Consider the following 55,999-nt stretch of genomic DNA (forward strand, 5'->3'; position numbering starts at 1 on the left):
GCCGCGATGTACTCGCGGACGAGTCCGTAGGGAATGGCCTTGACGGCCGCCACCGCGATCGCCATGCGGTGCTCGTCGGCGTCGCCGAACTCCGCGACGGCGGCGGCGCGCAGCGCGTCGTCCATTTGGTCGTTGACCGCGGCGATAGCACAGTGGAGAGGCGCTTGCCAGTGGCTGGGGCAGACGTGCGTATTCGCCGGGCGCGCGCCACGTGTGCGCCGGTGCGGCCGGTGATGCGGAGTGCTGTATTCCCTTGACCTGCTGATGGTTACGGCTGATCCAGCGCCTTCCTCGGTTGTTTGTCTCTCCGGTCACATAGCGGTGAATCGAAGCGGATGGTGATGCTACGGTAAACGGAGGTTGTTGCTCCACTTAATTGTAGCTGGCGGCCTGCTTCGATGAGGAAGGGAGCCGCTGGCGATGGTGGCAGTGGGTTTCGGTGGTCCCGGCGTGAGTTTTCCGCCCGCGCTCGCCGAACGGGCCGAACGGGTGCGCGCCGCCGTGTACGGCAGGGGCGGTGAGGCGATCGGGCAGCTCGCGCTGATCACCGTGTTGTATCTGGCCTATCGGGTCGGTCGCATGTTCACCGCCGACGACACGATGCACGCGATGGGCAATGCGCACGCCATACTCGGTGTCGAAGACCGGCTCGGACTGCCGGAGGAGACGACGGTGCAGGCGATCTTCGTCGACCGGAGTTTTCTCGCGGTGCCCGCGAATTTCTATTACGCCACCGCGCATTTCACCGTCGCGGTCGCGGTGCTGTTGTGGCTGTGGACTTTCCGGCCCGAGCACTACCGGTGGACCCGCAACTTGATGGTGGCGCTGACCGGCGGCGCGCTCGTGGTGCACGTTCTGATGCCACTCGCGCCGCCGCGCATGCTGCCGCAGTACGGGTTCGTCGACCTCGCCGCCATCCACGGCCAATCGGTCTACGGCGCACCCGATTCCGGCGGCCTGTCCAATCAGTTCGCGGCGATGCCGTCACTGCATGTCGGATGGGCGCTGCTGCTCGCCTTCGCCGTGGTCGCGGCGACCCGAACCCCATGGCGCTGGCTGGCATTGGCGCATCCGGTCATCACCACCCTGGTGGTGATAGGCACCGGCAACCACTACTGGCTCGACGCCATCGTCGCGATCACGCTGCTCGCGGCAGCGGCCGCGATACATCCGCTCGTGGTGCCGGAATCGGCGACCGCCTGGGGCGTGATGGGCCCAGTGGAATCGACAGTAGCCATCACCAGATGATCGCGCCGCCGGTTGTGTGACCTTAGGGGCGGTCGAACTCGCCGTCGTTCAGGCCGTGGGTGAAGGCGTCCCATTCGCTGGGGGTGAACACCAGGGCTGGGCCGGTCGGGTTCTTCGAGTCGCGAACACCGACCATGCCCCTATCCAGATGCGCGATTTCTACGCAGTCTTGGGTCCCGCTGCTCCGACTGCTCTTGAACCATCGCGCGCCTGACAGGTCTGCACTCACTGGTCGAACTCCTCTGCAATCTCGAGGATGAGTCGACGGCTCTCGCCCTCATCCAATGCCGAACGCCGTAGCCGAGTGTATGCGTCCCGGTACTGCTGTACTTCGTCGAACTTTTCGAGGTACAACGCACCCGTGTACCCCTGGACGTACACAACGGGCGGCTCCGTCAGGTGGGCGGTTGGGTGCTTCGGGAACTCGAGCAACACAAATGTGCCGACCAAGAGACCCGGGTGTGTTCCTGCCGACGCTGGCACGACTCGCACGGACACGTTTGCCAACTTGCTCACCTCCGTGAGGTGCTGGAGCTGAGCCGCCATGATCGCAGGGCTGCCGATCGGTCGACGTAACGGCAGCTCATCCAGAACAACCTCGAGCTTGATGGGGTTCGATTCGCTCGTTAGCCGGTCTTGTCGACGAGTCGCCAGCTCCATTCGCCGTTCCACTTCGGCGGATTCAACATTCGGCAGCTCCGCCCAGATCACGTCGCGTCGATACTCAGGGATCTGCAACAGTCCGGGGATGAGTGCAGCCTGATAGGAGGAAAGCCGATGTGCGGCTTGCTCGAGGCCGACGAATAGATCGAAGTGCTTCGGGATGGCATCTCCATAGGCATGCCACCAACCCTTGCCCTGTGCCTCCTCGGTGAGTCCGAGTAGTACTTGCGTCTTCTCCTCGGTTGCACCATAGACCTGGCACAGCCGCTCGATGTCGATGAACCGCAGCCTGACCGGCTGCCCCGTCTCCATGCGCCAAATCGTCTGTTTACCAACGGATATAGCTGCTTTGGCTACGTCCATCGTGATGCCCGCGTTCTCCCGTAGGTCGTGCAGTTCGCGGCCGAGCAGTCGTCTGGGAAGTGTGGAACCGGTTGCCATCCTTGCCCCTCCAAGAATTCGGTTGTCGATTGGAACCACACTGACATCTCTGGTGGAACTTCATGGGTTTTTACTGGAAAGTTCCCGTTGATATGTGGAGCCTTGCGGGGCCGGGGTGGTGTGCTGGTGGTGCGCCCGGGATGACTCTCCCTTCCCCTTCGTCAGGAGTTTGTCAGGGGCCGGGCGCACCCAGCCGCAGGCGATCCCCGGAGGTCGGCAGATGCCGAATAGTGAGCTTCCGCAACGAGACCCGTTCACCGGGCCACCAACCGCACACGTCGGCGCGACGGCCGAGCTGGTCGAGCGCTTCGCGTACGCCCTACGGGAGTGGGCGGGGCGGCCGGTGGTCGCCGAATCGTCCCGGTGCCGGGGTGTGGCGTCCCCCGGCATCGGGCGCACGAACCGGGAGTCGCGGTGATGCGTCGAGATCGGCTGCGCACCAGCGAATCACCGGATGGCCGGAAGGTTGCTACCTGGCGGCTACTGCGTTCGGGGGCTCGTATCCTGCGGGTTCAGAATAGGGCCGACGCTTCCCCTGCCTACCGGTGGCCCGGACGGGAACCGTTGCCGCTGGGAGCGCCGGGATTGGTGTTATTCGACGTGTTGGGACCGCCGGATCTGGCGACGGTTCGAGAAGCCTTCCCCGGCTACCTCGATCTGTGGGACGCGGTGCGTGAGGACTACTGGCAGGCACTACTCGACACGTCCGATCTGCCTGGCTCGGGTACGGAGAGTTAGTCGGATGTTCGAAATTCACTCCCGGCGAGCCGAACTCGCGCCATCGGTAGCAGCCCTACTCGCCCTCTTCCACGAGGACACTCCCCAAAAACTCGCCCTCGCCCCCGACGACAGTCCCGCGATACTCCACCATGCGGACGGCACCCTCTCCCAGGTCGGCGAAGACGGCTGGCCAACGGCTGGCCCATGACTGCGGCAACACCGAGAGCCCGCCACCGCGTTCTGCTGCTATCGTGCGGAGTCACGCGTTCGCGGACGGGCGCATGCGGTGGGGGGACCATGGCTCGGTGCAATCGAAGTGGGCGGAACCGGTGGGCGCGAGCACTGGGGGCAGTGTCAGTCTCGGCTCTGCTGCTCGTGGCCGGATGCGGCGGCGCGAAACCTGACCGGGCCGCAACATTTCCCGAGGATCTGGTGAACACGATCGACCGGATCGTGCAGGCCGACATCGACGCGGGTCTGATACCCGGCGCGGCCGTGGCGATCGTCGATCCTGAGCGTGGAACCTATAGCCGCGCCTACGGTTTCGCAGACATCGCCACCGGCCGCAGCGCCGAGGTGCATGACCACTATCGGATCGGCAGCATCACCAAGACCTTCGCCGCCACCGCGGTGCTGCGGCTCGCCGACGACGGCAAGCTGTCGCTCGACGATCGACTGAGCGACTACGTCGACGGCATTCCCAACGGGGACACCATCACCGTGCGCGATCTGCTCGGGATGCGCGGCGGCGTCTACGATTTCAGCGTCGATCCCGAGTTCGCGCCGCAGCTGCTGGCAGCGGTGCCGGACCGCCAATGGACGACCGACGACACGCTGCGCGTGATCAGGACGCACCCGGAAAAAACGCAGCCGCCGAATATCCGCACCAGCTATTCGAATTCGGAGTTCTTCTTGCTCGGCCTGGTGCTGGAACGCGCCACGGGACGCCCGTTACGCGATGTGATCAACGATCTCGCGCGGGACTACGGGCTGCCCGATACGGTCTATCCGAGCGACGGGGTGTTGTCCGCGCCGGACAGCCGGGGCTATGCCTACAACGCGGATGTTCGTACCGACGTCACGGTGCGGACCCCGCCATCGATCTGGGGCGCGGCCGGCTCCATGACTTCCACGGTGACCGATCTCGCCGCCTACGCGCCGATGCTGGTCCAGGGGCAGTTTCTGCGGCCCGAAACTCTGCGGGCGCGAACGACTTTCATCTCCGGGACCGCGTTCGGTAATCCGATAGGCTACGGCCTCGGTCTGATGAGGTGGGGTTCGTGGCTGGGGCATACCGGTTCGGTGCTCGGATATACAGCGGTAGCCATGTACCTGCCCGATCGCAAGGTCAGTGTCGCGGTCGTCGCGAACCAGTACGAGCCGTCCTACGGGAGCCTGCTGCCCATCAGCGCCGCGTCCATCTGGTTTGACGTCGTGGCACGACTGTATCCAGGAACGGTTCCGCGCCTCGATGCCCCGTCGAGGAGTCCGGCCCCGCCGGTCCCGTCGCCCGCCGAGCTGACCGATCAGCTTCGCAACGCACTGGATCCGACGATTCCAGCCGCCGACAAACAACTGCGGGCTATGGGCGACGACAAGGATCCCGAATTGATTACCAAGATCGCGCGTGCCTATGTGGGCGTCGCAGTCACCGTAGACAAGACGACCGACCACGGCGACGGAGTCATGTACGCCACCACGCGCGCGGCCATTTCACAGAAAACCGTGCCGATGATCATCGGATTCGAAGCCGTCGACGGCAGCTGGCGGTTCGACAGCGTGTGGTCCTGCCAGCAGCTGGCCGTCGCCGGCGAGAAGTCACCCGCCTGCCCGTGACCAACCTCGAGGAGGCGCTCGGTGTTGTTCCGGGCGTGGGGAGTCAGGGTTGGCCGGCGTTGGTGTTGGCCCAGGATTGAATGTCGCCTCGGTCCAGGGCCAGTGCCAGGAGGTCGGGGAATTTATTGGGGGTGCAGGCGAAGGCGGGGACGCCGAGGGCGGCCAGGGCGGCGGCGTTGTCGTGGTCGAAGGCGGGAGCTCCTTCATCCGAGAGGGCCAGCAGGACTACTACCTGGACGCCGGATTCCTTCATGGCGTTGACGCGGCGGAGCATTTCGTTGCGGATGCCGCCTTCGTAGAGGTCGGAGATGAGGACGAACAAGGTGTCGGCGGGGCGGGTGATGAGCGACTGGGAGTAGGCGATGGCGCGGTTGATGTCGGTGCCGCCGCCGAGTTGGGTGCCGAACAGGACGTCTACGGGGTCCGCGAGTTGTTCGGTGAGGTCGACGACTTCGGTGTCGAAGACGACCAGGGACGTCTTCAGCGCGCGCATCGAAGCGAGGACCGCGCCGAACACCGATGCGTAGACCACGCTGGAGGCCATCGAGCCGGATTGGTCGATGGCCAGCACCACATCACGACACACCGCCTGCGCTTTGCGGCCGTAGCCGACGAGGCGTTCGGGCACCACGGTGCGGTGTTCGGGCAGGTAGTGCGCGAGGTTCTTGCGGATGGTCCGATCCCAGTCGATATCGCGCAGGCGTGGGCGGCCGATGCGGGCGGCGCGGTTCAGCGCGCCGGAGACGGCCGCGAGAGTGTGCGCGGCGATGCGCTGCTCGATCTCACGCACGACCTTCTGCACCACCATTCGCGCTGTCGCCTTGGTGGTTTCGGGCATCACGCCATTGAGACTCAGCAGCGTGCCGACCAGATGGACATCGGGCTCCACCGCTTCCAGCAGTTCGGGTTCCAGCAGCAGCTGCGTCAGGTTCAGCCGGTCGACCGCGTCGCGCTGCATGACCTCCACGACCGTGGAAGGGAAATAGGTGCGGATGTCCCCGAGCCAGCGAGCGACTTTCGGCGCCGAGCCGCCCAGGCCCGCCGCACGTTTGCCCGACGACGTGGTGTCGTCGGTGTTGTAGAGGGCCGACAATGCCGCGTCCATCGCTTGGTCATCGCCGGACCCCAGGCCGCCGAGGCTCGGCTCGGCAGCGGTGCCGAGCACCAAACGCCAACGCCGGGAGTGTGTTTCATCGATGTCATTCATCCAGGTACTCCGGGGAAGTCGATGGTCCGCGTTCGTGTGGTCACGTAGTTCGAGGTGCTGATGCCCGCGCAGGAGGTGTTCGCACCACGGACATTGCGCTGCGAGGGTTCATCCGGCGGCGTCACGATGGTTCTGGTGCCGCTCGTGGATCGGTTGTTGTGAGCGGTCGTTCGAGTGTCGCCCCTGGTTTGGGTGTCGTAGGTGGGTCGGGTGCTGGTTCTGGTGCCGCGAGCGCACCGGGTGTTGTGAGCGGTCGTTCGGGTGTTGCCCGTGGTTCGGGTGCTGGGAATGGTGGTTCGGTTGTTGCGAGCGGGCCGGGTTTTGTGCGGGATGATTCGGGCGGCGTGAGTGAGCCGCGTGTCCCGGGATCGTTGTGGTGCTGAGGACTTCATCCGGCGACTCCCAGAATCTCGGCGACCGTGTGCATGGCGATCAGTCCCCGGTCCACATCGAAGGATGTGCTGTCGGTGTTGTCGGTCCGGAGTGCGCCGCCGTCGCGGACGGCTTGGCCGATGGCACGGCGTTCTCCCGATTCGAAAGCGCCGAAGGTGCGGCGCAGCAGGGGGAGTGTCTCGACGAACTGGTCGTCGCCGAGTTCGCGCAGCCACTCGTCGATGAGGCGCAGCAACTCTCGGTCGTGGACGAGCAAGAGGCCGCGTCCGCCGAGAAAACCGTCGATCCAGGCGGCCTTCGCTGCGGCGGTGTTACCGATCGACAGTGCGGCGGAAAGCCTTCGCGCGGAATCTGTTTCCTCGATGACGCCCGCGTCGCAGAGCAGCCGGACCGCGCGGCCCACCAGCGCGCCGTGGACATCGTCGCGGTCGGCGAGGCGGTGCAGCGCCGCGAGCCACTCCTTGGTGGCCCAGCCGTCGTCCCTGGTGTGGATGGCGGTGTGGGCCGCGTCGAGGAGGCCGCGCAGTTGCTCGGCGGCGTCGGCGTCCAGCCCGGTCACCGCGCCGGGGAGGCCCGCGCAGATGCGCACCAGCAGACCGTCGGCGACGTGAACGAGCGCCTTCGTGTCGGTGCCGCGCACATCGCCGTAGCGCAGGGTGCGGACCAGACCTGGTAGGGCGGCGAGCAGGTGGCTCACGTCGTGATCCAGTGCCGCAACCGATTCCAGTCGGGAGATGAGGCCGTCGGTAGCGCCGCCGAGGTCGGCCAGCAGCGCCGTTTCCAGCGCGGCGGTGAGGTCGGCGACGGTGCTGCCGTCGCGGTTGGCCAGATCGAGGATCTTCGACTCGGCGGCGGTGCGGATGGTGGTGCCCCAGCGCGAGGCCTCGATGATCGAGACCGCGAACTCCGGTCGCCATTCCAGCGTCCAGGTTTCCCGGAAGGTGCCGGTGCTGCGCACCTCCCCGGTGGTCGGTGTGCCCCAACCGATGCCGAGCAGGCGCAGCCGATGCAGCAGCCGGGAACGATCGACCTCCCGTTCTTTGCGCAGGTCCAGATCGAGCGTCCGCGATACCGCCTCCTGCTTCATGCGCAGTGTTCTGATCTTGGCTCGCAGATCGGCGTCGAGCGGCACGGTGGGGGTGCCCTCCGGCACGGCGCCGAGCGCCTCGCCGACGACGAGTTCGGCGGCGATCAACCGGACCATCGTCTCGTCGCCCGCGCACATCACCGAACGCACCGCCTCGGTGACCTCCGAAAGGCCGGCGAGCGGACGGTCGCGCAGCACGGCGAGAGTGTCGGCGAGCCGGACGGATTCGATGATGTGCGCGCTCGAGACCGGCAGGTCATGCGCCCGCAGCACCCCGGCCACCTTGGTGAGCCAGCGGGCGATGGGCTGCTCGGTCTGAGTGAACAGATGGTGATACCAGCCCGGCGAGGTGATGCCCGCGCCATAACCGGACGCCGAGGCCAGCCGCGAATGCGTCCACGGCACCCAGGTCACGGTGGCTTTCACTTTCGGTAACCCCTTGAGCAGCCGCGTATCCGCTGCCGCCGGTCCGAGCTTGCCGACCAAGGCGGGCGCATGCCACGCACCGCAGACCACCGCGAGCCGTTGCGCTCCGTCCTTGAGCGCCTTGCGCATCGTCTGCCGCATGTACGCCTCACGCCGCAGCGTGTGCTCGTCGATCGCGACCGGCACTCGTGGCGCGATCTCCGTTTCGACAGCGACCGAGCCGTTTCCGGGTGCGTTGCCTTCGGCCGATTCCCCGTCGCGGTCGGTCCGGGCGCCGAGCGTGCCCGCGGCGGCGGCATCGCGGATCGCCCCCATCGCTTCCGTGATCGCCTCGAAAGCAGTGGAGTCGGCGGCCGATTCGACCACCGCATCCCACCAGCGTTCGGCGTCGTCGTATCCAGCGGCAGCGGCCAACTCGGCGAGCGGGTCGATGTGATCACCGGGTTCGTCGTCGCGGGCGAGCACGGTAGTGGCGGGCAGGTCGCAGAACCGCACGGCCACACCGTGTTCCACCGCATACCCCAGCGCCTGCCACTCCGGGGAGAACACCGCATATGGCCAGAACGCCGCCTTCGCCGGCGTGTCCGGCACATAGGCGAGCAGCGCCACCGGCGGTGCCATCCCGTCAGCGGCAACGTAGCCGACCAGCGGATCGGCATCCGCCGGACCTTCGATCAGGATCGCATCGGGCCGGAACGCCTCCAACGCCGCGCGCAGCGACTTGGCCGAACCAGGCCCGTGATGACGAATGCCGAATACTCGAGTCACTGGTCCGTCGCCGACCTGCGATGCGTCGCCGTGGGCGTTGGTGTTCGCGTGTCCGTTGGTGTCAGCGCCTGGATACGTGTTGATCACGGTGCTACCCCTTGTTTCCGCGCCGCGCCCGCCGGGCTGTACGCACCGATTTCGTGCGGTTGCCGGCATGAGGCATCCGTGTGGTTGGTGGTATCCGGGTGTGTGTCGGCGTATGTGTGAGTCACCCTGCTACCTCGGGTCGAATTTCTCTGTCCGTGTGCGCATCCCGGCCGTCGCGGAACCGAGCTGCGCCGATTCGGCGGTGTAGCTCACCCGTTCACGTCGCGGCAGGCGCGGTAGAAATCGGACCAGTCGGGGCGTTCACGGACGACGGCTTCCAGGTATTCGGTCCAGACGACGGCGTCGGAGACCGGGTCCTTGATGACCGAACCGAGGACGGCGCCCGCGATGTCGGAGGCGCGCAGGACGCCGTCGCCGAAGTGCGCGGAGAGGGCGATGCCGTTGGTGATGACCGAGATCGCTTCGGCGGTGGACAGGGTGCCCGACGGGGACTTGAGCTTGGTGCGGCCGTCGGCGGTGATACCGGAGCGCAGTTCCCGGAAGATGCGCACGACGCGGCGCACTTCCTCGGCGGCGGCGGGAATGGTGGGCAGTTCCAGCGCGGAGCCGAGTTGTTCCACGCGACGGGTGACAATGGCGACCTCGTCGTCTTCGCTGGCGGGCAGCGGCAGCACTACGGTGTTGAAGCGGCGGCGCAGCGCCGAGGACAGGTCATTGACGCCGCGGTCGCGGTCATTGGCGGTGGCGATGACGTTGAAGCCCTTGGCGGCCTGGACCTCGGTGCCGAGTTCGGGGACCGGCAGTGTCTTCTCCGACAGCACGGTGATCAGCGCGTCCTGCACATCCGAGGGGATGCGGGTGAGTTCTTCGATGCGGGCGATCGCGCCGCGACTCATCGCGGTCATCACCGGCGAAGCCACCATCGCGCCTTCGCTCGGCCCTTCTGCCAGCAGTCGCGCGTAGTTCCAGCCATAGCGGATCGCTTCTTCCGCGGTGCCGGAGGTGCCCTGCACCAGCAGTGTCGACTCGCCGCATATGGCGGCCGAAAGATGTTCCGAAACCCAGGTTTTGGCGGTGCCGGGCACGCCGAGCAGCAGCAGCGCCCTGTCGGTCGCCAGGGTGGCCACCGCGACCTCCATGAGCCGGCGCGGGCCGACATACTTCGGGGTGATCACGGTGCCGTCGTCGAGCGTGCCACCGAGCAGATAGGTGACCACCGCCCAGGGCGACAGCCGCCACGAGGGCGGGCGCTGGCGGTCGTCGATGGCGGTGAGCGCCCGCAGTTCGTGGGCGTATGCCTGTTCGGCGTGGGGGCGCAACAGGTCCGGTGTGGTGCCTTCGGTGGACACGGCGGTGCTGGTCACTGCAACTCCTCGAGCATCATCGAGCGGTGGTTGAGGTCATGGGCGAGTTGGTTGAAGGCCTGCTCCCAGGCGGGATCGTCGCAACGGCGGGCCACCACGGTGACCGCGGGGGCCGCGACGAGCGGCAGGTGTGCGGCCGCCGCGGCGAGCAGCGACCGGTGTGCGCTCGGCGTCGCGCCGTGTGCGCCGGGGCGGTTGGTCTCCGGCGGCTGGTACGCGGCGCGCGCACGTTCGAACAGCAGCAGAATCAGATGCTGGGCCAACGGTTCCGGCCATGGGTGCCCCAAGGCTGGCAACAGTGCCTCGATCTCCGAGAGCCACGATCCGTCCAGCTGCAGCAGGTGCGTGGTCCGGTCGGCGAGCGGCAGCAGCGCGAAGAGTTCGCGGCGCCGCAGCATGGCGAGATCGGACGGCACGCCCGCGTTGAACAGGGCGCGGGCCCACGCCGGATCGTGCTGCGCCAGTGTGGCATCGACCCAGCCGTCGAAGACCGGCTGCCGGAACCGGTCGGCGATGGCGGCCTGCGTCACCTGCTCCGGTGTGGCCGGGTTATTCGGCCTACCCAGCGCCGCCTCCCAGTGTGTCAGCGGCGTCGCGGCGACGAGCTGGCGGACGCGGCCCGCGGTCACGTCGGGTCCGCCGCCCCACCGGTAGGCGAACTCCACCGTGCGATCGGCGATGCCGTCCCGGTGATCCGCGGTGTCGAGTGCGTCGGGCAACTCGATGGTGAGATGCATACGGAGCGCGCGGTTTTCGGCAGGTACCCAGATCGTTTCCAGCCACTGAGTCGCGCGCCGTGTCATCCGATGGGCGAACGCCGAGTCGGGCAGCAAGGTGAGCAGTCCGGCGGCGGTGCGCCGGACGTCGGCGCGGCGATCGTCCAACGCCGTCTCGAGCAGCCCCTCGTCGGCCGCCGAAATCCCCTCGGCGAGGACGGCGAGCAGCTCCGCTTTCAGCGGGCCGGACTCCTTCGGCCATGCCGCGGTCAGCGCCGCGAGCGCGGCGGCCGCGTCGCGGCGGCGCAGATCGGCGAGCCAGTCCCGCCGCTCGGGTGGCCTGCCGAACTGCCATACCTCCGCAGCCGGAGTTGTCGCACCGTGCCGCACCAGGTTTCGCCACTCCGGATGCTGTAATGCCAACCAGCGACCGCGCGCGCCGGTCAGGCGCACGAGGGGTTCGCGCAGCTCGGCGTTCGTCTTCGCGTGTTCCAGTAGTAGTCCGCACAATGCATCGGGGGCGCGGTAGTCGTACGGCGCGGCAGCGGCGAACCATTCCGGCAGAAACGGTGACCGGTCGGCCACCATGCGCGACAGCCGGGAAGCCGCGAGCCTCGGCAGTAGTCGCCGGGTGTCGTCCTCGGCGGGTTCGGGCGGGGTCGCGGTGCCCGCCGCCACTGCGCCCCGCGCGAAAGTGTCTCGCAGTGCGGCGGATTCGAGCAGCAGCAGTGCAGGCTCGGAGCGCAGCTTGGCTGCGGCGGCCGCGACCGGTGGATCGAGCCGGGCCGGGTCGGGGGCGCGGCGCGCGGTGCCCAGCAATGCGACGGAGGTCAGGTCCGCGGCGTTCGGCGACTGGGTGGCAGCCGAATTCCTGGCGCTGCGGGCGGTGAGTCCCTGGCCGCTCACGTCGACGACTTCGCCCGCGGTGAACGCCGAGATCGGGACAAGGCCATCGGCAGTCCACTCCGCGGCAAGCGTCACCGGATGACCGCCGGACACGCCGAGTAGCCGCCACGGCTGTTCGATCGGCACGACAGGAACCGCCGCACCGCCGGATTCGGCTATATACCAACCATTTTCGGTGGGAACCGGCACGACGTCGGTGAGCAGGACCGGGCACGACCGCAGCCACGGATCCGCGCCGAGCGCCCGCGCGTGCGCATCGAGCGCGGCGGCGATGCTGCCGCCTTCGGCCGCGACGGGCAAGGTGGTGAATGGTTCCGCGGCGCCGTGCCGTTCGCCCCACAGTGCGCGCAATGGCGCGGCCCCCGGGTAGTAGTGCAGGTGCGCCGCTGCCATCATGCCGGGTGCGGGCACCTCCGCGGAGAAGCTCGGTGCGCCGAACGAGTGCTCGACGAGCAGCGCCCAGCGCCGGCTTTCCCTGCCGTAAAGCCAGCTGCGCCGCGTGTAGAGCCGTTCCTCCTCGCTGGTGCGGACACCGAGCACCATCCAGCTGTCGCGCACAGCAGGCTGGTCACGCACGCTCTCCGCCGGTGCGGGATAACCGATGTGGGAGCGAATGCTCGCCGCCAATGCGGGCGACATGTCGTCGATGCGTCGATGCGCGGCGACAAGCAGGTGCAGCCGCGCGAATTCACGCAGCACAAGGTCCGGCCAATCCGCGCTGGTCACCACCGTGGCAGGCAGTTGCCGCAGCGCCGAGGCGATGCCGGGCGCTTGCGCGTCGACCATCCGCGCGGCGATCGCCTCGAACGCCCCGAACGACCGATCGCTCTGGGCGAGCCCCGTGCGTACCTGATCGCCGAGCCAGATATCGAGTTCCTCCAGCCCCGCGGTCACTCGCACCCGCCGTTGCTCGGCCGTGGCCGGATTCGGCGTGCGCGTGGCGGTTTCACCGGCAGGTTTCGCCGCAGCGCGAGTGGCGCGGCCGGTGATCCAGTCGGCGGCGAAATCGGCGATCTGCGCCGAGCCTTCGATCGTCCCGCCCGACCAGCTCAGCAGCAGTGACAGCGCGTGCTTGCACGGGAACTTGCGACTCGGACACGAGCACTTATACGCCGGACCGGCCAGATCGACGATCGTTTGATACGGCTTGGCGCCGCTGCCCTTACAGAGGCCCCACAGCGCGGTGTCGCGATACCCCGCGCCGTGCCAGCGCCCGGCGAGCTTTCGTGCGGCCGACAGCGAGCTCGCATCCGGCGCCAGCGCACTGACCTGTTCCTCGGTCCACGGCGCCGTCATCGGGCGGCTCCCGCTCGGCTCTGCGTCATGTGTTCCCCCGTTTCTCGGTTGACCGGATTTCTACCGCAGCCCTCCGACAAGTGCCGCGCTACCCATGGGTTTTGCCTGGAAATCGCTGTGTAGCCGAAAAATTCGAGGCACATGTGACTTGCCTTACCGGTCGGTTTCTGTCATTCTGTTCTGTTCGGCTCGACCGAGCCACCCGCATCGGGTGAGACACCATCGAGCTGCCCGCCGGGGTTGGCGAGGGGTGGACATCGAGCGCATTCCCCTGCCGCTCGATGGCCATACCAGCCCCGCGGGCAGGTTCGAACCCCCCATCAGCGCCTTCGGACCGTGCGGTGGGCGAATTCGACACGATCGGGTAGCGTTTCGCACAGCTTTCGACAGTGACGCCGGGCCCTGGGGCGCCAGGACGCCGTTCGGTGGTGGAGGGGGTTTCGCATGCGCACGGATCCCGATGCCGACCCGGCGACGGAAGCGGTGCCGCGTCTCACCGAGGTGGTTGCCCGCAGACTTGCTGCCGATCCCACGGTCACCGCCGATGTGGCGCACGCGGTGTTGCAGGCACTCGGCACCGAGTCTCCCGACCGCACAACAGATTTCGAAGATTCGGGGATATTCCTGCGCACTATCCGGGTGCGCGGCTTCCGTGGCATCGGACCCGAGGTATCGCTCGAGCTGCCGCCGGGTCCCGGATTGACCCTGGTCGTCGGACGCAACGGCAGCGGCAAATCCAGCTTCGCCGAGGCCGCGGAGCTGGCGCTGACCGGCGGCAATCGCCGCTGGGACGGTAGGTCCGCCGCTTGGCGGGAGGGCTGGCGCAACCTGCACGAGTCCGAATCCACGCGCATCGAGCTGGAATTGCTCACTACGGGAAGCGATTCCGAGCTCACCATCGCCAAGGAATGGACACCGGAGGCGGAGCTCGGCGCGGCGCGCTGGACCGAACAGCGACCACCCGGCCCGCCAACGGATTTCGATGCCGACCGCTGGTCCGGGCTGCTCGACCTGTACCGCCCTTTCCTGTCCTACAGCGAGCTCGGTGCGCTGGTCGACGGCAAACCCAGCGACCTCTTCGACGCGCTGCACCAGCTGCTCGGCCTCGACGAACTGACTATGGCGCAGGAGCGGATTCGCGCCCGCCGGCTGGAATTGGAACGTGTGGTGCGGGATTCGCGGCAGCAGCGGCTCGGGCTGGTCGCCACGCTCGAGTCGGTGGCCGACGATCGCGCGATCCGGCTAGCGGGTCTGCTGCGCCCCGCGCAACCGGATCTCACCGCGATCGGCCGTGCGGTGTTCGGCTCCGCCGACGATCCGTCCGGACCCGCGGGCCTGCGCGCGATCGTGCGACTGGCCATCCCGTCCAACGCCGAGGTGGAGGCGGTGGCCAAACGCCTGGAGCAATCCGCGACCGTGTTGGCTCGCGATTCCACCGCGGACGCCGAAGCCGACCTGCGGGTGCTCGAGCTGCTGCGCAAGGCGCGCGATCATGTTGCCGCCGGAGGTAGCTGCGGGTGCCCGGTCTGTGGCCGCGGGGAGCTGGACGACGGATGGTCGCGTGCCGCCGATGATTCGATCGCCGCGCTGACCGCACGGGTCGATGCGCTCGCCACCGCGCGCGCCGATCTGCGTCGAGCTCTGCGTGCGGCGCGGGCATTGCCGCAGCATGTTCCCGCGGAACTGGATTTCGACCCCGGCTACCCGCCCACCGTGGACACCACAGCGGTGCGCAGGGCCTGGTCGGACTGGTCCGCGCTGAGCTCGGCCGAGTACATCGCTGAGCTGCCCGACCAGTTGCGCTGTGCGCATGCGCGGCTCGTCGACGAACTCGATCTGCTGCAACAGGGCACCCGCAAGGAACTGAGCCGGATCGACGAGGTGTGGTCGCCGCTGGTGCCCCGCCTCGTCGGCTGGCTGGACGGAGCTCGGCGGGTGGCCGCGCAGGCGGGCGTCTTGCGCACGGTCCGGCGGGCCGAGGACTGGCTGAAGTCCGCGACCGCGGGGTTGCGCGGCGAGCGTATGGCGCCGCTGGAGACGACGGCACGCTGGGTCTGGCACTCGCTGCGGCAGCAGAGCAATGTGGAACTCGGCGCAATCACGTTGCAGGGCAATGCCGGAACCGCGCGGCGCGTGCTGCTCGATGTCACCGTCGACGACGTCGACGGCGCGGCGCTCGGCGTGATGAGCCAGGGCGAGCTGCACGCGCTGGGGTTGTCGCTGTTCCTGCCACGCGCGACCGTCGAACAGAGCCCGTTCCGTTTCGTCATGATCGACGACCCGGTGCAGGCGATGGACCCGGCGAAGGTGGACGGGCTGGCCAGGGTGCTCGCCGTCGTCGCGTGGACGCGCCAGGTGATCGTGTTCACCCACGACGAGCGACTGGCCGAGGCCGTCCGCCGCATGCAGCTGGACGCCTGTGTACTCGAGGTGCAGCGGCGCGAGCGGTCGGTGATCGAGGTCAGGATGGCAAGCGACCCGGTGCGTCGCTACCTCGATGACGCGCGCTCGCTGGCCAAGACCCCGCAGCTGCCGCAAGCGATCGCCGATGAACTCGTCGCCACCTGCTGCCGCTCCGCGGTGGAGGCGGCCAGCCTGGCGCGGGCCAGGCGCATGCTGCTTGCCGAAGGCATGGATCATCGCGAGGTGGAGCGCTACATCGAGGGCGCGCAGACCACCCGCGCGATGGTCGCACTCGCGGTGATGGGCGTGTCCGGGCGCGTCGACGATCTGAACAAACACCTCGCCCGCGAAGGTAAATGGGTGGTGGACGCGCTGCGCGACGCGACCGCGGGCGCGCACGTGCCGATCGGCCGCAGTATGCGCGATCTGATCGCCGACACCGAGAAGTTCGTCGCCTGGCTCCGCACATGAGTGCGCAAGACAAGCCGCGGCGGCGGCCGGGCCGTCACGGTCCTGCGCGTCGATCGGGTGCCGGCCGTCCGCGCGCACTGCCTCGGCCGACCGTCGCCGAGCGATTCGATGCCGTCGACCGGCTGCTCGACGGGTCGGTGACCGATGCCGACGGGCTGTGGTCGCGCGCGACCGTGTGGATCCTGCGCTTGGCCCTCGAACAGTGCGTCGACGAATTGTGGGCGCGGGTCGCTCCAGAGCTGGCGCGCTGCCCGATGCGCGCGCAGCTGCTGGCATTGCGCGTCTTCGCAGGCTCCGAGACTGCCGCGCAGGTCGCGACGGTATGGGCGGCGCTGTCGCGGGCCGCTCATCACTACGACTACGAGCTCGCGCCCAGCGTCACCGACCTGCGCCGCTGGCGCGAGCAGACCGCGGCGATCGCCGCGGCGCTGGCCAGTGCGGACGTGCGATGACGGTGTCGGCGGACGTGGCCGAACAAGCCGGATGCGGTCTGGACACCTCCGGCCCTTTCTGGAGCCCGGAGTGATATCGAGTGCGCCGGGCTTGCACGATGTGGGGATGGGTAGAACCGAGGTGTGTCCGTGCAAACGCGGCGAGCCGTTCGAGCAGTGCTGTGGTCCCGTGCTTGCGGGGGAGCGGCCCGCGGCGACCGCCGAGGCGTTGATGCGGTCGAGATACACCGCGTTCGCGATCGGCGACACCGAATACCTTCGGCGCTCGTGGCATTCGAGCACCCGGCCCGCGGATCTCGAGCTCGATCCCGGGCAGCGGTGGCTGTTCCTGGAGATCGTGCGCACCGAGCGCGGCGGTCCGTTCGACGATGTCGGCGTCGTCGAGTTCCGCGCGCACTATCGGGCCGACGGCGCCCGCGGATCGTTGCACGAGGTCAGCAGGTTCCGCAGGGAGGACGGCGCCTGGGTCTACCTGGACGGTGTCATCGAACCATGACCGGTAGCGTGCCCCTCATGGCACGAGTCGCGATCGAATACTGCACCCAGTGCCGCTGGCTGCTGCGGGCGAGCTGGATGGCGCAGGAACTACTGAGCACCTTCGAAACCACCCTCGGCGAGGTCGCGCTGATCCCGGGATCGGGCGGTGTCTTCCGGATCACCGTGGACGGCGAGCAGGTGTGGGAGCGCAAGGCCGACGGCGGGTTCCCCGATATCGCCGTCCTCAAGCAACGGGTCCGCGACCGGGTCGAGCCGGATCGTGATCTCGGCCACGCCGACAAGCGCGACTGAGCTCGGTCCCGCCGCGGATCGAGCCGGACGCGCGTCAGGCGCAGCAGCCGCCCCCGCAGCAGCCGCCGCCCGAGGGACGCGGCGCCGCAGCGGGCTGTGTTGTGCCGCCGCCACCCCGGCTGACCGTGGCAAACGTGGTGAGCAGCTTGACCGTGTCGTCGTGACCGTGCGGGCAGGCGGCCGGATTCGAGGACTCCGCCATCGGGCGATTCACGTCGAAGGTGTCGCCACAGCTGCGGCACCGGAAGCTGTAGCTCGGCATCGCTCCAGCGTAGCGTCCCGTAACCGTTAGGTGCGTCTTGCCGCCCCGCTCGTGGGGTGGACGTACTCTCGAAGCAGAGATCACGAAGAACCGGACCCGGGCGGAGCAAATTCGCAGCATTCCGACCGGGGTCGTGGGTAGGAGGTGCGGACGATGAGCACTCAGTTCGAGATGGAACCGAGCTCGGATGTGGACGGCGCCGCGCCTGTCGCACGAACAACGTCGGGGAACGTGCGCGGTATCTGGGACGGCAGGGTCGCCGTATGGCGCAGCATCCCGTACGCGGCCCCCGTCGCGGGGCCGGACCGGTTTCGGCCGCCGATGCCGCCGCAGCCGTGGGACGGGATTCGGGATTGTGTGGCATTCGGGGATATCGCCCCGCAGACCATGGGCCCCATGGTTCCCGTCGATTCGGAACTTCGGATGGGCGAGGATTGCCTCTGGCTGAATGTCTGGGCGCCGCCGCACGCCACCGAATCAGGTGAACCACGGCCGGTGCTGGTGTGGCTGCACGGCGGTGCGTACTGCCTGGGCACCGCGGCGCAGGGCATCTACAACGGCCGCAAGCTGGTCGAAACCGGCGACGTCGTGGTGGTCGGCGTCAATTACCGGCTCGGCGCACTCGGGTTTCTCGATCTGTCCTCGCTGTCGGATGCCTTCACCCCCAACCTCGGTCTGCACGATCAGATCGCGGCGCTGGAATGGGTGCGCGACAATATCGCTGGATTCGGCGGCGACCCCGGCAATGTGACGCTGTTCGGTGAATCGTCCGGGGCCGGGTGTGTGACGGCGCTGCTGACCTCGCCGCGTTCGTCCGGCTTGTTCCACAAGGCCATCGCGCAAAGCCCGCCCGCGACAACGGTATTCGGACACGAACGGGCCGCAGGCGTCGCGCGGCGATTCCTGGAACTGCTGGAATTGCCCGCATCGAGGGTAAGTGAACTGCTCGACTGCCCGCTCGAACGGATCGTGACCGCGGCCGGGGTGCTGCTCGACGAGATTCCGCTGAAAGAACCGGGCAGGCTGGCCGCGGCCCCCGTCGTCGACGGCACCCTGCTCCCCACCTACCCGATCGACCGCTTCCAGCGCGGGCGCTCACACCGGATGCCATTGATGATCGGGACCAACAAGGACGAGGCCTCGCTGTTCCGGGTGTTCCGTTCGCCGATCATGCCGGTGACGCCGGACGCGGTGAACGCCATGCTGCGTGATGTCGCGGCCAATCATCCAGAGATGTCGCACGAGCGGATCGCCGAAATCACCTCGGCCTACCCCGATCTCGACAAGACCCGGGGCGCGCTCGCCATGTCCACCGACGCGGCGTTCCGGATGCCCGCCCACTGGGTGGCCGATGCGCATGCCCAGCACTCACCGACCTGGATGTACCGCTTCGACCATGCGACGCCGATGTTGAAGGCCGCGCGCGTCGGTGCGGGCCATGCCACCGAATTGCCTTACGTATTCGGCAATTTCGGCACCTTCAACCATGACCCAACCTTCTGGCTCGGTGGCCGCAAGGTGGCCACCGAGGTATCCGGCCGGATGATGCGCCGCTGGCTGGCCTTCGCCACGCACGGCGTTCCCGCGGCGCTGGACGGCTCGAAACACTGGCCGCCCTACCGCCCGTCGAATCGCACCACTCTGCTGATCGACGCGATCGATCGCGTGGTGGACAACCCCGACCGGGACCTGCACACCGCGTGGGGTGAGCAGGCCGTCGGTTTCAGCTGAGCTCCCCGATCCGCGCCACGATTGCCGCTATCACATCAACCAGCTTTCGGGTGGATTTCCTTCGTAGCCGAAGTCCGGGTCGGCGAAGAAGTCGTCGGCCGGGTCGATCGACCATGACCCGGCAACTGGATCGTGATCGATAGTGGTCGGCGCTGATTCCGCTGATGGTGGAGTGGACGGGATTCGGCGGGTGACGCGACGAGCGAGCCCTTGTGAACGCACGGCGGCTTCGCTGTCTATCTGATGAAGCCGGTGCCGGACATTACGCATCGCTGTGGTGTGCGCGTCGCGAACGTGGTCCATGTCATTTCGCCAGTTCATCACTGCTCTCCGGGTCGTTGGCGGCTGGTACGACGACGCTGGACGCCACCGGTGTAGGCCCAGCCTGCCGCGGCTTCGCGGTCGGCATTGCCATGGCAGGCATGGCAGTTGGGGCTGTGCCTGCGCCGTCGGCCGCACTGGATGCCGGGGAAGTAGAGCCCTGGGGCTGCGCGGGGGTCGTGGCAGGGGGTGCTGCTTTGGTGGGGTTCCCGCTGCCCTCGATCGCACCGTTCGGGTTCGAGTTCTGGCTCGGGCTTGGGCTCGGGCTAGGGTTCTGGGTCGGGCTCTGGTTCGGGTTGCTCCCGCTCCCGTTGCCGAGGTGCTCGGCAGGCTTGGCATTCCCGCCGTTGCCGTGTCCTGGGTCGAGTTTGGTGTTCTCGTGGCCCGGGGCGGCAGCGTTGGCCGCCTTCTCGGCTACATCGATACCGCTGCTGATGTTGGTGATCGCCTTGGAAACCGCGGATGACGCGGTATCCACGATTTTCGCGCCGACGTCGACGACCTTCGCGCCGATGTCGACGACTTTCCCGGCCACATCGACGACCTTTCCGACCGTAGAGACCGCGCTGTCGACCGCGCCGATGATCGCCTTCGCATCCGCGACTTGGTTCTGGATCGCGGGTGTTCCGGTCGCTGTGTTGGTCGGGGTTCCCGTTGGGGTGCCAGTGGGGGTTCCGGTCCCGGCCGGCGCGGTGGGTGTTCCGGTTGGTGTGCCTGTCGGTGTGCCTGTCGGTGTTCCGGTTGGCGCGCCCGTTGGTGTGCCTGTCGGCGTTCCAGTGGGTGTGCCTGTCGGTGTTCCGGTTGGCGCGCCCGTTGGTGTGCCTGTCGGTGTTCCAGTAGGGGTCCCGGTCCCGGTCCCGGCGGGAGCGGTCGGGGTACCTGTGTTGAGGTTGCTGCCGGACATCAGACCGAGCGCGTTGGGATTTCCCGGATTCTGGCCCTGGGGCTGTGTTTCCAGACTCTGCGCGATCGGGTAGGGCGATCGGTCGATGGTGTCGAGCTTGGAAACGATCTGCTCGTAGAAGCCGGACACGGCGGTGGCGGTGGCCTGGCAGAGTGTCACGAATTCCCCGACCTTGGCGTCGATCGCGGGCACGAACACCTCGTTCAGCCAAGCGGCGCTGTATTCCCCGGGATCCCCGTCCGCTGGGAACCCGGGCAAGATGCCACGCACCAGGGCCTGCTGGGATTCGAGATCTTCGACCAAACCGAAATCGCCACGGGCATAACGAATTATCTGCTCGACATCGTCGACTGATCTACCGTCGACGGTTTCCGGTGTGAAGGCGGTCTGGCTGATGTCGGCCTTCTCGCGCACGCTGGCGAGGATGTTCTCGATCGCGGCATCGATCATGTCCGCCGTGTCCGCGAGCTGATCGAGATCCTGGGTGGCTCGGCTGTCGATCTCTTCGAGGAACTGGACCGCGTTTATTCCGGCGCCCTCGGGCCAGGCCGTGCCGAGCTGGTTGGATCTGTTGGACTGGATGTGTGCCTCGTCGCGACTGCCCTGCACCGCGACCCGCAGCGCGTGTGCGAATCCGCTGAGGCCACTGAGGTCCAATTCTCGCTGCGAGTCATACAATTCGGTCAACGAGGTGACGTCGTGTCCCTGCGACCTGGTTCCGGTCCATGTTCCATACGGTTCCAGAAAGAGCTGGAAGTAACGCAGGCCGGACAGGCCACGGTCCAGGATCGGATCCGCGTCGAGACTGTTGGAACCGTCGATCATGCCGGGATGCCGGCCTCGGCCTGGGCGAACCGGTTCGCACTCGACTGATCTTGCTGCTGGTACGCGGCGGCTGCGACACCCAACGCCGACCCGCCGGCGCTGATGGACTGCCCGTACATCGCAAGCACGTTCGCGATGTCGGTGGCCGACCGGGCGATTCGATCACCCCACTGCCGGTAGTCTCGGCCGGCGTGTGACGGATCAACCGTAACCGCAGTCGTTTTCACGGATACGGCATGATCGAGCACGACATTGGCCGAAGTGCACAGTTCGTTTCCGATACCGCGTAATGCGGCTATATCGACCGAGGTCATCGGTTACCCCCTGAGTAGACCGGCATGGCCATCGAAGGACTCTGGTCGCGATACATCACGAGTCCACCCCACTTTCCGCAATGCTTCCGTCCGAGCAGATCTCGGCACATACCCCTGCAGCGAGTCGAGCTCGTCCGGCTGCGTCAAGAGCCTCTGGACAAGCCCTCCAGGCTCTTCCCTCTATGAACATTCGACGGCGGAGATCGGGATCCGGTTCCCGTTGGCCTGCGCGAAATATTGTGATCCACGACACAAGATTCGCGTCGCGCCGCTGGACCGAGCCTTCTCGAAAACTGTAGCGCTGCTATGGAACCGATTTACGGGTCGTTGCGTCCATACGTGTAGCAGAACCAGATCCCAAGAGGCGCCGCGGTCGTGACCGGCTGATGCGAGTCTCCGAGGCGAACGGTGCTGCACACGGGCCGGTCGGCCGCACGCGAGCCCGGCCGGTACCTCGACCGAACCAAGTGGGGATTTCTTTTGAACGGGACGCAATCAAGTCAGGCTGTCGGGAGAAGGGCCGCGCATGTGGCCCTCGCGCATCCGGGTCTGCACGAGTACCTGGATTCCGCGAATGAGCTGTGGGGAAAGCTCTTCACGCCTACCTTCCGAATCGAGTTCGCGGACTACGACGAATTGGTCTCGCGCAGTGACATTTCCGGTGCGATCATCATGCTTCCGGTCAACGCGGAGTATCAGGCCGAAAGCTTGCATGCGGTCCGGGCGCACCATGCGATGGGCCTCATCGTCGCGGTCACCGACGACGTCACCGGTCATTCGACCTACTCCGCGATCCGCTCCGGCGCCAACTTCGTGATCAACGTCGCGATACCGGGCGATCGGCAGGCGGAGATGCTTCGGGCGCAGCTGGGCGAGTTCACGCACCCAGCCAGGATCGATACGCGTCCGACGTTGCTCGGCGCGGTCACCGACCACCGCGCGCACAGCCGTGGGCAGCGCGACGAGCGGCGGCGCGACGATGCACCCGAGGCCGAGGCCGCAGACCTGCCTCCGCTGGGGAGCTCGATCGGCCGGAGCGCGTTGACCGAATTCGACATCAGGTTGCTGCGGATGCTGCGAACGCCGATGACCGTCGCCGAGATCGCGCGTGCCAACTACCTGTCGGAACGCTCGATCTATCGACGCATCCGCAATCTTTACAACGCGCTCGGTGTGGTGAGCCGCACCGAGCTGATCAGGTCGACGGGCGGGGAATATGCGGCCGAGCTGTCTGTGGAACCGGTGCAGCTCTCCGATAAGCGGGAAAACCTCATGCGGGTGAATTGATCACGTCGACAAGGCATAGCCTTCGCATAATCGAAAATATGGCAGCATCGATGAATTGGCAGGCCCGTATACATGCGTTTGCCAGTTCGATCCGCGAACAGTCGGCGCGCAGAGATCGAAGCAGGAGTGTGGCAGTGGTATTGGCAGTACTGCCAAGTGTTCGATCCGGAATTGACCACCCGAAGTCTTGCATGGTCCGCTAGTCCCGGGATCCACGAGGTTTACGATCGCTGCATCGCTGACGGGGGCCCTTCGAAGATGCGATCAGTTGTCCATTCCTGGATGGCTGAGAAGTATCCAGAAATTGTGAGAGGGAGCAAGAAATGTCCACACTCGTATCCGAGGCCGCATATCTGACTGCGGTCGCCAATTCTTCTCGGGCCGTCGGCCTGAAAGAGAAGTTCGACAACGCGCTCGTCCGGTATGACGCGTGGTTCCTGGTCTTCGTCGCCGTAATTGTCGGGTTGGGCGCTACGATGCTCCTCGGAATGGCGGTCTGGTGCGTCGTCAACCAACACGGCTCATTCACCGGTAACTGGAACTACGAGAACTACGGCGTAAGCGTCAACGTCGAGTGCAGTCAAGACTAGGTCATCATCGGCTGGTGGCCGGCAACGGCCATTGCGACGAGCGACAGCTGATCGTCCCCGCCAGGACGATCATCATCCGATTCGCGCTCGAGCGATCAACGCGTCGCAGCGGTACGCGTAATCGGTGCGCGCGCAGCCGGACTCGTCTACCGTAATGACGGCGATCGGCCCCCAGCGGCCCGGGTCGCTGGGGGCCGGTCACGTTCATCCGCGGACTTGGAGCCGCTGAAGGGGAGGCATGCGGTGACGCTGCTCGATATTCGGAACGTCTGCTACTCGTATGACGGGCGAGTGAACGTACTCGACGACGTTTCCTTGACGATCACCAAGGGGGAGATCGTCGGCCTGATCGGTCCGAACGGGTCGGGAAAGTCGACCTTGATCAAGACCGTGTTCGACTTGCTGCGCCTGCAGTCCGGCACGATCAGGGTCGACGGCAACGATCACTCGTCGACCGCGGCGCGGTCCGCCGCGATGTACTTGTCCAGCAACGACTATCTGCCGCAGTTCCTGACCGGCCGGGAGTACACCGACACCCTCGGCAAGCTCTACGGTGCGGCCGTGGACGAGGAGTCGTTGCGCGACATGTTCCTGCGCTTCTCGATGGCGGGGCGGTACAGCGATCTGATCGAGGATTACTCGCACGGGATGCGCAAGAAAACCCAACTCGTGTCGGCGCTGCTCATGCGTCGCCCGTTGACTGTCATCGACGAAACCCTCAATGGCATCGACATCGAGGCTTTGTACCTCTGTGAGAAGGAGTTCCGCCGGTTCCGGGACGACGGCTTGTCGATCCTGCTGTGCACTCACGATTTCGCCCTGCTCGAACGGCTCGCGGACCGGACGGTCTTCCTCGATCTCGGTCGCGTCGTCGCGGATGCGCCGACACCGGACTTGGTCGCGGAGCACGGATCTCTCGCGAGCATGGTATTCAGCCACTTCGATACGGACACGAGGCGTCCATGAGGTTGTCCCACTCGGTGACGCTGGCGCGGATGCTGCTGCGCTATTTCGCGCGGAGAGTGCTGCGTATCGGCGCCCTGCGGTCCGCCTTAGCCAAGGTGCTCGCGGGCACCGCTGTCGTCGTGCTGATAGCGATATTCGTTGGGGCGGTGTACATCTTCCTCGACTCGCTGTCGATGGACGACGATGCGTGGAGTCTGCTGTTCACGATGGCGGCGATCTCGGTCGTGCTGTGGGTGCAGATCGCGTTCCTGATCGTCAAGACCCTCTTCTTGAACGCGCAGGGAATGCTCGGGCTGAGCTTTCAATTGCCGCTGACCAACCGTGAGCGCGCCGCCGGGTTCTTGATCTGCGAGGCCGCCATGATTGCCGCGGTGACCGGCATCTTATCGGCCGGCTTGGTCGGTGCGTCGATACTGCTGCACGGGCCTGCCGCGATTCCTCGTCTCCTGGAGGCGATCCTCTTTCCGGCGGTGCTGACCTACCTGGTGCTCGGCGTCGTATATCAGCTGATGGCCGGAGCGCTCGCACGTCTGCCACTGCGTCGCGTCGGTGGCCCCATCATGATCGTCGCCATGTTCGCGCTCCTGCTCGGCTATGCGACACAGCTCGGCTCGATCACCGCGCAGGTCAGCCGCGCATACCTGGACCACGCTGATCCGATGGTCTGGGTCGGCATCCTCGGATGGCTGTCGCAGAGTTACGGATTCGCTGTGATGCTCGCTGCCTTCGTGGCGATCGCCGGCGCGCTGACGGTGATCATGATCTGGCTGACCCCCAACCAACATATCAACGCTTCCCGCTACATCAATGTCTCGCTCGACCGGTGGCTGCTCCGCCGGCTGAACCCCTACGACAGGGCCCTCATCCGCAGCGCGCAGACCTGGCTTGCCGCATGGGTTGCGCTCGCGATCTTTGCGTTCCTCTGCATCAACCCCGTCGTGAATCCGCTATGGGGCTTCGCGGTATTGACCGTCGGAGGCTTCTACCAGTTCGCCGCGACGCTTCCCTTGCGGATGATGGTCGGCGGGCCGGCCTCGCCATGGGCGATCTATGGTCGGCTGATCAAGGCGCAAATCGTGGTATTCGCGATATTCCTTGTTCCCGGGACAATAATCGCCGGTCTCGTGAATATCGACCATGTGGTCGAAAGTCCGTTGCCGATCATTGGATGTGTGGGGTCGGTTCTTCTCGTCCAATGGGTGGGCGTCGCTTTTCCGGCCGAAGACGACAATCCGTTCTCTGTGTTTGTCGGACTTACCGTGGCGATCGCTGTACTCGGCACTGTCGGAATCGCAGTGGCCGTTCTGCACTTGCCGCTGACAGCGGTCGTGGCCTGCGTGGTGCTCGTCGTCTGCGCGCTCGTTTGGTACACGGTTGAAGGAATTAGAGTCAATGAGTCAAGGAGACGTCATGAGGAAATCAGTCCTCCTCGTAAACAGCCTCGCTGGTTCCGCAGTATTGACGCTGCTGACCGCGGGCGCAATTCTGTTGTCCCTGATGTTTTCGACCGGTGAGGGAGAGTACGGCCGCAAGGAGGCGCTGTTCGGGTCGTTGTTCTTCGAATCGCGGGACAAGGGCGGCAATATCACCAGCGCGACATTGGGAATCGCCGATCCCACCGGTCTTTTCATCGTCTTTGCGTTGCTCTTCGTCGTGCTGATCGGCATTCAGCTCGCGCTGCACAGGCTGCGGAACTATCGGAGTGCGCTCATCGCGGAGCGCACCGGCAATGGCTAGCGTCCGCATCTACGCGACGCATGAACTGCGGTGGTGGGTGGCCCCCCGCGCCATCGTCGGGCAGGTGTGGCCGCTGCTGGGATTCTTGGGATTTCTGCAAGCCGCCGCGCTCGCCTGGTACATCGCATCCGGCGACCGAGCGACCTTGGGGCTTGCCTGGTCCTTCTTGGAGGCAGGCTCGGTTGGTCTGGCGGGTTCGTTCGCCCTGCACGAAGCCGCCCACATCGAGATGCTCAAGCGGGCGCCCGGCGTCACTCATGTCGCGGTCGAGCGCTCCGCATGCCGAATCTCGTTGCGACCCATAGGGGCTATGGCACCTCGGCACATCGTCGGTGTGGCGCTGGCGGGCCCCGTCGTGTGCGTCACGGTCGGAGCACTCGTGCTGGCGATTGCGGGGCGGCCGCACCTGGCGGCTTGGTTCCTCGCCCACGGACTCTTCCTGCTGCCCGTCTTCGGTGACGGCAGAGCGCTGATCCACGCGTTGACGGGGAGGGCCAGGGCGTCTGCCGACACGATGGCAGCCCGTGAGACCGGGACACTGTGTCCACCAATTCCTGAAGTAGTCGCCACGGCCCCAGCCTGTCGGCCGCACCGCCGATCAGACGGTCGTCGGTTCCTGGGCGGCCGGAGTGCTCGCGCGGCGGCCGAGGCGGACCGGCATGCGCTCGTACCCGTGCAGGGTGAACAGTTCCCGGCGTCGTGGTCGGCCGTCGAGGGTGAGGTCGGGGAAGCGGTCGAACAGCGATTGCAGAGCGTAGACGCCCTCCATTCGGGCCAGGCTCGCGCCGAGGCAGGAGTGCATGCCGCTGCTGAAGGTGAGGTGCTCCTTGGCATTCGAGCGGGCGATGTCGAAGGCGGCGGGGTCGGTGAAGACCGCGGGGTCGCGGTTCGCGCCTGCTAATGACAGCACGATGGTGCTGCCTTCCCGAATCGCGACGCCGTCGAGTTCTACGTCGCACAAGGCGGTGCGGGCCGTTGTCTGCACCGGAGGGTCGATGCGCAGGACCTCTTCGATGGCGTTGGGCCACAATTCCGGTTCGGCGCGCAGCCGGTCGAGCTGTTCGGGGTGGGTGCGCAGTTGCGCGACGCCGTTGCCGATGAGGTTGACCGTGGTCTCGAATCCGGCGCCCATCAGCAGGCTGGCGGTCGCCTTCAGGGCGAAGGTATCCAGTTCACCGGCGCTGACCAGGTTGCTGAGGATATCGTCACCCGGTTCGCGGCGCAGCCGTTCGATGTGGTCGCCGAGGTACTCGTTCATGATGTCCATCGCGCTCACCGCGCGGTGGAACGCACGCCAGGAGATGCCCACGTCGAGCAGTGGCGTTGCCTTGTCGCCCCAGTCGAGGAAGAGCTTGCGGTCGTGTTCGGGGAACCCGAGCATTTCGGAGATGATCGCGATCGGGACCTGTGCGGCGAAGGATTCGATCAGGTCGGCCGAGCCGCCGGAGGGCAGCGCGCCGAGCAGTTCCTCGGTGACGGTTTCGACGCGGTCACGCAGCTTGCGGATGGCCCGCGGGGTGAAGGCCGAGGAAACCGGACGGCGCATCGCCGTGTGCTCCGGCGGATCGATCACGAGCATCGACGGCGGATCGACCGGGTTCGGCGGCATCGGGAAACGAGCCGCGATCCGCTGGAGCGGTTTGGGGATATTGAAGCTTTCGGCGGTTCGCACACCGAAACGGTTGTCCCGCAGAATGGCTCGGCACAGATCGTGGTCGAAGGCGGCCCACGCGATCGGGGTGCGCAGCAGCCTGCTCGATCCGTGCGTCACCTGCGCGCGCAGGTGTTCGATGAGTGGATACGGGTCGTCGAGACCGCTCGGTCCCGCCATCAGCTGAGCGAACGGATCACCGCGCCACGCCTGTGTCCGCAAGGCCAGCCGAGGGGCGCCCTGCACCGATAGCCAACGGAACCAATACTGCGGCTTCATTCTCACCAACCCCAACGTTGTGCGATATATCCACCGTACGGATTCGGGTGCGGTTGTGGAACGTCCTGTGGTCGGATAGGCGGCCTATACCGTGGTAGGAGGTGCCACCTCCACGCATGGATCGATTATTCCAGCGAACGACGAAGTTCCTCCGGTGAACGCCGGATTCGATCAGCGCCGAACGGTGACCCGCTCGGATTCCACGCGCCGGTCGTACTGGGCCGGGTCCGGGTTGACCACCTGCACCAGCGAGGCGCCCGCCGCCAGCACCGAGATCAGCCCGTCGATCAGCTCCGCGGGCGTATCCCACGACGCACTGGACAGCACCCGGTCGCCCTCGGAAAATCCTTGCAGCAGTGCGGATTTCTTCGCTTCGGCCAGTACCTCGGACACCGGCATGCCATCCAGCGCCACACCCGCTCCGCGCGGGTGGAACTGGTCACCGTGCACGCGCACCGAGGTGGCGAAATCGGTGATGCCGATCGGCAGATCGCGAACGGGCATGCCGAACGCGTCCAGCGACAGTGCGGCAACCTCGGCGACACCGTCGGTTTCGTCGAGTCGCTCGGCGGTGGCCAGGGCCAGATCAGCGTCGGGATCGGGGCCCAGCACCACCTCGGCGCCTGCCCACCAGCAGCCGAGCAGGACCGCGGCGGTCTGCCAGTGCGGGGGCAGCAATATCGCGACCCTGGCGCCGGGACTCAGGCCGAACTCGTCACGAATCAGGTTGGCCGTCTTGGCTGCCCAGTTCGCGAGCGTCAACCCCGACAGCTCGATCCTGGCGCCGGTGGCGTCGTCGTAATAAGTGATGCGTGGACCCGCGGGCTCGCGTTCGAGGATCGGATCGAGCACCGCCTCGGTGAGCGTCAGTGTCTTGGTTTTGTCACGCATGGTTCAGTTCACGCATTTCGGTCCTGTCTGGCCTGCGTCGATCGGTGGGGCGGGCGGGACCGGTGTTGCGGTGGCCGACGTCCCGGAGAGGTCGAACATGCTGCTCGCAGCCGAGCCCGGACCAGAATAGTCGCTCGCCAGCACGACGCTGACCGATTCCGGTGACAACGACGGATCGGCGACCACCGCGAGCCCACCCAACGCCTTCGCCACCGCCTTGGCTTTCGGGTCCGCCGTGCTCATGGCAAGCACCCGGCTGCTGGTCACGCTCGGGCCGGTGTAGTTGCCCACCGGACCATCATGAAAGCCCTTGGTGGTCAATGCCTGTGCCACCTGGCCGGCGAGTCCACCGATGCCGCTGGCGTTGAACACGCTGACGTTCACGGTGCTCGGGTCGATCGACGATTCGGCGGGCCGCTCGGTCTTGCCGTCGACCAGCGACGCCACATAGGTCTTGACGGCCTTGGGATCGACGCGGACCACCGATTCGCCGTTGCTCGTCATGCTGTTCAGATCGGTGACCGGCACCGTCTCGAACATCACCTGGCCACCCGAAAGATCCTGTAGCTGTTGGAGAAACGCGAGTACATCCCAATCGTCGTCCAAGACGACCGCCCGTCCCACCGCACTGCTGAGCTGCTCGAGTTTGCCCGGATTGGCCAGCGTTTTCGCGGTGAGCACCTGCCCGACCAACTGCGCCATGAAGACCTGCTGGCGCACGATCCGATCCAGGTCGCCACGCGGCAGATCGTGGCGCTGGCGCACGAAACCGAGGGCTTGGGGGCCGTCGAGCCGCTGGCGGCCCGCCGGGAAGTCGGCGCCGGACATCCACTCGTCGACCGGGTCGTTCAGGCACACCTCGACACCGCCGACCGCGTCGGTGAGCAGCACGAAGCCGAGCAGGCTCACTTCGGCGTAATGGTCGACGGTGATCCCGGTGAGGTTGGCCACCGACTTGATCAGCGCCTGGCGGCCGGCCTGGGTGGACTGTTTTTCCGCGTCGGCCTGGGAAGCCCCCTGATCGATCAGCCTCAGCCGCTCGGTTTCCTTGGTCGCGCCATAGGCGGAGTTGATTTTGCCCATGCCGAGGCCGGGGATGTCGACGTAGGAATCGCGGGGGATGGAAATGGCGGTGGCGGAGCGCCCGTCGTTCGGGACGCGCATCAGCACGATGGTGTCGGTGTTGGTGCCTACCTCGTTTCCCGCGTGCAACATCGCACGTTCGCCGCTGCTGAGCGGGTTTCCGTGCGCATCGGTGCGGCTGTCCACACCGACGAGCAGGATGTCCACGGCGCCGTCGCGGCCACCGCCGAGGCCGAGGTTGCCGATGCGTTCGATATTGGAGATCAGGGAATCGACGCTGTGCCAGGCGAAACCGGTGATGACAAGGACCAATACCGCACCCGCCGCGATCAATACGCGCAGCGGACCGGACGCGACGGGTCCGGCATCAGTGCCGGATGGTCGTGATCGCACCGACGTCCTGCTCCGCTGCGGCAACTCTGCATCCTCTCGCCGACTCAGGTTCTCTTCTGGCAGCGCCAGACCGCCCCTTTTCGATAATTCCCCCGTGCCCGTCGATCAAGGCTAACCAACGGTTACCGCAGCAGACATCAACCTCAGGTGCCACGGCGTGCCAGACTTGCGGCCGTGACCGCCGACACCGCAGCCCCAGGACGCCTGATCGTGACCGGGGCACGAGGGCAGCTCGGACAGGAGATACTCCGCCGGGCACCCGCCGCCTGTGCCTTCGGCCACCGCGAACTCGACATCACCGACGCGGCCGCGGTGCGCGCGATCGTCGAACCCGGTGACGTCGTGCTCAATTGCGCCGCGTACACCGCCGTCGACCAAGCCGAGTCCGAGCCGGATGCGGCCTTCGCCTGCAACGAGACCGGACCCGCCGTGCTCGCCGCCGCCTGCGCCGCCGCGGGTGCTCGGCTGATCCATCTCTCGACCGATTACGTGTTCCCCGGTACCGGCGACAGGCCGTACGACACCACCGATCCGACCGGCCCGTCGACCGTGTATGGCCGGTCCAAACTGGCCGGTGAGCAGGCGGTATCGGCATTGGCCCCGCGGGCGCACATTGTGCGGACAGCGTGGGTGTACACGGGTGCGGGCAATGATTTCGTGGCCACCATGCTGCGGCTGGAACGCGAACGCGACACCGTCGATGTGGTCGACGATCAAATCGGGTCCCCGACCTTCGCCCGCGATCTGGCCGCGGGTCTGCTGGAGCTGGTCGACCGGCCGGACGCGCCCCGAGTGCTGCACGCCACTAATGCGGGCCGGGCGAGTTGGTTCGAACTGGCACAGGCGGTATTCGCCGGAATCGGCGCCGACCCCGCCCGGGTCCGTCCGTGTGACTCGACCGCATTCCCGAGACCCGCACGGCGCCCGGCATATTCGGTGTTGTCCAACGATGCGTGGATCGGCGCGGGACTCGCTCCGCTGCGAGATTGGCAGGAGGCACTCGGGGACGCGCTGTCGGGCAGGTCCGACTAGGCTGGATGGTCGTGAGTGAGCGCAGCGAACGAACCAGAGATACAGCCGCCCAAGCGGTCATGCCGGAGTCGAGCACCAGCGAGGCGCAGGCCGCAAGCGTGAGCGCTTCTGATTCTGCGGCCCAAGGCGGGCTTGTCGTCGTCACGGTGACTTATTCACCGGGCGAGCACCTCGAGCACTTCATCACCACACTGTCCGATGCGACCAGTGAGAAACCACAGGTGATTCTCGCCGACAACGGTTCCGTCGACGGCACGCCGGAACTGGCGGCCGAGGCGAATTCGCACGTGCGCCTGCTACGCACCGGCGGCAACATCGGTTACGGCGGTGCGATCAACCGCGCCGTCGCGGAGATCGATCCCGACGTCGAGTTCGTGATCATCGCCAACCCCGACATCCGCTGGGGCACCGATTCCATCGATGAACTGCTCGCCGCCGCGCAGCGCTGGCCGCGCGCGGGCGCGCTCGGCCCGAAGGTCCTCGAACCGGACGGCAGCACCTACCCGTCTGCGCGCTCGGTCCCCGGCCTGCTCGACGGGGCAGGGCACGCGATTCTCGGCACGGTGTGGAAGTCGAATCCCTGGACGCGGCGCTACCGGCAGGAAAACGAGGAGATCTCCGAGCGGGCCGTCGGCTGGCTGTCGGGATCGTGCCTGCTGGTGCGGCGCGCGGCCTTCGATTCCATCGACGGCTTCGACTCCCGCTACTTCATGTACATGGAGGACGTCGACTTCGGCGACCGGATCGGCAAGGCAGGCTGGCACAACGTGTTCGTGCCGTCCGCCGAGGTGACCCATGCCAAGGGACATGCCGCAGGCCGCCACCCGGAGCTGATGCTGCCCGCCCATCACGCGAGCGCGTACCGTTTCCAGGCCGACCGGCATCCGCACTGGTGGCAGGCCCCACTGCGGCTCGCGCTGCGCGCTGGACTTGCGATCCGCTCGCGGATTGCGGTTCGATCTGCGCTGCGTCAACAGGCGCAGAGCTAGCCGCGTCAACCGGTACAGCCGAACAATCCACTGTGAACAGAGGAAGCTCGATGGCAGGAAATGCAGGCACCGACGCCGTCATTCTGGTCGGCGGGCAGGGCACGCGGCTGCGTCCGCTGACCCTGTCGGCACCGAAGCCGATGCTGCCGACGGCCGGGCTGCCGTTCCTGACGCATCTGCTCGCCCGCATCGCCGATGCCGGGATCAACCATGTCGTGCTCGGCACCTCCTTCAAGGCGGAGGTGTTCGAGGAGCATTTCGGTGACGGGTCCGAGCTCGGCCTCGAGCTGGAGTACGTCACCGAGACCGAGCCGCTCGGCACCGGAGGCGGCATCCGCAATGTGCTGTCCAAGCTGCGCGCGGACAACATCATGGTGTTCAACGGTGATGTGCTCGGCGGCACCGATCTGGGTGGGATCCTCGACACACACGAGTCGACCAAGGCCGATGTGACGTTGCATCTGGTCCGGGTCAGCGATCCGCGCGCCTTCGGCTGCGTGCCGACCGACGACAACGGCCGGGTCACCGCCTTCCTGGAGAAGACCCAGGATCCGCCGACCGACCAGATCAATGCGGGTTGTTACGTCTTCCGTCGCGAATACATCGAGAAGATCCCGGCCGGTCGCCCGGTCTCGGTGGAGCGCGAGGTCTTCCCCGCGCTGCTCGCCGAGGGCGCCCGCGTTCAGGGGCATGTCGACTCCTCCTACTGGCGTGACATGGGCACACCCGAGGACTTCGTGCGCGGCTCGGCCGACCTGGTGCGCGGTATCGCGCCCTCACCAGCGCTGCCGGGCCAGCGCGGCGAATTCCTGGTCCACGAGGGTGCCGGCGTCGCACCGGGCGCCGTGCTGATCGGTGGCACCGTAGTCGGTCGCGGCGCCGAGGTCGGCGCGGGCGCCCGCCTCGACGGCGCGGTGATCTTCGACGGAGCCCGCATCGAAGCGGGCGCCACCGTCGAGCGCTCGATCATCGGTTTCGGCGCCCGGATCGGCCCCCGCGCCCTGGTCCGTGACGCCGTCATCGGCGACGGCGCGAATGTCGGCGCCCGCTGCGAACTATTGCGCGGCGCCCGTGTCTGGCCCGGCGTCGACATTCCCGACGGCGGCATCCGCTTCTCCACCGACGTGTAATGACTCGCCTGCCGTCGTCGACATGTCGTTCGGCGGCGGCAGTTTCGGTCCGGCCGTCGCGCTTCGCGTACTGCATGGTCGGAAAGGACGAAGTATGACTACTCTCGCTCGCCGCATGTCGCAGCTCACCGGTGTCACGGCGGTCACCGCCGCGGTTCTCCTCGGAGCATCGGGTGTCGCCGCCGCCGACGAATGGCCGCCGGTGCCCACCGCACCGAGCCCGACGGCACCGTTCGAGACCAAACGTTTCCTCACACCGGGCGACCTCGACTACTGGAACCCGCTCGTTTCCCGTGACCGGCTCACCTCACCGTTCGGGACCAGCACCCGAATCGTGTGCACCGCGTTCCACGGCGTGACCCTCGGTTGCTGGCAGGCGGATCGGGCAGGCAACCCGCACAAGCTGATTCGGCTGCCCTTCAACGTCCCCTCGGTCACCGGCTCCAGCCAGCCCGGCGGCGGGCCGAGCCATTTCGTCTACCCCGGACTGAGCTGAGGCGACGGCTAGCTCCGAATCTTCCACAGGTAGCGGGTTTTCGGTCGGCCTGCCCGCCCGTAGTCGGAGCGGCGGTCGACCAGACCGTCGTCGGCAAGTTTCTCCAGGTAGCGCCAAGCGGTGATGCGGGAGACGCCGACGGTGGTCGCGGTGTCGGCGGCGGTGACGCCTTCCGGAGCGTCGCGCACTACCCGGGAGATTTCGTCGAGGGTTTGCGGGGCAACGCCTTTGGGGGCGGTGGCGCGCTGGTCCGAGGTGCGCAAGGCGCTGAGGGCGCGGTCGACATCTTGCTGGGATACGGCGGTTTCGCCCGCGGGCAGTGCGGTGCGGAACTCGCGGTAGCGTTCGAGTTTGTCGCGAAATGCCGCGAAGGTGAACGGTTTCAGCAGGTAGAGCACGACGCCGTGGGACACGGCAGTGCGGACCATGGCCAGGTCGCGTGCCGAGGTTATCGCGATGACATCGGGGCGGGGGGCGAGGCCGGTGAGCGCCGCGGCGACGTCGAGGCCGCTGGCGTCGGGCAAGCCGATGTCCATGAGCACCAGGTCGATCGGGGTGCCCTCGGCCGCGTTGTCGGCGGCGGCGCGCATCGCGTCGCGGCCGGTATGCGCGATGCCGACCGGAGTGAAGCCGGGGATGCGTTCGACGTAGGCGCGATGCGCCTCGGCGATCAGTGGTTCGTCTTCGACGATCAGGACCCGGATCATGGTGCGACCTTTCGTGGAATCGTCACGGAGACCGCGCTTTCCGGATCTCGCTCGGTGTAGATCGCGCCGCCGTGCCTGGCGACCAACCGATGCACCAGCGCCAAGCCGAGCCCTTGATGGTCGGCCTTGGTGGAATAGCCGCGTTCGGCGGCACGGGCGAATGTCTGCGCGGACATGCCGGGGCCGCTGTCCGCGACATGCAGGTACAGCGCTGAATCCTGGTCGGTGGCCGTGTCGTCTGCCAAATCCTGCTGGCGCACGGTCACCTCCACCCAGCCGCCGGCGCCGTCCGCGGCCGCGTCGATGGCGTTGTCGATCAAATTGCCGACCAGCGTCACTGTTTCGTGCGCGGACAGCGGCGCGGTCGAGTCGAGGGCGGTGTCCTCGGTGATGGTCAGTTCGACGCTGCGTTCGGCGGCCTGGTTCACCTTGCCCAGGAGCAGGGCCGCGAGTGCCGGGTCGCCGACCGAGGTGAGCAGCCGATCGATCAGCGCTTGGGACAGTTCGAGTTCGGCGGTCGCGAACTCCACGGCCTCCCGGTAGCGGCCCAACTCCACCATGGTGACGACGGTGTGCAACCGGTTGGCCGATTCGTGCGCCTGTGCCCGCAGCGATTCCGCGAATCCGCGCACGGAATCGAGTTCGCCCATCACAGTGCGCAATTCGGTGTGATCACGGACGGTCATCACGGTGCCGATCGGGCGGCCTTCCCAGGCCACCACATCCTGGTTGACCAGCAGTATCCGATCGGTGGTCACATGCATCTCGTCGCGGACCACACCCCAGCTCATACGTTGCATCGACAGCGGCAGATCGGTGCGCTGCACCGGGCCCGACGGCAGGTCGAGCAGCTTGCGCGCCTGGTCGTTGACGACCTCCGCGTGCTCGGCGAACGGACCGAACACCACGAGACCTTCGTGGATCGAGTGCAGCACCGCGTCGTGCTGCTCGTACATGGCGCGCAGTTCGTCCGGCGCGAGGCCATGGGTCTGGCGGCGAATCCGCCGGCTGAGCAGGAAGGAACCCGCCGCCGCGACCACCAGTCCCGCGAACGCGACGCCGAGGATCACCGGCAGTTGGGTGGCGACCTGATCGCCGATGCGGGCCCGGGTCACTCCCGCCGACACCAGCGCGACCACTCGGCCGTCGTCGTAGATCGGTGTCACCGCGCGGATAGATGGCCCGAGGGTGCCCGCATAGGTCTCGGTGAAGGTCTGCCCGGCCAGCGCGCGATCGATATTGCCGCTGAAGGGTTGTCCGATGCGTTCGGGCGTGGTGTGGGTGAACCGGGTGCGGTCCGGCGCCATCACGACGATGAAGTCCATGCCCGTGTCCTGGCGAATCCGCTCGGTCACCGGTTGCAGCAGCGCCGTGGGATCGGGGGAGTGCACCGCGGCGAGGGTCGACGGCGCCTGCGCGACCGCCACCGCGACATCGGTGACCTCGCGGGTCGTTGTCACATCGCTGTCGTGGCGCGCATCGACTACCGCGAGGACCGCACCGATGCCGATCATCAGCGCGAGCACGACCAGTTGCAGAACGAACGCCTGTCCGGCCAGCGAGCGGCGACTACCTCGGACGCGCTGCGCCGGACGCAGGAGTGCGGACAGACTGCGTCTGGCCGCGCCGGCTAGGCGACCATCTCTCACGAACTGTCCTCCGCTGAACACTGTCTTTCTTGAACGAAATGCACCAAAGCGTGACCGGCATCACTCCGGCCGCCAACATTGTGCACAAGGGGTGGTGACCCACCTCACGCCGGTACCACTGAAGAGGACAGCACTCGCCATGAGCGACACAACGCAACAGCAGCGGCGCGACCGTACCCATTGGCTGTACATAGCCGTCATCGTCGCCGTCGGAGCGGGAATTCTGGTCGGCTGGCTGGCGCCCGGTGTCGGTCAGTCGATGGCGCCGCTTGGCACCATGTTCGTGAACTTGATCAAGATGATGATCGCACCGGTCATCTTCTGCACCATTGTCCTCGGCATCGGTTCGGTGCGAGCGGCGGCCACCGTCGGCAAGGTGGGCGGCCTCGCCATCGGCTACTTCATGGTGATGTCGACAGTGGCGCTCGGCATCGGCCTCGTCGTCGGCAATCTGCTGGAACCGGGCACCGGCATGAACATCGCCAAGACCGCCAAGCAGGGCGCGAAGCTGGCGGATCAGGCGCACGCCGCGGGCGGTACCTGGGACTTCATCCAGGGCATCATTCCGACGACGCTGATCTCCTCGCTGACCGCGGGCAGCGTGTTGCAGGCGCTGTTCGTCGCGCTGCTGGTCGGATTCGCGGTGCAGGCCATGGGCAGCGCGGGCGAGCCGGTGCTGCGCGGCGTGGCGACACTGCAGAAGCTGGTGTTCCGAATCCTGTCGATGATCTTGTGGCTGGCCCCGATCGGCGCGTTCGGTGCGATCGCGAACGTGGTCGGCAAGACCGGGCTCGATGCGGTGAAGCAGCTCGCGCTGCTGATGATCGCGTTCTACCTGACCTGCCTGGTGTTCATCTTCGGCGTGCTCGGTGTGTTGCTGCGGGCGGTATCCGGTGTCTCGATCTTCAAGCTGGTCCGCTACCTGGCGCGGGAGTATCTGCTGATCGTCGGCACCTCGTCTTCCGAGTCCGCGCTGCCGCGGCTGATCGCGAAGATGGAACACCTCGGTGTCGAGCGCACCACGGTGGGTGTTGTTGTGCCGACCGGATATTCGTTCAACCTGGACGGCACCGCCATCTATCTGACCATGGCCTCCCTGTTCATCGCCGACGCGATGGGCAAGCCGCTGGCCATCGGCGAACAGCTCGGCCTGCTGCTGTTCATGATCGTCGCGTCGAAGGGGGCGGCAGGCGTGACCGGCGCCGGACTCGCCACGCTGGCGGGCGGATTGCAGAGCCACCGCCCCGAGCTGCTCGATGGTGTCGGCCTGATCGTCGGTATCGACCGCTTCATGTCCGAGGCCCGCGCCCTCACCAATTTCTCCGGCAACGCGGTCGCGACCCTGCTGGTCGGCACCTGGACCAAGACGGTCGACGTCGATCGAGTTCGCACCGTGCTCGACCGCAAGTTGCCCTTCGACGAGCGGACCATGGTCGACGATATCCACGATCCGCAGCCCGAGCCCGATACCAAGGACCTGGTCCCGGCCTAGCTGCACGCGGCCGGACGGAGTCCGTCGGCGATCCTGGGCTCGGACGAGCGCGGGCGAGGGCGCCGCCTAGCTGCAACCTGAAACGAAAGGGCCCGCAGGATCTGCGGGCCCTTTCGTGGTGAGTGGGTCAGGACGCCCACTTCTCCGGATTGAGGTAGTGCTGGGTGATCGCGGTCGCGTGGCCGTGGCCGAAGCCGTGCTCGTCCTTCAGCCAGGTGACGAGTTCCTTGTGCGAGGCCAGGCCCGACTCGCGCATCAGGGACTTCCACTCGTCGATGGTGTGGCCGTACTTGGCCTCGATCGACGGGAAGTAGGACGCGGGGCCGTGCGGCGTGGTCGACATGGTGGTCATCTCCTGCTTGTTCGGACGTTCAGTGGAATAGACGTACCCCCGCTCGCGAATTCATCGGCGAGCGGGGGCATGTGGTCTGAATCACGCTACTGCGGCGGCGGGTACCGGCTCGGCGACCTTCTTGTTCGACGTGTTGTGCTCGCGGATCAGCAGTCCGCCGGCGAGGGCGACCAGGACGGCGGTCAGGCCGTGGATGCCGAAGGCCGCGGCGGTCGAGCCGTTCCAGCTGAGCACGGTCAGCATGTCGCCGGTCGGGATCAGGGCCAGGACCAGCATCACGATGCCGAGTGCGAACCGCTGCCGCACCGCCAGCAGGGCCAGGATCAACACCCCGGAGGCGGTGTCGCGGACGCCCTTCAGATTCATGAACGCGACCGCGTCGCCCTTCGGCCACTCCGGCAGGCCGAATCCGGTGGCGATGGTTTCCGGCGTGATCAGGTAGCTGAGGCCGATGTAGAGGATGAATGCCGCGCCGATGAGGGAAAGGGCGGTGGCGATGCGGGAGATGTTCATGGCGATTGCTCCTTGATGCGCGTTCTCGATGCTCTGACATCTAGCATTGCTAGGTACGAGAGCAACACTAGATGAGCTTCGATAGTTTGTCTAGCGCTGCTAGAATTTCTCCATGACCATTCAGAATCGCAAGGAACGCGAGCGTGCCGAGCGGCACCAGCGGATCATCGACGCCGCACGCGAACTCGCCGAGGCGCAGGGCTGGGAGGCGGTGACAGTGCGCCGCCTCGCCGAGCGGATCGAATACAGCCAGCCGGTGCTCTACAGCCATTTCACGGGCAAGGTGGCCATCGTGTCGGCAGTCGCGGAACAGGGTTTCGCGGACCTCGCCGCGACGTTGCACGCGGCGCGCACCGGTGCGTCGAACCCGGCCGCGGCATTGGAGGAGATCGCGCGGGCCTACCTGGAATTCGCGACCGACAATCCGGCCCGCTACGACGCGATGTTCGTGCTGACCACCGAGCTGAAGTTCGGTACGGAAGCGCCGAAGGCGCTGAAGGATTCGTACGGCGAGATCGCGGCCGCCTACGAGCCCTTCGCGGGTGCGAACGATCTGGAGACGGGAACGGAGGTGGCCTGGGCCACACTGCACGGGGTGGCGACCCTGGATCGCGGCGGACGGCTGCGCCCGGATCTGCGTGAGCAGCGCATCGAGGTCCTGATGAGCCAGTGGACAGCAGGCCGGGAGTGAGCCCGAAGGCGACAGTGTGTCGTGCGCGGCAGATCGGGGCGTCTGGGTGGCGGGCAGGGCAGAGTGGGAAATATGCCTGATGTTGTAGTCGTCGGATCCGGACCGAACGGGCTCGCCACGGCGGTGATACTGGCGCGGGCCGGTCTCGACGTGGAAGTGCGCGAGGCGCAGGACGCCGCGGGCGGCGGTTCCCGGACCGCCGAGCTGACCCTTCCCGGCTATCGGCACGACGTGTGCGCCGGTGCGCATCCGATGGCGCTGGCCTCGCCGTTCTTCCGTGCGTTCGACCTGCGGGCGCACGGGGTGGAACTGCTTGTACCGCAGGTGTCCTACGCGCATCCGCTCGACGGTGGGACGGCCGGGCTGGCTTGGCGCGACCTCGACAGGACCGCGGACGGACTCGGCCGTGACGGCGCGGCATGGCGTTCACTGTTCGGACCGCTCGTGGACCATTGGCGCGACGTGGTCGCTCTGGCGATGTCGGATCTGCGCCATCTTCCGGCAGACCTCGCGACCGCGGCGCGCTTCGGCCTGCGCATGATGGAGCAGGGAACGCCGTTGTGGAACATGCGTTTTCGCGAGGCCGCCGCGCCCGCGCTGTTGACCGGTGTCGCCGCGCACGCGATCACGCCACCGCGCGCGTTTCCTGCCGTCGGGGCCGCTCTGCTGCTCGGCACCCTCGCGCACGCGGGCGGGTGGGTGTTGCCGCGCGGTGGTAGTCAGGCGATTCCGGATGCGATGATCACCGAACTCGAGCGGCTGGGTGGCCGAGTCGTCACCGGCCATCGCGTGGACTCGCTGGAGGAATTCGGCGGCGCTCGAGCGATCGTATTGGACACGGCCCCAGCCGAACTGCTGCGCATCGCGGGCCCTCGACTGCCGGAACGCTACGCCGCGCGCCTGCGCCGCGTTCGCTACGGCGGCGCCGCGTGCAAGGTCGACTTCGCGCTGTCGGGGCCGGTGCCATGGCAGGCCGAGGGCTGCGATCTCGCCGGAACCTTGCACCTGGTCGGCACGCGCGTGCAGGCAATGGCCGCCGAAAGGACCGTCGCGGCAGGGCAACACGCGGCGCGGCCCTATGTGCTCGCCATCCAGCCCGGTGTCGTCGATGCGAGCCGTGCTCCGGCGGGCGGTCACACCTTCTACACCTACGCACATGTGCCGAACGGCTCGACCCGCGACATGACGGAGTCCGTGATCAAGCAGGTCGAACGCTTCGCCCCCGGATTCCGCGACCTGATCCTTGCCTCGCACGTCCGCACCGGCGCCGAAATGCCTTCCCACAACGCCAATTACGTCGGCGGTGACATCTCCGCGGGCGCGATGACGTTGCGTCAGACCGCCTTCCGGCCCACCCCGAAATGGAATCCCTACGCAACGCCGCTGCCCGGCGTCTACCTCTGTTCGGCGTCGACCCCACCGGGCCCCGGCGTGCACGGCATGAACGGGCTGCACGCCGCCCGGCATGTGCTGTGGCAGGAGTTCGGCATCGACACCGACCCGCTCGACCTGCTGCGTACGCCGCAGCTGTCGGCCTAGCGGCCTGCGCGGACCTGCGCTGCGCGTTGTCGGCCCCGTCCGATCGGTTGCACGCTGCCCCCACTGCTCGGCAATAGTGTTGCGCCTGATCACAACCCCGTGCGGCGGCTGGTTGAACGTCGGCGACGGCGCTTCGCTCTGCCTGCCTGTGGAGTGCAGCGCCCGGGAACTACGGGTCATCGGCGGGGCTGGGTGTGGCTGGTCCACTGGTGGCCGTCGAACCAGCGGAGAACTGCGGGGTCAGCGTGGTCGGGGTACCAGCCGGGAGCGATCGCGTTGGGTGGTCGATATCCCGGTCGGGTGCTCGAGCTGGACTTGACGATCACGACGACTATCGCGAGAACGACGAGCAGGATGAGTAAGTGCCAGACGCTGAATGCTCCCATTCGGTCAGTATTCACTGGCCTCGGCTCGGCATCCGAGTCGATCTGTTGAAATCGGGTCGGAACAACGCGATGCTCGCGACGGAGCAGAGCGCAGTTCGCTTGGACACCCCGATAGCGTTGGGGTGCAGCGTAAGTCGTGATCCGGCCGGTGCGGGTCAGCTGGTCGGCGTGCGGTACAGATCCGGCTCGAGGTAGATGATTCGAGCCGCAGGCACGGCGGCGCGGACCCTGGCTTCGGCGGCGTCGATGGCGGCGGCGATCTCTTCGATGTCGAGTCCCGGTGTGATCGCCACCTTGGCGGCGACGAGCATCTCCTCCGGTCCGAGGTACTGCGTCTTCACGTGGATCACCCGATCGATGCGGGTGTCGTCGGCCAGGTTCGCGCGGATATCGCGGTCCTCGTCGGGTGTGGCGCCCTCTCCGATGAGCAGGCTCTGCATTTCGATGATCAGCACGATCGCGATGACCCCGAGCAGGATTCCGATGGCCAGCGTGCCGATGCCGTCCCAGACCGGATCATCGGTGACCATGGTCAGCACCACCGCGGCGAAGGCGAACACCAGGCCGACCAGCGCGCCGCTGTCTTCCAGCAGCACCACGGGCAGTTCCGGGCTGCGCGAGTTGCGGATGAACCGCCACCAGCTCGAATCACCCTTGAGGGGCCTGGATTCGTGGATGGCCGTGCGGAAGCTGAAGCCCTCCAACGCGATCGCGATACCGAGGATGCCGACCGCGACGAGCGGCGAGCTCAGCTCCTCCGGATGCTGGATCTTGTGGATGCCCTCGTAGATGGCATAAACCGAGCCCAGCGTGAACAACACGAGGGCCACGATGAAGGAGTAGAAGTAGCGGTTGCGCCCGTACCCGAACGGGTGCAGTTCGTCGGCCTCCTGCTCAGCGCGCCGCTGCCCGACCAGCAACAATCCCTGGTTGGCGGTGTCGGCCACCGAGTGCACGCCTTCGGCAAGCATCGATGCCGAACCCGTGATCGCCGCGCCGACGAACTTCGCCACCGCGATACCCGCGTTCGCCGTCAACGCGGCGATGATCGCCTTCTTGCCACCACCAGCCGACATACGGTTTGGTCCTCTCTCCGCCTTGTCCGATCTTGGTTAACTTAGCCTGTCCGCCGACCGCGCTCGACCGGCCAACGCACAAAGCGCCCGCCGCGCACAAAATCCTAAGGTCGCAAATGCCGCCCTGATGAACACCCCCTCGGCAGCCGAAGTCGCAACCATCACCGCCGATGCGGCCACTCGGCACGATGACACCTTCCGCGCGAAGCGAGACTAAGGGGGCCGCGAACACGCAGCGCCGAAGGCGCTGCCAAAAACTCAAGCACCTCCCACGCACGCGCAGAATAGTTGGGCGTTGCCGTCGACCGCTTGGGCGCGAATATCGGTGTCGGTAGCGGAGATCCAGGCCGCCGCGCCGCGCTCCAGCACCAGTTTTTCCTCGCCGTGCAGCAGACGTACCGTGCCCGACGTGCAGAGCACGATCCCGGGCCCCGCCGCGGTGAGGGGCACCTGTGCCGAGCCCGCGGTCAGGTCGAAGCGGCGGAGTGCGAATTCCGGTGCGGGGGTCCGGTAGTGGACCGAGCCGTCGCCGACCGGTTCCGGCAGCACCACCGGCAGGTCGATCGGCTCGAAGTCCAGTACCCGCAACAGCTCGGGCACATCGACATGCTTCGGTGTCAGACCGCCGCGCAGCACATTGTCGGAGTTGGCCATGATTTCGACGCCGAGTCCGCGCAGATACGCGTGCAGATTTCCGGCGGCGAGGAACAGGCCCTGTCCTGGTTCCAGGGTGAGCCGGTTGAGCAGCAGTGCGGCAAGCACTCCGGCGTCGCCGGGATAGGCTTCGGCGAGTTCGAGCGCGGTGCGTGCCTCGGGGACGAACTCGCGCCGGCCCTTGGGGGAGGCAGCGCTGCCCGACAGGTACTGCACGCAGCCGTCGAGAACCTGGGGCAGCAGCGTGCTCAACGCAGCGTGCGGCAGCGTGATCCAGGTGGTGAACAGCGTCCGTAGACCGGCCGAATCCGGCTGGGCGGCAAGCAGGTTCGCGTAGGGATGCAATCCGGGCACGTCCAGCGCGCGGAACAGCTCGACGGTGCGCAGCGGATCACGGAACCCGGCGAGCGCCTCGAACCGATCCAGCGCGACCACCAGCTCCGGCTTGTGGTTCTCGTCGCGATAGTTACGCATCGGCGAGTCGAACGGCACCCGCGCCAGGTTCTCTCGTTCGAATCCGGCCTTGGCCTGCGCCGAACTCGGATGCGCCTGCAGCGACAACGGTTCCTCTGCGGCCAGAACCTTCAGCAGGAACGGCAGCCTGCCACCGAATTCCGGTGCGGCGGGTCCCAATTCCCGATCCGGGTCGGCCGAGACCAGCTCCAGCAGCGAGCGCATGCTGCCGTCGATGCGCACGTGCGCCGGATCGGCGGGATGCGCACCGAACCACAGTTCGGCTTCCGGATGCGCGGACGGTACCGGTCGGCCGCACAACTGAGCGAGCGCGGTGCGTGAACCCCAAGCGTAGGAACGCAGCGCACCAACGAGTTCGTGCACTAGTAGCGTCCCCCGTACTGCCCCTGGCTCTCGGTCGCGCTCCCGCGCGAACCGATCAGCCGTAGATAGGCGGCGGCCATTTCCAGTCTGAGTGCGAGCACCGCGAGCTGCTCGAGCTCGGTGCCGTGCCCGGTGGTGCCGAGGCCGCCGTCACCGATGCCGGGTTCGTCCTGTCTGGCCGGTGTGGGGACGGACGGGTCGGTGAGCGTGGTGTGCAGCAGGTCGACATCGGCGCGCACCAGATCGGCGTCCACCAATCCGGATCCGGCGGCCCCGAAGACGGCCAGCCTGCGCCGCGCGGCGGACTGGTCGGCATCGGAACTGAGCACGAACACGCGCATGCGCTCCACCTGCACCGGCCCGTCGAGCTCTTCGTCGTGGAACAGCGGATCGAAATTCGGCGCGGATTGCCCTGCGGCCTCCACCATTCGAGGATTGGCGGCGACGGCCTCGGCCAGGTCCACCGCCGCGGCCACCCGGCCCGCCGACTGCAGCAGCACCTCGGCACCGTGCTCGGCCAGTTCGGCGGTGGCGGGGGAGTCGCCCGCCAGCACGACACCGCGCTGGTGCATGCGCGCGGCGAGGGTTTTGGCCGGATTGTGGAAGACCTCGTGGTGCGGGCCGTCGCGCAGCGCCTCCGCGTCGAGCACATCGGCGAGCTCGGTCAGATCGGGCACCGCCGCACCCGCACGCGTCGGGTCCACGATGCGCAGGACCGCCATTCCCGCGGCCAGGAAGCGCAGCAGGCGATTGTGATCGAGCACCCGGACTCTCGGCTCCAACAGGACCGCCCGGCCTGCCGCAGCGGCACGCAGCGGTCCCTCGTGCGGAGCCGCGACGACCACCTCGGCGCCACGGCGCACCGCGCGGTCGACGGCATCGATCAGTCGTGGATCGCCCGCGTCGTCACCGGCGACCAGGACGACGTCGAGCGGACCGACCCACGGCGGCAGCGAAGCGACGGGCACGATGGGCAGGCCGGCGCGGTCGCCGAGCGCGGCGACCAGCAGCGCCGCGGCGCGTGCGGCACGGCCCGCGCCGGAGACGAGCACGACGCTGCGTGGGCGTAGGTCGGCAAGGCGTATCAGCGCGTCCTCAGCGACAGCTGCGGCGGTGGCGCGCACCTGAGCGCCGCCGGAAGCGGCCGAGCGTAGGGCGCCGCCGGCATCGGCTGCCTCGAGCGAAGCAGCATCGTCGAGGTCGAGCACCGGTGTTCCAGCGATCATCGGGCGTCCCACCTCCCCTCATCGCGCTGTGCCATCCACACCGAACCCAGATCGGGCGAATCCAAGGCCTGTGATTCCACTATTCCAGTCAGGAGCGAACGATGCTCAGAATCTCGGTCACGAGTGCGTCTACTTCCTCCGGCGATCGGGCTTCGACGTTCAGCCTGAGCAACGGTTCGGTATTCGACGCGCGAAGATTGAACCAGGCGTGGTCGGGCAGCTGCACGGTCACCCCGTCCAGTCGATCGACCGATACCGTCCGGTCACCGAATGCCTCGACCACGGCCATCGTCCGATCCTTGGCGTCCGCCACTGTCGAGTTGATCTCTCCAGAGGCCGCATATGTCGCGTACGACGACATCAGCTCCGAGATAGGCCGATCCTTCTCGCCGAGCGCCGCAAGCACGTGCAGCGCCGCGAGCATCCCGGAATCCGCACCCCAGAAGGCGCGGAAGTAGTAGTGCGCGGAGTGTTCGCCGCCGAATACCGCACCGGTGGCAGCCATCTCCTGCTTGATGAACGAGTGGCCGACCCTGGTGCGTACCGGGGTCCCGCCGAGCTCGGTGACCAGCTCCGGCACCGCGTGCGAGGTGATGAGGTTGTGGATGATGACCGCGCCAGGCTCCTTGGCCAGCTCGCGCTCGGCGACCAGGGCGGTGATCGCCGAGGGCGATACCGGGTCGCCGTTCTCGTCGACCACGAAGCAACGGTCGGCGTCGCCGTCGAAGGCGAGGCCGATGTCGGCGCCGGACTTGCGCACCAGATCCTGCAGATCGACCAGGTTCTTCGGGTCGAGCGGATTCGCCTCGTGGTTGGGGAACGAGCCGTCCAATTCGAAGTACAGCGGCACGATCTTCAGCTGCGGCAGGGTGCCGAGCACCGCGGGCACGGTATGCCCGCCCATGCCGTTGCCCGCGTCCACCGCGATGGTCAGCGGGCGGATCTCGTCGAGATCGACAAGGCCGCGCAGGTACGTCGCGTAGTCGGCGAGCAGGTCGACCTCGGTGGCGGCGCCGCGTGCGCCGTCGTAGGCGGGCACGCCCGCGACGACCTCGGACTTGATCGTGGCGAGGCCGGTGTCCTGACCGACCGGCAGCGCCTTCGCGCGGCACATTTTGATGCCGTTGTAGCGGGCCGGGTTGTGGCTGGCGGTGAACATGGCGCCGGGGCAGTCCAAGCTGCCGGAGGCGAAGTACAGCTGGTCGGTGGAGGCGAGGCCGATGTGCACCACATCGAGGCCCTGATCGAGGACGCCGTCGGCGAACGCGGCGGCCAAACTCGGCGACGAGTCCCGCATATCGTGGCCGATGACCACGCGGGTCGCGCCCTCGGTGCGCATCAGCCTGGCGAAGGAAGCCCCTACGTCCCTTACGAATTGCGCGTCGATCTGTTCACCGACCACTCCGCGAACGTCATAAGCCTTGATCACCGCGTTCACGAATTCGGCAGAGCGCGCGACTGTCATGGGAACCACCCTAGTGGTTGCCTGGGACACCCCTGACACGGTCCCGCCTCTTGTCAGCTCGGCGGGTCGGGCAGCACTCGCAGATGCCCGCGGCGACCGGTGCGGGTGACTCGCGGCGGCGGTGGGGCGTAGTCGGAATAGCCGCGCTGATCGTGCTCGGGCGGGCGGCGCCGCAGTCCCGCCTCGCGCACCGCTTCGGCCAACGCTGTCAGATCGTCGTCATCCGGTGTGCTGGAAGAGAATCCGCCTTCGTGGCGAACCATTTCCCAGCCCTTCGGGGCGGTGATCCTCGAACCGTGTGTTTCGCAGAGATCCCAGGAGTGCGGTTCGGCCACCGTGGCCAGCGGCCCGACGACTGCCGTCGAGTCGGAGTACACATAGGTGAGCGTCGCTACTGCCGGATTCTTGCAGCCTGGTCGGCAGCAACGACGCATGGGGATCACGACGATGAGAGTAACCCGCCACGCCGCCCGATGGAGGCAGACACGCTCAGGTAATGGGTGAGACTTGTCCGGATCGACCGTTAGTGAGTCGCTCGGGGACAACTGATCTCGCGCTATTCGCCCTCCGGGTCGATCAGGTCGGGGTCGACGCCGAGATACGTGGCGATCTGCTGAACGAGGACTTCGCGGAGCAGATCCACCAGATCCTCGGGATCGCCCGCGCGCAGTTCGAGGGGCTTGCGGAACAGTACGACGCGGGCCCGGGTGGCCACGCCGTGTCGATCGACGCCCGCGGGGATGAGCCGCGACAGCGGCACCGGCCCGTCGGCCACGACCTCGTCCGGCCAGGTGACCGAATCAGGGTGCAGCGGACGGATTTTCGGTACATCGTCGACCGCGATGTCCAACTTGGTCAGCCGGTCGTGCCAGCGGGTGTCCAGCGGTGCGAACGCCTCCAGTACCAGCCGATCGAACTGCTGGCCGCGCGTTCGCCACGCGGGCACCGTCGGCGGCAGCATCGGCCCGCGCAGTCCACGACCGCGGCGGATCACCGACCGAGCGGTCGGTGGTCGTCGGTTCCGAAAATGCGCCATACACAAAATCTAGGCCAGCCCGCCGCGAACGTGCGCATCGAGGCAGGCTGGCCTCACGTCTTCTAGCCGATGCCACGCTTCAGGCGGCGGCGCTCGCGTTCGGAGAGGCCGCCCCAGATGCCGAAGCGCTCATCGTGCGCGAGTGCGTATTCCAGGCACTCGTCGCGTACCTCGCAGCCCAGGCAGATCCGCTTGGCTTCGCGGGTCGAGCCGCCCTTCTCGGGGAAGAACGCCTCGGGATCTGTTTGCGCGCACAGGGCGCGTTCCTGCCACTGCTCCTCGATGGATTCGAACATCTCGTCGAAGCCTGTCACGACCAGGCTGAGCCGGGGTGGTGCCGAGACTTCGTTACCCCCCTCATGCTCGATCCGGCCGATATCTGCGCAGACGCCACGTGCTGCGCCTGCTGTGGAATCGGTCGGCGAGACCATTTCGTTGGCCATCGCTCCGCCTCCTCACTGTGTGTTAGCGCAGAATGATTCTTTCCGTCGGACCAACACGCACACCGACGGCCGTACCCCGCGACGTTGTCCCGCGGACATCCCCGAGCTTGTCATTCCGATGCGAACATCTGTTCGAAAAGCTGTCCGCGCCTTGATCTCTCACGCGAACCCGAAATGACATGACTGTGATTAGACACGCCGGACGTGTCGATGGTCAAGCCGCCGTCGCAATTCCGTTACTATCCGCAACCGCATTCCAGATTGATCTTGAAGCGCCAAATAGCAAATGAGCAGCAAATATGGGATGAACTGCGGCCGCTCCGGTACCGCATAGGCTGTGCGGATGTGACTCCACAACAAGCGGACACCGCACCCGCCAGCGGGCCCCGGATCGCCGTCCTGGTGGGCGGAGTCGGTGGCGCGCGCTTCCTCCAAGGCGTTCGGGAACTGCTGCCCGAGGCAGACGTTTCCGCGATCGTCAACGTCGGTGACGACGTCTGGATGCACGGCCTTCGCATCTGCCCCGACCTCGATACCTGCATGTACACCCTCGGCGGAGGAATCGACACCGACCGGGGCTGGGGCAGGCTCGGTGAAACTTGGCACGCCAAGGAAGAGCTGGCCAAATATCACGCGCAGCCCGATTGGTTCGGTCTCGGCGATCGGGACATCGCCACACATTTGGTTCGCAGTGAAATGTTGCGCGCCGGGTACCCGCTCTCGGCGGTGACCGAGGCGCTCTGCAACCGGTGGCAGCCGGGCGTGAAACTCATCCCGGCAACGGACGATCGATGCGAAACACACGTGGTTGTGAGCGACCCCGACAACCCTGGCGAACGTCGCGCGATCCATTTCCAAGAGTGGTGGGTTCGCTACCGCGCGGACATCGAGACCCACGGATTCGCCACAATTGGGGCGGATGAGGCGAAACCTGCGCCAAATGTGACCGAGATCATATCCACTGCGGACGCTGTCTTACTTGCCCCGTCCAACCCGGTGGTGAGCATCGGCGCGATCCTCGCGGTACCGGGTATTCGCGGCGCGCTGCGCACCACGGACGCGAAGGTGATCGGGGTGTCCGGGGTGATCGACGGCAAGCCGTTGCGCGGCATGGCGGACGAGTGCCTTTCGGTGATCGGCGTCGAGACCACGGCCGAGGCAATCGGCCGCTACTACGGCGCCCGCTCGGCCACCGGCATCCTCGACGGCTGGTTGATCCACACCACCGACACCGCCGATGTGCCCGGCGTAGAGGTGCGCAGTGTGCCCTTGTTGATGACTGATCCGCCGACCACCGCAGAGATGGTGCGGGAGGCGCTCGACCTCGCGGGAGTGAAGCCGTGAACGAATACGACCACGCGGCCGCCGAGCTGACGATTCTGCCCATCACCGGACTGCCGGAATTCCGCCCCGGTGACGACGTCGCCGAACACCTCGCCGCCTGCGCGCCATGGCTGGCCGACGGCGACGTGCTCGTGGTGACGAGCAAGATCATCGCCAAGGCCGAAGGCAGGATCGTGGCGGCCCCGCTCGACCCGGAGGAGCGCGACGCCGCGCGCCGCGCGCTGGTCGACCAGGAGTCGGTGCGAGTGCTCGCGCGCAAGGGCCGCACCCTCATCACCGAGAACAAGCTGGGCATCGTCCAGGCCGCGTCCGGAGTCGACGGATCCAATGTCGAACAGGGCGAGTTGGTGTTGTTGCCCGCCGACCCCGACGCCAGCGCCAAGGCGTTGCGCACCGCCCTCGCCGAGCGGCTCGGAGTACAGGTCGCCGTGGTGATCACCGACACCATGGGCCGGGCCTGGCGCAATGGACAGACCGACGCCGCCATCGGCGCCGCCGGACTCCGGGTATTGCACGACTACGCGGGCGCGGTCGACGGGCAGGGCAATGAACTGCACGTCACGCAGGTCGCGATCGCGGATGAACTCGCGGCCGCCGCGGACCTGGTGAAGGGCAAGCTCGGCGGCGTCCCGGTCGCGGTGGTGCGCGGGCTCCCGGTCACCGACGACGGTTCCACCGCCGCCGACCTGCTGCGCGTCGGCACCGACGACTTGTTCTGGCTCGGCACCGCGGAGGCCATCGAGAAGGGCCGCTCGGAGGCGGTGCTGCTGCGGCGGTCGGTGCGGCAGTTCGCCGACGAACCCGTCGATCCCGAGCGCGTCCGCTCCGCTGTCGCGGTGGCGTTGACCGCGCCGGCGCCGCATCACACCCGCCCGGTGCGTTTCGTGTGGCTGCGCAAACCCGGCCTGCGTAAGCAGCTGCTCGAGGCGATGGCCGAGAAGTGGCGCGAGGACCTCACCGCGGACGGGCTGCCGCCGGAGCGCGTGGAGCGCCGAATCGCCCGCGGCCGAATCCTTTTCGACGCACCGGAGGTGATCATCCCGTTCTGTGTGCCCGACGGCGCGCACGACTATCCGGATGAGCGCCGCCGCGCGAACGAGCGGACCATGTTCACCGTCGCGGTCGGTGCGGCCGTCCAAGGGCTGCTGGTCGCCCTCGCCACCGAGGGGCTCGGCAGCTGCTGGATCGGTTCGACCATCTTCGCGCCGGAGATCACCCGCGACGTCCTCGGCCTGGACGAGGACTGGAACCCCTTGGGCGGCATAGCCATCGGCCATCCGCTGGAGGAATTGACTCCGCGCCCGGTGTACGGCCCTGGCCTCGGCCTGGTCGAACTGTGACCCGCGGAGACCTCGCCTCCCTGACCGGGATCCGCCCCCGCCGTGGGTGCCCGCAAGGGGTGCGGATCCCGAGCCGGGATGCGGAACGATGAGCGCGAGTTCGTTGCATGCTTCGGCGACGGAGTTGCTGGAATCGTGGCGTCCGGCGTCGGGGCCCGATGCCTCGCTGCGGGAGGCGATGCTGGCGTTTCTCGGCTCGGCGCCGCGCGGTTGCCTGCGCGAGCACGTCCCCGGTCACATCACAGCGTCGGCAGTCGTGTTCTCGCACGACGAACGCGAGGTGCTGCTGACCCTGCATCCCCGAGTCGGTCGTTGGATCCAGCTCGGCGGCCACTGCGAGGAAGTCGACGCCACGGTACCCGCCGCCGCACTGCGGGAGGCAACCGAAGAGTCCGGCCTGACGGATCTGTGGATGGATCCGGAACTATATGGCGCGCAAGCACATCCGATCACCTGCTCACTCGGCGTCCCGACCCGGCACCTGGATCTCTTGTTCCGGATCGTCGCCCCCGCCGGCGCCGTCCCGGTACGCAGCGCCGAATCCACCGACCTACGGTGGTGGCCGATCAACGCACTACCCCCGGACAGTGACGTCCTGCTGCGCTGACCCCACTCATCGGCGGTAGTCGAATGGTGGCCACGAAGCACCTTTGCGGCCACCATTTCACTACCCTCGATCGCTATTTCACCTGCCACCCGATCGGCACAGCTGTAGGCGACCGGACATCCGCTACACGGAGTGCCCGGTTGTCACAAGGTGTTGGAGGTCGACGAGGTGTGTGCCGATCGGGTGGTGGCGCCTGGACCGCCGCGGGGGAGCCGGTCGACATGGGGAGTACACCGGCGAAGGGTGTGGCGGCCATCGAGACCGGGCAGTAACGATCGGATGCCGGCAGTGCTGGGGCGCGTCGTGTGCCGTACCCGGCTTTCTCTTGCGCAGCCTTGGTGGACAGGTGCGCGCTTCCATCGTGACGGCTGGCGCGGTGGCGTTCTCGGATTGCTTTACAAAATGACCGATTTGTCTAGACAGGAGACATTTTGATCTCTAATGTCAATTTAAGTAGTACTGCACATCACATGTGATGTGCCGCTCGAACGGAGAGACAACGATGTCGACAGAAACCGATACCTCGGGCCGTCAGGTCGAGGCGCCAGCGTGGCGTGACCGCAAGCGGTACATGTGGTTGTGGGGGTTGTTCGCGCCGACGGGGCTATTCACCATCGGCTTGCCCTTGATCTGGGCGTTCAATGAAATCGGCTGGCATCGGCTGGCTCAGGTGCCGTTCTGGCTCGGCCCGGTCCTGGTCTACGTGCTGATTCCGCTGGCCGACATCTTCTTCGGTCCGGACGGCGACAACCCGCCCGATGAAGTGATGGAGTACCTGGAGAACGACAAGTACTACCGCTACCTCACCTACCTGTACCTGCCGTTCCAGTACGCGACGCTGATCATGGCTTGCTATCTGATCGCCGCGGACAACCTCAGCTGGCTCGGCATCGACGGCGGTCTGCACATCATCGACAAGATCGGCCTCGCGATCACCGTCGGCATGATCGGCGGCATCGGCATCAACACCGCGCACGAGCTCGGCCACAAGAAGGTCGACCTGGAGCGGTGGCTGTCGCGGATCGCGCTGGCTCAGTCGTTCTACGGGCACTTCTACATCGAGCACAATCGCGGCCACCATGTGCGCGTCGCCACCCCGGAGGATCCGGCGAGTTCCCGTCTGGGCGAATCGTTCTGGGCATTCTGGCCGCGCACCGTGTGGGGTAGCTTCAGCTCCTCGTGGCGGTTGGAAAAGGCGCGCCTCGACCGGCTCGGCAAGAAGCCGTGGAGTCTGCAGAACGAAGTGCTCAGCGCCTGGCTGATGTCGGTGGCGCTGTACGCGGTGCTGATCGCGGTGTTCGGCATTGGCGTGCTGCCCTATCTCATCGTGCAGGCGGTGGTCGGCTTCAGCCTCCTCGAGGCGGTCAACTACCTGGAGCACTACGGTCTGGTTCGCCAGCGCACCGCGTCCGGACGGTACGAGCGGCCCGCTCCGGTGCACAGCTGGAACAGCGACCACATCGTCACCAATATCTTCCTGTACCACCTGCAGCGGCACAGCGATCACCACGCCTATCCGACGCGGCGCTATCAGACGCTGCGCAGTTGGGACGGCGCGCCCAACCTGCCGAGTGGCTACGCGAGCATGATCCTGCTCGCCTACTTCCCGCCGCTGTGGCGGCGGGTGATGGACAAGCGGGTGCTCGCGCACTACGGCGGCGATGTCACCCGTGCGAATATCCATCCGGCGAAGCGGGACAAGGTGATCGCCCGCTACGGCGTCGGCTCGGCGGCCGCGGGTTCGGGTGTGGAGGCGGCTGGGCTATGAGCGCGTTTCGCTGCCCCGTCTGCGATTACGTCTACGACGAGGCGAAAGGTGCACCGCACGAGGGATTCCCGGCAGGCACGGCGTGGGACAAGGTGCCCGACGACTGGTGCTGCCCGGACTGTGGGGTGCGGGAAAAGATCGACTTCGAATCGACGGGAGTTGTGTCATGACCGAATACAAGCTGTTCCAATGCATCCAGTGCGGCTTCGAATACGACGAAGCCAAGGGCTGGCCCGAGGACGGCATCGAGCCGGGCACCCGCTGGGACGACATCCCCGATGACTGGACCTGTCCGGACTGTGGCGCGGCGAAGGCCGACTTCTACATGGTCGAGATCGAGCGGTCGTGAGATTTTGACTGCGGCATATCGCCGTGACAATGTCGCGGGTATGCCGCGCACAGGACCGAGGGTTCCGTATCAGGAGGCGGCGCGGGAACTCCTGCGCACATCGGTCCTGGACGCGATGCGGGAACTGCTCACCGAACGGGACTGGTCGAAGATCACCCTCGGCGATGTGGCGGCACGGGCCGGGGTGAGCAGGCAGACCCTGTACAACGAATTCGGATCGCGGTCGGGCCTCGCGCAGTCCTACGCGCTGCGCCTGGCCGACGATCTGGTCGATCACGTCCGTTCGGCGATCGACGGCAATGTCGGTGATGTCAGGTCCGCTTTCCGGGAGGGGCTCGGCGGCTTCTTCCTCGAAGCGGCCGCCGATCCGCTGGTGCAGTCACTGCTCGCGGGCGAGGTGAAGCTGGACCTGTTGCGACTCATCACCCTCGACGCAGGGCCGTTGCTCGAACATGCCACCGAACGGCTCGCCGTAGCGTTCCAGCACAGCTGGGTGGCCGCGACGGCGGCGGAGTCGGCGGTTCTCGCACACGCGCTGGTGCGCATCGCCCTGAGCTACATCCCGACACCGCCCGCGCCGGGTCGGAATGCGCCTGCCGATCTGAGCGATTTGCTGAGTCCGTACGTCGAGGCAATTCTGGCGGCACGCGAGCGGACTTAGCGCCGCTGTGGGAGCCGGTGTCGGGTTGCCGGAAGGGTGCGGTGGGTGATGGCGCCTGACAAGGTGCATGGAAACCAACTGTCTGGCATGTAACTGCCGACACTCTCGGGACCTTCCCGGTGTGGAACGATTGAAAAGTTTGTATGTATTGTCAGGCGTCGGTGTTGGCGTACTTCTTAGGTGGGCAAACGTGCATTCGGTTGGCAACCCGACGGGGTCACCGGACCCCAAACGCCATCTGTGGATTCTGGGCTTGATCGCTCCCTCCAGTGCACTGTTGCCATCACAACTGGTCCTGCACAGTGGCGCTGTCGTGTTCTGGTGGGTGGGCCCGATCATCGTGCTGATCGTCATTCCGGTACTGGACCGGGTGATCGGCGACGACGGCAACAACCCGCGTGACGAGGACTACGAGCTACTTTCCAACGATCGCTACTACCGTTGGTGCACTTACCTTTTCCTGCCGATCCAGCTGATCGGACTCGGCATCGCCAGCTACATGTGGGCGGGTGACGAGCTGAGCTTCGTCGACAAGCTCGGGCTCGCGGCCACCTTGGGATTCGTCAGCGGCATCGGCATCAACGCGGCGCACGAACTCGGGCATCGGGTCGAGCACCTGGAGCGCTGGCTCGCCAAGATCGCGCTGGCGCAGTCGTGCTACGGCCACTTCTTCGTCGAGCACAACCGTGGTCATCACGCCAGGGTGGCGACTCCGGAGGATCCGGCCAGCGCCAGAATGGGCGAGTCGCTCTGGGAGTTCTTGCCGCGTACCGTTTCCGGCGGGTTCCGTTCGGCGATCGCACTGGAACGCGAGCGCTTGACGCGCAAGGGCCACCGCTGGTGGAGCGTGCACAACCACATCCTGCAGGCGTGGTCGATGAGCCTGGCGCTGTTCGGTCTGCTGCTCGGCCTGTTCGGCTGGCGGGCGCTGCCCTGGCTGCTGCTGCAGGCCGTGATCGGGATCGCGCTGTTGGAGACGGTGAACTACGTCGAACACTACGGGCTGTTGCGTGGGCGCAGGCCCAACGGGCTCTACGCGCGATGCTCGCCGCGCGACAGCTGGAACAGCGACCGGCTCGTCACCAATATTTTTCTCTTCCATCTGCAACGTCACAGCGACCATCACGCCAATCCCGGCCGTCGATACCAGACCCTGCGCAGCTCGATGCAGGCGCCGCAATTACCTGCTGGATACGCCACGATGATCGTGTTCGCGGCGATTCCGCCGTTGTGGCGCGCTGTGATGGATCACCGGGTGCTCGCCCACTACGACGGTGACATCACCCTGGCGAACATTCAGCCACGCAAGCGCCGCCGCATTCTGTCGTCCTACGGGGTGACCGCATAATGGACGCTGCCGGACGAAGTCCGACCTTCGCCCGCGCAGGGGGGAGCGAAGGCGAGGCAGCCGCATAGTCCAGGGGGCTGATTCAGCGACTAGCCTTGCCTCGGTACTGACGAACCAGGAGAGGCTGATAGAGGCAGATGACGACCTCAGAACTTCCCGCACGCACGTCCCTGACCGCCGATGTCCGCAACGGCATCGATTACAAGGTGGCCGACCTGTCGCTGGCCGAGTTCGGCCGCAAGGAGATCCGCCTCGCCGAGCACGAAATGCCCGGCCTGATGGCGCTGCGCCGCGAATACGCGGAGGTGCTGCCGCTGAAGGGTGCGCGGATCTCCGGTTCGCTGCACATGACGATCCAGACCGCGGTGCTGATCGAAACCCTCGTGAGTCTCGGCGCAGAG

General features: G+C 66.8%; 57 protein-coding genes (2 of these 57 cut by a window edge). 31 read left to right on the forward strand and 26 right to left on the reverse strand.

From position 1 onward, the window contains the following. On the reverse strand, positions 1-125 hold the 5' portion of the coding sequence (locus ACFU4Z_RS20590; RefSeq protein ID WP_379065242.1) for a hypothetical protein. The gene continues 88 nt to the left of window position 1, outside the view; the window shows 125 of its 213 coding nt (coding positions 1-125); it begins with the start codon at positions 123-125; the stop codon falls past the left edge of the window. A 295-nt stretch (positions 126-420) separates the two neighbouring features. On the opposite strand from ACFU4Z_RS20590, the gene ACFU4Z_RS20595 reads away from it, so the two are divergent. Then, the gene (locus ACFU4Z_RS20595; RefSeq protein WP_379065244.1) at positions 421-1,248 is read left to right on the forward strand and encodes a phosphatase PAP2 family protein; all 828 of its coding nucleotides are present in this window, start codon (positions 421-423) and stop codon (positions 1,246-1,248) included. A 22-nt stretch (positions 1,249-1,270) separates the two neighbouring features. On the opposite strand, the gene ACFU4Z_RS20600 is transcribed toward ACFU4Z_RS20595, so the two are convergent. Next, positions 1,271-1,477 (reverse strand): DUF397 domain-containing protein, encoded by a 207-nt coding sequence (locus ACFU4Z_RS20600; protein WP_379065246.1) that lies wholly within the window; start codon positions 1,475-1,477, stop codon positions 1,271-1,273. Further along, complete coding sequence (locus tag ACFU4Z_RS20605) at positions 1,474-2,352, reverse strand: helix-turn-helix domain-containing protein (RefSeq protein WP_379065248.1); 879 nt, start codon at positions 2,350-2,352, stop codon at positions 1,474-1,476. The genes ACFU4Z_RS20600 and ACFU4Z_RS20605 overlap by 4 nt, the downstream gene beginning before the upstream one ends. A gap of 220 nt (positions 2,353-2,572) precedes the next feature. Between ACFU4Z_RS20605 and ACFU4Z_RS20610 the strand changes: the two genes are divergently transcribed. The 4 genes from ACFU4Z_RS20610 to ACFU4Z_RS20625 all read left to right on the forward strand — a co-directional run bounded on the left by ACFU4Z_RS20610 (position 2,573) and on the right by ACFU4Z_RS20625 (position 4,908). Next, positions 2,573-2,770 (forward strand): hypothetical protein, encoded by a 198-nt coding sequence (locus tag ACFU4Z_RS20610; RefSeq protein WP_379065250.1) that lies wholly within the window; start codon positions 2,573-2,575, stop codon positions 2,768-2,770. Between the two features lie 170 nt (positions 2,771-2,940). Next, on the forward strand, positions 2,941-3,090 hold the full coding sequence (locus ACFU4Z_RS20615; RefSeq protein ID WP_379065252.1) for a hypothetical protein: 150 nt from the start codon (positions 2,941-2,943) through the stop codon (positions 3,088-3,090). Positions 3,091-3,094: 4 nt separating this feature from the next. Further along, positions 3,095-3,280, forward strand: coding sequence for a hypothetical protein (locus tag ACFU4Z_RS20620; RefSeq protein WP_379065254.1), 186 nt, complete (start codon positions 3,095-3,097; stop codon positions 3,278-3,280). Positions 3,281-3,423: 143 nt separating this feature from the next. Beyond that, on the forward strand, positions 3,424-4,908 hold the full coding sequence (locus tag ACFU4Z_RS20625; RefSeq protein ID WP_379065256.1) for a serine hydrolase domain-containing protein: 1,485 nt from the start codon (positions 3,424-3,426) through the stop codon (positions 4,906-4,908). 43 nt (positions 4,909-4,951) lie between these two features. Here ACFU4Z_RS20625 and ACFU4Z_RS20630 read toward each other — a convergent pair whose 3' ends face one another. From ACFU4Z_RS20630 to ACFU4Z_RS20645, 4 genes are all read right to left on the reverse strand, one after another. Continuing rightward, a complete protein-coding gene (locus ACFU4Z_RS20630; protein ID WP_379065258.1) occupies positions 4,952-6,115 on the reverse strand; it encodes a VWA domain-containing protein in 1,164 nt (387 codons plus the stop codon). A gap of 388 nt (positions 6,116-6,503) precedes the next feature. Further along, the gene (locus tag ACFU4Z_RS20635; protein ID WP_379065260.1) at positions 6,504-8,945 is read right to left on the reverse strand and encodes a DUF5682 family protein; all 2,442 of its coding nucleotides are present in this window, start codon (positions 8,943-8,945) and stop codon (positions 6,504-6,506) included. Positions 8,946-9,085: 140 nt separating this feature from the next. Beyond that, positions 9,086-10,201 (reverse strand): AAA family ATPase, encoded by a 1,116-nt coding sequence (locus ACFU4Z_RS20640; protein ID WP_379065262.1) that lies wholly within the window; start codon positions 10,199-10,201, stop codon positions 9,086-9,088. Further along, positions 10,198-13,119, reverse strand: coding sequence for a DUF5691 domain-containing protein (locus ACFU4Z_RS20645; protein WP_379065264.1), 2,922 nt, complete (start codon positions 13,117-13,119; stop codon positions 10,198-10,200). The genes ACFU4Z_RS20640 and ACFU4Z_RS20645 overlap by 4 nt, the downstream gene beginning before the upstream one ends. Before the next feature lie 444 nt (positions 13,120-13,563). Between ACFU4Z_RS20645 and ACFU4Z_RS20650 the strand changes: the two genes are divergently transcribed. From ACFU4Z_RS20650 to ACFU4Z_RS20665, 4 genes are all read left to right on the forward strand, one after another. Further along, positions 13,564-15,993, forward strand: coding sequence for an AAA family ATPase (locus ACFU4Z_RS20650; protein ID WP_379065266.1), 2,430 nt, complete (start codon positions 13,564-13,566; stop codon positions 15,991-15,993). After that, complete coding sequence (locus ACFU4Z_RS20655; RefSeq protein WP_379065267.1) at positions 15,990-16,445, forward strand: hypothetical protein; 456 nt, start codon at positions 15,990-15,992, stop codon at positions 16,443-16,445. Before ACFU4Z_RS20650 ends, ACFU4Z_RS20655 begins: the two co-directional genes overlap by 4 nt. Positions 16,446-16,551: 106 nt before the next feature. Then, positions 16,552-16,941, forward strand: a complete 390-nt coding sequence (locus ACFU4Z_RS20660; RefSeq protein WP_379065269.1) for a YchJ family protein — start codon at positions 16,552-16,554, stop codon at positions 16,939-16,941. A 17-nt stretch (positions 16,942-16,958) separates the two neighbouring features. Further along, positions 16,959-17,234, forward strand: a complete 276-nt coding sequence (locus tag ACFU4Z_RS20665; RefSeq protein WP_379065271.1) for a SelT/SelW/SelH family protein — start codon at positions 16,959-16,961, stop codon at positions 17,232-17,234. Positions 17,235-17,268: 34 nt separating this feature from the next. On the opposite strand, the gene ACFU4Z_RS20670 is transcribed toward ACFU4Z_RS20665, so the two are convergent. Then, positions 17,269-17,496, reverse strand: coding sequence for a zinc ribbon domain-containing protein (locus ACFU4Z_RS20670; RefSeq protein ID WP_379065273.1), 228 nt, complete (start codon positions 17,494-17,496; stop codon positions 17,269-17,271). Between the two features lie 153 nt (positions 17,497-17,649). Between ACFU4Z_RS20670 and ACFU4Z_RS20675 the strand changes: the two genes are divergently transcribed. Continuing rightward, positions 17,650-19,227 carry a carboxylesterase/lipase family protein gene (locus ACFU4Z_RS20675; RefSeq protein WP_379065275.1) on the forward strand — a complete coding sequence of 526 codons (1,578 nt, stop codon included), beginning with the start codon at positions 17,650-17,652 and terminating at the stop codon, positions 19,225-19,227. Between the two features lie 30 nt (positions 19,228-19,257). Here ACFU4Z_RS20675 and ACFU4Z_RS20680 read toward each other — a convergent pair whose 3' ends face one another. From ACFU4Z_RS20680 to ACFU4Z_RS20690, 3 genes are read right to left on the reverse strand one after another with little or no spacing between them, the layout of a single operon-like run. Then, positions 19,258-19,548 carry a hypothetical protein gene (locus ACFU4Z_RS20680; protein ID WP_379065277.1) on the reverse strand — a complete coding sequence of 97 codons (291 nt, stop codon included), beginning with the start codon at positions 19,546-19,548 and terminating at the stop codon, positions 19,258-19,260. Further along, positions 19,532-21,277, reverse strand: a complete 1,746-nt coding sequence (locus tag ACFU4Z_RS20685; RefSeq protein ID WP_379065279.1) for a hypothetical protein — start codon at positions 21,275-21,277, stop codon at positions 19,532-19,534. Before ACFU4Z_RS20685 ends, ACFU4Z_RS20680 begins: the two co-directional genes overlap by 17 nt. Continuing rightward, complete coding sequence (locus tag ACFU4Z_RS20690; RefSeq protein ID WP_379065281.1) at positions 21,274-21,591, reverse strand: hypothetical protein; 318 nt, start codon at positions 21,589-21,591, stop codon at positions 21,274-21,276. The genes ACFU4Z_RS20685 and ACFU4Z_RS20690 overlap by 4 nt, the downstream gene beginning before the upstream one ends. Positions 21,592-22,119: 528 nt before the next feature. Here ACFU4Z_RS20690 and ACFU4Z_RS20695 point away from each other — a divergent pair. The 5 genes from ACFU4Z_RS20695 to ACFU4Z_RS20715 all read left to right on the forward strand — a co-directional run bounded on the left by ACFU4Z_RS20695 (position 22,120) and on the right by ACFU4Z_RS20715 (position 26,171). After that, the gene (locus ACFU4Z_RS20695; protein WP_379065283.1) at positions 22,120-22,878 is read left to right on the forward strand and encodes a hypothetical protein; all 759 of its coding nucleotides are present in this window, start codon (positions 22,120-22,122) and stop codon (positions 22,876-22,878) included. A gap of 323 nt (positions 22,879-23,201) precedes the next feature. Beyond that, positions 23,202-23,468, forward strand: coding sequence for a hypothetical protein (locus ACFU4Z_RS20700; RefSeq protein WP_379065285.1), 267 nt, complete (start codon positions 23,202-23,204; stop codon positions 23,466-23,468). A gap of 243 nt (positions 23,469-23,711) precedes the next feature. Beyond that, positions 23,712-24,434 (forward strand): ATP-binding cassette domain-containing protein, encoded by a 723-nt coding sequence (locus ACFU4Z_RS20705; protein WP_379065287.1) that lies wholly within the window; start codon positions 23,712-23,714, stop codon positions 24,432-24,434. Between the two features lie 14 nt (positions 24,435-24,448). Beyond that, a complete protein-coding gene (locus ACFU4Z_RS20710; RefSeq protein WP_379065289.1) occupies positions 24,449-25,948 on the forward strand; it encodes a hypothetical protein in 1,500 nt (499 codons plus the stop codon). After that, positions 25,932-26,171, forward strand: a complete 240-nt coding sequence (locus ACFU4Z_RS20715; RefSeq protein ID WP_379065291.1) for a hypothetical protein — start codon at positions 25,932-25,934, stop codon at positions 26,169-26,171. The genes ACFU4Z_RS20710 and ACFU4Z_RS20715 overlap by 17 nt, the downstream gene beginning before the upstream one ends. 598 nt (positions 26,172-26,769) lie before the next feature. Here ACFU4Z_RS20715 and ACFU4Z_RS20720 read toward each other — a convergent pair. The 3 genes from ACFU4Z_RS20720 to ACFU4Z_RS20730 form a co-directional block, all read right to left on the reverse strand. Then, complete coding sequence (locus ACFU4Z_RS20720; protein WP_379065411.1) at positions 26,770-28,101, reverse strand: cytochrome P450; 1,332 nt, start codon at positions 28,099-28,101, stop codon at positions 26,770-26,772. Positions 28,102-28,272: 171 nt separating this feature from the next. Beyond that, entirely contained in the window at positions 28,273-28,992 is a 720-nt protein-coding gene (locus ACFU4Z_RS20725) for a TIGR03089 family protein (protein WP_379065293.1), read from the reverse strand. 3 nt (positions 28,993-28,995) lie between these two features. Further along, positions 28,996-30,405 carry an LCP family protein gene (locus tag ACFU4Z_RS20730; protein ID WP_379065414.1) on the reverse strand — a complete coding sequence of 470 codons (1,410 nt, stop codon included), beginning with the start codon at positions 30,403-30,405 and terminating at the stop codon, positions 28,996-28,998. Between the two features lie 237 nt (positions 30,406-30,642). Here ACFU4Z_RS20730 and rfbD point away from each other — a divergent pair, with 237 nt between their 5' ends. From rfbD to ACFU4Z_RS20750, 4 genes are all read left to right on the forward strand, one after another. Next, on the forward strand, positions 30,643-31,500 hold the full coding sequence (gene rfbD, locus ACFU4Z_RS20735; protein ID WP_379065295.1) for a dTDP-4-dehydrorhamnose reductase: 858 nt from the start codon (positions 30,643-30,645) through the stop codon (positions 31,498-31,500). Between the two features lie 98 nt (positions 31,501-31,598). Further along, positions 31,599-32,489: a glycosyltransferase family 2 protein gene (locus tag ACFU4Z_RS20740; protein WP_379065417.1), complete on the forward strand. Its 891-nt coding sequence runs from the start codon at positions 31,599-31,601 to the stop codon at positions 32,487-32,489. A gap of 50 nt (positions 32,490-32,539) precedes the next feature. Continuing rightward, the gene (locus tag ACFU4Z_RS20745; RefSeq protein ID WP_379065297.1) at positions 32,540-33,619 is read left to right on the forward strand and encodes a sugar phosphate nucleotidyltransferase; all 1,080 of its coding nucleotides are present in this window, start codon (positions 32,540-32,542) and stop codon (positions 33,617-33,619) included. Between the two features lie 94 nt (positions 33,620-33,713). Further along, the gene (locus ACFU4Z_RS20750) at positions 33,714-34,115 is read left to right on the forward strand and encodes a hypothetical protein (protein ID WP_379065299.1); all 402 of its coding nucleotides are present in this window, start codon (positions 33,714-33,716) and stop codon (positions 34,113-34,115) included. A gap of 8 nt (positions 34,116-34,123) precedes the next feature. On the opposite strand, the gene ACFU4Z_RS20755 is transcribed toward ACFU4Z_RS20750, so the two are convergent. Together ACFU4Z_RS20755 and ACFU4Z_RS20760 are read right to left on the reverse strand one after the other, a co-directional pair. Next, on the reverse strand, positions 34,124-34,822 hold the full coding sequence (locus tag ACFU4Z_RS20755; protein WP_379065301.1) for a response regulator: 699 nt from the start codon (positions 34,820-34,822) through the stop codon (positions 34,124-34,126). Beyond that, a complete protein-coding gene (locus ACFU4Z_RS20760; RefSeq protein WP_379065419.1) occupies positions 34,819-36,336 on the reverse strand; it encodes an ATP-binding protein in 1,518 nt (505 codons plus the stop codon). Before ACFU4Z_RS20760 ends, ACFU4Z_RS20755 begins: the two co-directional genes overlap by 4 nt. Before the next feature lie 274 nt (positions 36,337-36,610). On the opposite strand from ACFU4Z_RS20760, the gene ACFU4Z_RS20765 reads away from it, so the two are divergent. Beyond that, entirely contained in the window at positions 36,611-37,963 is a 1,353-nt protein-coding gene (locus ACFU4Z_RS20765; protein WP_379065303.1) for a cation:dicarboxylate symporter family transporter, read from the forward strand. A 127-nt stretch (positions 37,964-38,090) separates the two neighbouring features. Here ACFU4Z_RS20765 and ACFU4Z_RS20770 read toward each other — a convergent pair whose 3' ends face one another. Further along, entirely contained in the window at positions 38,091-38,306 is a 216-nt protein-coding gene (locus tag ACFU4Z_RS20770) for a DUF4287 domain-containing protein (protein WP_379065421.1), read from the reverse strand. 90 nt (positions 38,307-38,396) lie between these two features. Further along, positions 38,397-38,828: a DUF4267 domain-containing protein gene (locus ACFU4Z_RS20775; protein ID WP_379065305.1), complete on the reverse strand. Its 432-nt coding sequence runs from the start codon at positions 38,826-38,828 to the stop codon at positions 38,397-38,399. A gap of 112 nt (positions 38,829-38,940) precedes the next feature. Here ACFU4Z_RS20775 and ACFU4Z_RS20780 point away from each other — a divergent pair, with 112 nt between their 5' ends. Together ACFU4Z_RS20780 and ACFU4Z_RS20785 are read left to right on the forward strand one after the other, a co-directional pair. Further along, positions 38,941-39,519 (forward strand): TetR/AcrR family transcriptional regulator, encoded by a 579-nt coding sequence (locus ACFU4Z_RS20780; protein ID WP_379065307.1) that lies wholly within the window; start codon positions 38,941-38,943, stop codon positions 39,517-39,519. 72 nt (positions 39,520-39,591) lie between these two features. Continuing rightward, positions 39,592-41,058 carry a phytoene desaturase family protein gene (locus ACFU4Z_RS20785; protein ID WP_379065309.1) on the forward strand — a complete coding sequence of 489 codons (1,467 nt, stop codon included), beginning with the start codon at positions 39,592-39,594 and terminating at the stop codon, positions 41,056-41,058. Between the two features lie 176 nt (positions 41,059-41,234). Here ACFU4Z_RS20785 and ACFU4Z_RS20790 read toward each other — a convergent pair whose 3' ends face one another. The 8 genes from ACFU4Z_RS20790 to ACFU4Z_RS20825 all read right to left on the reverse strand — a co-directional run bounded on the left by ACFU4Z_RS20790 (position 41,235) and on the right by ACFU4Z_RS20825 (position 48,034). Beyond that, complete coding sequence (locus tag ACFU4Z_RS20790; RefSeq protein WP_379065311.1) at positions 41,235-41,444, reverse strand: DUF2510 domain-containing protein; 210 nt, start codon at positions 41,442-41,444, stop codon at positions 41,235-41,237. Positions 41,445-41,599: 155 nt separating this feature from the next. Beyond that, positions 41,600-42,520: a cation diffusion facilitator family transporter gene (locus ACFU4Z_RS20795; RefSeq protein ID WP_379065313.1), complete on the reverse strand. Its 921-nt coding sequence runs from the start codon at positions 42,518-42,520 to the stop codon at positions 41,600-41,602. Positions 42,521-42,778: 258 nt separating this feature from the next. Further along, complete coding sequence (gene manA, locus ACFU4Z_RS20800) at positions 42,779-44,011, reverse strand: mannose-6-phosphate isomerase, class I (RefSeq protein WP_379065315.1); 1,233 nt, start codon at positions 44,009-44,011, stop codon at positions 42,779-42,781. Continuing rightward, positions 44,011-45,237, reverse strand: a complete 1,227-nt coding sequence (locus ACFU4Z_RS20805) for a tobH protein (protein WP_379065317.1) — start codon at positions 45,235-45,237, stop codon at positions 44,011-44,013. The genes manA and ACFU4Z_RS20805 overlap by 1 nt, the downstream gene beginning before the upstream one ends. A gap of 88 nt (positions 45,238-45,325) precedes the next feature. After that, entirely contained in the window at positions 45,326-46,702 is a 1,377-nt protein-coding gene (locus ACFU4Z_RS20810) for a phosphomannomutase/phosphoglucomutase (protein ID WP_379065319.1), read from the reverse strand. A gap of 53 nt (positions 46,703-46,755) precedes the next feature. Further along, the gene (locus tag ACFU4Z_RS20815; protein ID WP_379065423.1) at positions 46,756-47,136 is read right to left on the reverse strand and encodes a DUF3499 domain-containing protein; all 381 of its coding nucleotides are present in this window, start codon (positions 47,134-47,136) and stop codon (positions 46,756-46,758) included. A 122-nt stretch (positions 47,137-47,258) separates the two neighbouring features. Next, a complete protein-coding gene (locus ACFU4Z_RS20820) occupies positions 47,259-47,738 on the reverse strand; it encodes a metallopeptidase family protein (protein WP_379065321.1) in 480 nt (159 codons plus the stop codon). Between the two features lie 62 nt (positions 47,739-47,800). Then, positions 47,801-48,034, reverse strand: a complete 234-nt coding sequence (locus ACFU4Z_RS20825; RefSeq protein WP_040709504.1) for a WhiB family transcriptional regulator — start codon at positions 48,032-48,034, stop codon at positions 47,801-47,803. Between the two features lie 492 nt (positions 48,035-48,526). Between ACFU4Z_RS20825 and cofD the strand changes: the two genes are divergently transcribed. From cofD to ahcY, 9 genes are all read left to right on the forward strand, one after another. Beyond that, complete coding sequence (gene cofD, locus ACFU4Z_RS20830; protein WP_328405382.1) at positions 48,527-49,525, forward strand: 2-phospho-L-lactate transferase; 999 nt, start codon at positions 48,527-48,529, stop codon at positions 49,523-49,525. Further along, the gene (locus tag ACFU4Z_RS20835; protein ID WP_379065324.1) at positions 49,522-50,865 is read left to right on the forward strand and encodes a coenzyme F420-0:L-glutamate ligase; all 1,344 of its coding nucleotides are present in this window, start codon (positions 49,522-49,524) and stop codon (positions 50,863-50,865) included. The genes cofD and ACFU4Z_RS20835 overlap by 4 nt, the downstream gene beginning before the upstream one ends. Before the next feature lie 88 nt (positions 50,866-50,953). Further along, entirely contained in the window at positions 50,954-51,472 is a 519-nt protein-coding gene (locus ACFU4Z_RS20840) for an NUDIX hydrolase (RefSeq protein ID WP_379065326.1), read from the forward strand. A 502-nt stretch (positions 51,473-51,974) separates the two neighbouring features. After that, a complete protein-coding gene (locus ACFU4Z_RS20845) occupies positions 51,975-53,240 on the forward strand; it encodes an alkane 1-monooxygenase (protein WP_379065328.1) in 1,266 nt (421 codons plus the stop codon). Next, positions 53,237-53,410, forward strand: coding sequence for a rubredoxin (locus tag ACFU4Z_RS20850; protein WP_379065330.1), 174 nt, complete (start codon positions 53,237-53,239; stop codon positions 53,408-53,410). The genes ACFU4Z_RS20845 and ACFU4Z_RS20850 overlap by 4 nt, the downstream gene beginning before the upstream one ends. Then, positions 53,407-53,589 (forward strand): rubredoxin, encoded by a 183-nt coding sequence (locus tag ACFU4Z_RS20855; protein ID WP_063047281.1) that lies wholly within the window; start codon positions 53,407-53,409, stop codon positions 53,587-53,589. Before ACFU4Z_RS20850 ends, ACFU4Z_RS20855 begins: the two co-directional genes overlap by 4 nt. A 40-nt stretch (positions 53,590-53,629) precedes the next feature. After that, complete coding sequence (locus tag ACFU4Z_RS20860) at positions 53,630-54,250, forward strand: TetR family transcriptional regulator (protein ID WP_379065332.1); 621 nt, start codon at positions 53,630-53,632, stop codon at positions 54,248-54,250. 190 nt (positions 54,251-54,440) lie between these two features. Then, on the forward strand, positions 54,441-55,598 hold the full coding sequence (locus tag ACFU4Z_RS20865) for an alkane 1-monooxygenase (protein ID WP_379065426.1): 1,158 nt from the start codon (positions 54,441-54,443) through the stop codon (positions 55,596-55,598). 137 nt (positions 55,599-55,735) lie between these two features. Beyond that, positions 55,736-55,999 carry the 5' portion of an adenosylhomocysteinase gene (ahcY, locus tag ACFU4Z_RS20870; protein ID WP_379065335.1) on the forward strand. Its footprint extends 1,221 nt past the window's final position, so 264 of the gene's 1,485 nt are visible here — the first part of the coding sequence; its start codon is at positions 55,736-55,738; its stop codon lies beyond the right edge, outside the window.

Source organism: Nocardia sp. NPDC057440 (genome assembly GCF_042802915.1).
In the GTDB taxonomy this organism is placed as follows: Bacteria; Actinomycetota; Actinomycetes; order Mycobacteriales; family Mycobacteriaceae; genus Nocardia.

Coding starts and splice junctions, on each gene's coding strand:
- ACFU4Z_RS20655 (WP_379065267.1), top strand. CDS start 15,990: ATGAGTGCGCAAGACAAGCCGCGGCGGCGGCCGGGCCGTCACGGTCCT.
- ACFU4Z_RS20610 (WP_379065250.1), top strand. CDS start 2,573: ATGCCGAATAGTGAGCTTCCGCAACGAGACCCGTTCACCGGGCCACCA.
- ACFU4Z_RS20770 (WP_379065421.1), bottom strand. CDS start 38,306: ATGTCGACCACGCCGCACGGCCCCGCGTCCTACTTCCCGTCGATCGAG.
- ACFU4Z_RS20760 (WP_379065419.1), bottom strand. CDS start 36,336: ATGATCGGCATCGGTGCGGTCCTCGCGGTAGTCGATGCGCGCCACGAC.
- ACFU4Z_RS20630 (WP_379065258.1), bottom strand. CDS start 6,115: ATGAATGACATCGATGAAACACACTCCCGGCGTTGGCGTTTGGTGCTC.
- ACFU4Z_RS20715 (WP_379065291.1), top strand. CDS start 25,932: ATGTTTTCGACCGGTGAGGGAGAGTACGGCCGCAAGGAGGCGCTGTTC.
- ACFU4Z_RS20805 (WP_379065317.1), bottom strand. CDS start 45,237: ATGATCGCTGGAACACCGGTGCTCGACCTCGACGATGCTGCTTCGCTC.
- ACFU4Z_RS20725 (WP_379065293.1), bottom strand. CDS start 28,992: ATGCGTGACAAAACCAAGACACTGACGCTCACCGAGGCGGTGCTCGAT.
- ACFU4Z_RS20690 (WP_379065281.1), bottom strand. CDS start 21,591: ATGACCTCGGTCGATATAGCCGCATTACGCGGTATCGGAAACGAACTG.
- ACFU4Z_RS20825 (WP_040709504.1), bottom strand. CDS start 48,034: ATGTTCGAATCCATCGAGGAGCAGTGGCAGGAACGCGCCCTGTGCGCG.
- ACFU4Z_RS20605 (WP_379065248.1), bottom strand. CDS start 2,352: ATGGCAACCGGTTCCACACTTCCCAGACGACTGCTCGGCCGCGAACTG.
- ACFU4Z_RS20635 (WP_379065260.1), bottom strand. CDS start 8,945: ATGCCGGCAACCGCACGAAATCGGTGCGTACAGCCCGGCGGGCGCGGC.
- ACFU4Z_RS20845 (WP_379065328.1), top strand. CDS start 51,975: ATGTCGACAGAAACCGATACCTCGGGCCGTCAGGTCGAGGCGCCAGCG.
- ACFU4Z_RS20745 (WP_379065297.1), top strand. CDS start 32,540: ATGGCAGGAAATGCAGGCACCGACGCCGTCATTCTGGTCGGCGGGCAG.
- ACFU4Z_RS20680 (WP_379065277.1), bottom strand. CDS start 19,548: ATGAACTGGCGAAATGACATGGACCACGTTCGCGACGCGCACACCACA.
- ACFU4Z_RS20860 (WP_379065332.1), top strand. CDS start 53,630: ATGCCGCGCACAGGACCGAGGGTTCCGTATCAGGAGGCGGCGCGGGAA.
- ACFU4Z_RS20660 (WP_379065269.1), top strand. CDS start 16,552: ATGGGTAGAACCGAGGTGTGTCCGTGCAAACGCGGCGAGCCGTTCGAG.
- ACFU4Z_RS20720 (WP_379065411.1), bottom strand. CDS start 28,101: ATGAAGCCGCAGTATTGGTTCCGTTGGCTATCGGTGCAGGGCGCCCCT.
- ACFU4Z_RS20620 (WP_379065254.1), top strand. CDS start 3,095: ATGTTCGAAATTCACTCCCGGCGAGCCGAACTCGCGCCATCGGTAGCA.
- ACFU4Z_RS20785 (WP_379065309.1), top strand. CDS start 39,592: ATGCCTGATGTTGTAGTCGTCGGATCCGGACCGAACGGGCTCGCCACG.
- ACFU4Z_RS20685 (WP_379065279.1), bottom strand. CDS start 21,277: ATGATCGACGGTTCCAACAGTCTCGACGCGGATCCGATCCTGGACCGT.
- ACFU4Z_RS20670 (WP_379065273.1), bottom strand. CDS start 17,496: ATGCCGAGCTACAGCTTCCGGTGCCGCAGCTGTGGCGACACCTTCGAC.
- ACFU4Z_RS20765 (WP_379065303.1), top strand. CDS start 36,611: ATGAGCGACACAACGCAACAGCAGCGGCGCGACCGTACCCATTGGCTG.
- ACFU4Z_RS20815 (WP_379065423.1), bottom strand. CDS start 47,136: ATGCGTCGTTGCTGCCGACCAGGCTGCAAGAATCCGGCAGTAGCGACG.
- ACFU4Z_RS20780 (WP_379065307.1), top strand. CDS start 38,941: ATGACCATTCAGAATCGCAAGGAACGCGAGCGTGCCGAGCGGCACCAG.
- ACFU4Z_RS20790 (WP_379065311.1), bottom strand. CDS start 41,444: ATGGGAGCATTCAGCGTCTGGCACTTACTCATCCTGCTCGTCGTTCTC.
- ACFU4Z_RS20820 (WP_379065321.1), bottom strand. CDS start 47,738: ATGGCGCATTTTCGGAACCGACGACCACCGACCGCTCGGTCGGTGATC.
- ACFU4Z_RS20855 (WP_063047281.1), top strand. CDS start 53,407: ATGACCGAATACAAGCTGTTCCAATGCATCCAGTGCGGCTTCGAATAC.
- ACFU4Z_RS20700 (WP_379065285.1), top strand. CDS start 23,202: ATGTCCACACTCGTATCCGAGGCCGCATATCTGACTGCGGTCGCCAAT.
- ACFU4Z_RS20665 (WP_379065271.1), top strand. CDS start 16,959: ATGGCACGAGTCGCGATCGAATACTGCACCCAGTGCCGCTGGCTGCTG.
- ACFU4Z_RS20840 (WP_379065326.1), top strand. CDS start 50,954: ATGAGCGCGAGTTCGTTGCATGCTTCGGCGACGGAGTTGCTGGAATCG.
- ACFU4Z_RS20795 (WP_379065313.1), bottom strand. CDS start 42,520: ATGTCGGCTGGTGGTGGCAAGAAGGCGATCATCGCCGCGTTGACGGCG.
- ACFU4Z_RS20775 (WP_379065305.1), bottom strand. CDS start 38,828: ATGAACATCTCCCGCATCGCCACCGCCCTTTCCCTCATCGGCGCGGCA.
- ACFU4Z_RS20850 (WP_379065330.1), top strand. CDS start 53,237: ATGAGCGCGTTTCGCTGCCCCGTCTGCGATTACGTCTACGACGAGGCG.
- ACFU4Z_RS20645 (WP_379065264.1), bottom strand. CDS start 13,119: ATGACGGCGCCGTGGACCGAGGAACAGGTCAGTGCGCTGGCGCCGGAT.
- ACFU4Z_RS20650 (WP_379065266.1), top strand. CDS start 13,564: ATGCGCACGGATCCCGATGCCGACCCGGCGACGGAAGCGGTGCCGCGT.
- ACFU4Z_RS20675 (WP_379065275.1), top strand. CDS start 17,650: ATGAGCACTCAGTTCGAGATGGAACCGAGCTCGGATGTGGACGGCGCC.
- ACFU4Z_RS20755 (WP_379065301.1), bottom strand. CDS start 34,822: ATGATCCGGGTCCTGATCGTCGAAGACGAACCACTGATCGCCGAGGCG.
- ACFU4Z_RS20595 (WP_379065244.1), top strand. CDS start 421: ATGGTGGCAGTGGGTTTCGGTGGTCCCGGCGTGAGTTTTCCGCCCGCG.
- ACFU4Z_RS20810 (WP_379065319.1), bottom strand. CDS start 46,702: ATGACAGTCGCGCGCTCTGCCGAATTCGTGAACGCGGTGATCAAGGCT.
- ACFU4Z_RS20750 (WP_379065299.1), top strand. CDS start 33,714: ATGACTACTCTCGCTCGCCGCATGTCGCAGCTCACCGGTGTCACGGCG.